Annotated in this window: 45 protein-coding genes and 1 tRNA gene; 23 read left to right on the forward strand and 23 right to left on the reverse strand. The window is 36.5% G+C overall.

Annotation, left to right across the window (positions count from 1 at the left end):
* The coding region (locus tag AC3RVF_RS15600; protein WP_489691595.1) for a T9SS type B sorting domain-containing protein at positions 1 to 113 on the forward strand (113 nt) is incomplete at its 5' end.
* A gap of 264 nt (positions 114 to 377) precedes the next feature.
* Here the strand turns inward: AC3RVF_RS15600 and AC3RVF_RS15605 are convergent.
* Both AC3RVF_RS15605 and AC3RVF_RS15610 read right to left on the reverse strand, forming a co-directional pair.
* Positions 378 to 1,898, reverse strand: coding sequence for an OmpP1/FadL family transporter (locus tag AC3RVF_RS15605; protein WP_489692425.1), 1,521 nt, complete (start codon positions 1,896 to 1,898; stop codon positions 378 to 380).
* Between the two features lie 116 nt (positions 1,899 to 2,014).
* Entirely contained in the window at positions 2,015 to 3,085 is a 1,071-nt protein-coding gene (locus AC3RVF_RS15610) for a hypothetical protein (protein ID WP_489692424.1), read from the reverse strand.
* A gap of 72 nt (positions 3,086 to 3,157) precedes the next feature.
* Between AC3RVF_RS15610 and proS the strand changes: the two genes are divergently transcribed.
* The 3 genes from proS (at position 3,158) to rpsT (ending at position 5,064) form a co-directional block, all read left to right on the forward strand.
* Entirely contained in the window at positions 3,158 to 4,633 is a 1,476-nt protein-coding gene (gene proS / locus AC3RVF_RS15615) for a proline--tRNA ligase (RefSeq protein WP_489692423.1), read from the forward strand.
* 81 nt (positions 4,634 to 4,714) lie between these two features.
* Positions 4,715 to 4,786, forward strand: a tRNA-Glu gene (locus AC3RVF_RS15620).
* Between the two features lie 26 nt (positions 4,787 to 4,812).
* Entirely contained in the window at positions 4,813 to 5,064 is a 252-nt protein-coding gene (gene rpsT, locus AC3RVF_RS15625) for a 30S ribosomal protein S20 (protein ID WP_489692422.1), read from the forward strand.
* Between the two features lie 77 nt (positions 5,065 to 5,141).
* Here the strand turns inward: rpsT and coaD are convergent, their stop codons facing one another.
* The 3 genes from coaD to surE all read right to left on the reverse strand — a co-directional run bounded on the left by coaD (position 5,142) and on the right by surE (position 6,824).
* Entirely contained in the window at positions 5,142 to 5,594 is a 453-nt protein-coding gene (gene coaD, locus AC3RVF_RS15630) for a pantetheine-phosphate adenylyltransferase (RefSeq protein ID WP_489692421.1), read from the reverse strand.
* 116 nt (positions 5,595 to 5,710) lie between these two features.
* Entirely contained in the window at positions 5,711 to 5,998 is a 288-nt protein-coding gene (locus AC3RVF_RS15635; RefSeq protein ID WP_489692420.1) for a hypothetical protein, read from the reverse strand.
* Between the two features lie 49 nt (positions 5,999 to 6,047).
* Positions 6,048 to 6,824, reverse strand: coding sequence for a 5'/3'-nucleotidase SurE (surE, locus tag AC3RVF_RS15640; protein WP_489692419.1), 777 nt, complete (start codon positions 6,822 to 6,824; stop codon positions 6,048 to 6,050).
* Positions 6,825 to 7,009: 185 nt separating this feature from the next.
* Between surE and AC3RVF_RS15645 the strand changes: the two genes are divergently transcribed.
* The 6 genes from AC3RVF_RS15645 (at position 7,010) to AC3RVF_RS15670 (ending at position 12,668) form a co-directional block, all read left to right on the forward strand.
* Positions 7,010 to 9,220, forward strand: coding sequence for a carboxy terminal-processing peptidase (locus tag AC3RVF_RS15645; RefSeq protein ID WP_489692418.1), 2,211 nt, complete (start codon positions 7,010 to 7,012; stop codon positions 9,218 to 9,220).
* Positions 9,221 to 9,282: 62 nt separating this feature from the next.
* Positions 9,283 to 10,386, forward strand: coding sequence for an ABC transporter permease (locus AC3RVF_RS15650; RefSeq protein WP_489692417.1), 1,104 nt, complete (start codon positions 9,283 to 9,285; stop codon positions 10,384 to 10,386).
* Between the two features lie 60 nt (positions 10,387 to 10,446).
* The gene (locus tag AC3RVF_RS15655; protein WP_489693766.1) at positions 10,447 to 10,692 is read left to right on the forward strand and encodes a hypothetical protein; all 246 of its coding nucleotides are present in this window, start codon (positions 10,447 to 10,449) and stop codon (positions 10,690 to 10,692) included.
* Positions 10,689 to 10,988 (forward strand): type II toxin-antitoxin system RelE/ParE family toxin, encoded by a 300-nt coding sequence (locus AC3RVF_RS15660; protein ID WP_489693767.1) that lies wholly within the window; start codon positions 10,689 to 10,691, stop codon positions 10,986 to 10,988. The genes AC3RVF_RS15655 and AC3RVF_RS15660 overlap by 4 nt, the downstream gene beginning before the upstream one ends.
* 27 nt (positions 10,989 to 11,015) lie before the next feature.
* Positions 11,016 to 11,840, forward strand: coding sequence for a hypothetical protein (locus AC3RVF_RS15665; protein WP_489693768.1), 825 nt, complete (start codon positions 11,016 to 11,018; stop codon positions 11,838 to 11,840).
* 12 nt (positions 11,841 to 11,852) lie between these two features.
* The gene (locus tag AC3RVF_RS15670) at positions 11,853 to 12,668 is read left to right on the forward strand and encodes a DNA/RNA non-specific endonuclease (protein WP_489692413.1); all 816 of its coding nucleotides are present in this window, start codon (positions 11,853 to 11,855) and stop codon (positions 12,666 to 12,668) included.
* 71 nt (positions 12,669 to 12,739) lie between these two features.
* Here the strand turns inward: AC3RVF_RS15670 and rodA are convergent, their stop codons facing one another.
* The 6 genes from rodA to purH all read right to left on the reverse strand — a co-directional run bounded on the left by rodA (position 12,740) and on the right by purH (position 19,909).
* Complete coding sequence (gene rodA / locus AC3RVF_RS15675) at positions 12,740 to 13,996, reverse strand: rod shape-determining protein RodA (RefSeq protein WP_489692412.1); 1,257 nt, start codon at positions 13,994 to 13,996, stop codon at positions 12,740 to 12,742.
* Entirely contained in the window at positions 13,996 to 15,858 is a 1,863-nt protein-coding gene (gene mrdA / locus AC3RVF_RS15680; RefSeq protein ID WP_489692411.1) for a penicillin-binding protein 2, read from the reverse strand. Before mrdA ends, rodA begins: the two co-directional genes overlap by 1 nt.
* A complete protein-coding gene (locus AC3RVF_RS15685; protein ID WP_489692410.1) occupies positions 15,855 to 16,364 on the reverse strand; it encodes a rod shape-determining protein MreD in 510 nt (169 codons plus the stop codon). The genes mrdA and AC3RVF_RS15685 overlap by 4 nt, the downstream gene beginning before the upstream one ends.
* A complete protein-coding gene (gene mreC, locus AC3RVF_RS15690) occupies positions 16,351 to 17,181 on the reverse strand; it encodes a rod shape-determining protein MreC (RefSeq protein ID WP_489692409.1) in 831 nt (276 codons plus the stop codon). The genes AC3RVF_RS15685 and mreC overlap by 14 nt, the downstream gene beginning before the upstream one ends.
* A gap of 103 nt (positions 17,182 to 17,284) precedes the next feature.
* Positions 17,285 to 18,313 (reverse strand): rod shape-determining protein, encoded by a 1,029-nt coding sequence (locus tag AC3RVF_RS15695; protein ID WP_111844475.1) that lies wholly within the window; start codon positions 18,311 to 18,313, stop codon positions 17,285 to 17,287.
* 63 nt (positions 18,314 to 18,376) lie between these two features.
* Positions 18,377 to 19,909: a bifunctional phosphoribosylaminoimidazolecarboxamide formyltransferase/IMP cyclohydrolase gene (purH, locus tag AC3RVF_RS15700; protein ID WP_489693769.1), complete on the reverse strand. Its 1,533-nt coding sequence runs from the start codon at positions 19,907 to 19,909 to the stop codon at positions 18,377 to 18,379.
* A 191-nt stretch (positions 19,910 to 20,100) separates the two neighbouring features.
* Here purH and AC3RVF_RS15705 point away from each other — a divergent pair, with 191 nt between their 5' ends.
* Positions 20,101 to 21,360 (forward strand): ABC transporter permease, encoded by a 1,260-nt coding sequence (locus AC3RVF_RS15705; RefSeq protein ID WP_489692407.1) that lies wholly within the window; start codon positions 20,101 to 20,103, stop codon positions 21,358 to 21,360.
* 29 nt (positions 21,361 to 21,389) lie between these two features.
* On the opposite strand, the gene AC3RVF_RS15710 is transcribed toward AC3RVF_RS15705, so the two are convergent.
* Positions 21,390 to 21,848, reverse strand: coding sequence for a GAF domain-containing protein (locus AC3RVF_RS15710; RefSeq protein ID WP_489692406.1), 459 nt, complete (start codon positions 21,846 to 21,848; stop codon positions 21,390 to 21,392).
* A gap of 156 nt (positions 21,849 to 22,004) precedes the next feature.
* On the opposite strand from AC3RVF_RS15710, the gene xrtF reads away from it, so the two are divergent.
* From xrtF to AC3RVF_RS15770, 12 genes are all read left to right on the forward strand, one after another.
* The gene (gene xrtF, locus AC3RVF_RS15715) at positions 22,005 to 22,550 is read left to right on the forward strand and encodes an exosortase family protein XrtF (protein ID WP_489693770.1); all 546 of its coding nucleotides are present in this window, start codon (positions 22,005 to 22,007) and stop codon (positions 22,548 to 22,550) included.
* Positions 22,547 to 22,981, forward strand: coding sequence for an exosortase F system-associated membrane protein (locus AC3RVF_RS15720; protein WP_489692404.1), 435 nt, complete (start codon positions 22,547 to 22,549; stop codon positions 22,979 to 22,981). The genes xrtF and AC3RVF_RS15720 overlap by 4 nt, the downstream gene beginning before the upstream one ends.
* Positions 22,982 to 23,017: 36 nt before the next feature.
* On the forward strand, positions 23,018 to 23,560 hold the full coding sequence (locus AC3RVF_RS15725; protein WP_489692403.1) for a DUF3347 domain-containing protein: 543 nt from the start codon (positions 23,018 to 23,020) through the stop codon (positions 23,558 to 23,560).
* Between the two features lie 56 nt (positions 23,561 to 23,616).
* Entirely contained in the window at positions 23,617 to 24,036 is a 420-nt protein-coding gene (locus tag AC3RVF_RS15730) for an HYC_CC_PP family protein (RefSeq protein WP_489692402.1), read from the forward strand.
* Positions 24,037 to 24,120: 84 nt separating this feature from the next.
* Positions 24,121 to 26,454 carry a multicopper oxidase domain-containing protein gene (locus tag AC3RVF_RS15735; RefSeq protein WP_489693771.1) on the forward strand — a complete coding sequence of 778 codons (2,334 nt, stop codon included), beginning with the start codon at positions 24,121 to 24,123 and terminating at the stop codon, positions 26,452 to 26,454.
* A 12-nt stretch (positions 26,455 to 26,466) separates the two neighbouring features.
* On the forward strand, positions 26,467 to 28,977 hold the full coding sequence (locus AC3RVF_RS15740; RefSeq protein ID WP_489693772.1) for a heavy metal translocating P-type ATPase: 2,511 nt from the start codon (positions 26,467 to 26,469) through the stop codon (positions 28,975 to 28,977).
* Positions 28,978 to 31,212, forward strand: coding sequence for a TonB-dependent receptor (locus tag AC3RVF_RS15745; RefSeq protein ID WP_489693773.1), 2,235 nt, complete (start codon positions 28,978 to 28,980; stop codon positions 31,210 to 31,212). It begins immediately after the preceding gene.
* Positions 31,213 to 31,305: 93 nt separating this feature from the next.
* Complete coding sequence (locus tag AC3RVF_RS15750; protein ID WP_489692398.1) at positions 31,306 to 31,665, forward strand: heavy-metal-associated domain-containing protein; 360 nt, start codon at positions 31,306 to 31,308, stop codon at positions 31,663 to 31,665.
* Between the two features lie 346 nt (positions 31,666 to 32,011).
* Positions 32,012 to 32,545 carry a DUF8685 domain-containing protein gene (locus AC3RVF_RS15755; protein ID WP_489693774.1) on the forward strand — a complete coding sequence of 178 codons (534 nt, stop codon included), beginning with the start codon at positions 32,012 to 32,014 and terminating at the stop codon, positions 32,543 to 32,545.
* Positions 32,546 to 32,933: 388 nt separating this feature from the next.
* The gene (locus AC3RVF_RS15760; protein ID WP_489692396.1) at positions 32,934 to 36,143 is read left to right on the forward strand and encodes a SusC/RagA family TonB-linked outer membrane protein; all 3,210 of its coding nucleotides are present in this window, start codon (positions 32,934 to 32,936) and stop codon (positions 36,141 to 36,143) included.
* A gap of 11 nt (positions 36,144 to 36,154) precedes the next feature.
* The gene (locus AC3RVF_RS15765; protein WP_489693775.1) at positions 36,155 to 37,612 is read left to right on the forward strand and encodes a SusD/RagB family nutrient-binding outer membrane lipoprotein; all 1,458 of its coding nucleotides are present in this window, start codon (positions 36,155 to 36,157) and stop codon (positions 37,610 to 37,612) included.
* 127 nt (positions 37,613 to 37,739) lie between these two features.
* Complete coding sequence (locus AC3RVF_RS15770) at positions 37,740 to 38,576, forward strand: zinc-dependent peptidase (RefSeq protein WP_489693776.1); 837 nt, start codon at positions 37,740 to 37,742, stop codon at positions 38,574 to 38,576.
* 79 nt (positions 38,577 to 38,655) lie between these two features.
* Here AC3RVF_RS15770 and AC3RVF_RS15775 read toward each other — a convergent pair whose 3' ends face one another.
* The 11 genes from AC3RVF_RS15775 to AC3RVF_RS15825 form a co-directional block, all read right to left on the reverse strand.
* Positions 38,656 to 39,627, reverse strand: coding sequence for a YpdA family putative bacillithiol disulfide reductase (locus AC3RVF_RS15775; RefSeq protein WP_489693777.1), 972 nt, complete (start codon positions 39,625 to 39,627; stop codon positions 38,656 to 38,658).
* 7 nt (positions 39,628 to 39,634) lie between these two features.
* Positions 39,635 to 40,294: a ribulose-phosphate 3-epimerase gene (rpe, locus tag AC3RVF_RS15780; RefSeq protein WP_489692392.1), complete on the reverse strand. Its 660-nt coding sequence runs from the start codon at positions 40,292 to 40,294 to the stop codon at positions 39,635 to 39,637.
* A gap of 165 nt (positions 40,295 to 40,459) precedes the next feature.
* The gene (locus AC3RVF_RS15785; RefSeq protein WP_489692391.1) at positions 40,460 to 41,323 is read right to left on the reverse strand and encodes a sigma-70 family RNA polymerase sigma factor; all 864 of its coding nucleotides are present in this window, start codon (positions 41,321 to 41,323) and stop codon (positions 40,460 to 40,462) included.
* 129 nt (positions 41,324 to 41,452) lie between these two features.
* Entirely contained in the window at positions 41,453 to 42,067 is a 615-nt protein-coding gene (locus tag AC3RVF_RS15790) for a hypothetical protein (protein WP_489693778.1), read from the reverse strand.
* A 2-nt stretch (positions 42,068 to 42,069) separates the two neighbouring features.
* On the reverse strand, positions 42,070 to 42,615 hold the full coding sequence (locus AC3RVF_RS15795) for an RNA polymerase sigma factor (protein WP_489692389.1): 546 nt from the start codon (positions 42,613 to 42,615) through the stop codon (positions 42,070 to 42,072).
* Positions 42,616 to 42,656: 41 nt separating this feature from the next.
* Entirely contained in the window at positions 42,657 to 43,055 is a 399-nt protein-coding gene (locus AC3RVF_RS15800; RefSeq protein ID WP_489692388.1) for a hypothetical protein, read from the reverse strand.
* 11 nt (positions 43,056 to 43,066) lie between these two features.
* Positions 43,067 to 44,098 (reverse strand): hypothetical protein, encoded by a 1,032-nt coding sequence (locus AC3RVF_RS15805; protein ID WP_489692387.1) that lies wholly within the window; start codon positions 44,096 to 44,098, stop codon positions 43,067 to 43,069.
* Between the two features lie 146 nt (positions 44,099 to 44,244).
* Positions 44,245 to 45,099: an SDR family oxidoreductase gene (locus tag AC3RVF_RS15810; RefSeq protein WP_489693779.1), complete on the reverse strand. Its 855-nt coding sequence runs from the start codon at positions 45,097 to 45,099 to the stop codon at positions 44,245 to 44,247.
* A gap of 14 nt (positions 45,100 to 45,113) precedes the next feature.
* Complete coding sequence (locus AC3RVF_RS15815) at positions 45,114 to 45,974, reverse strand: alpha/beta fold hydrolase (RefSeq protein WP_489692385.1); 861 nt, start codon at positions 45,972 to 45,974, stop codon at positions 45,114 to 45,116.
* A gap of 144 nt (positions 45,975 to 46,118) precedes the next feature.
* Complete coding sequence (locus AC3RVF_RS15820; protein ID WP_489692384.1) at positions 46,119 to 46,610, reverse strand: hypothetical protein; 492 nt, start codon at positions 46,608 to 46,610, stop codon at positions 46,119 to 46,121.
* Positions 46,611 to 46,796: 186 nt separating this feature from the next.
* A complete protein-coding gene (locus AC3RVF_RS15825; RefSeq protein ID WP_489692383.1) occupies positions 46,797 to 47,216 on the reverse strand; it encodes a VOC family protein in 420 nt (139 codons plus the stop codon).
* Positions 47,217 to 47,545 lie beyond the last annotated feature (329 nt).

Consider the following 47,545-nt stretch of genomic DNA (forward strand, 5'->3'; position numbering starts at 1 on the left):
ATGGAACCTTCGGGGGAAGCCCACTGCCATCAAGCGATTACTGGTTCAGAGTGGAATACACCGAAGACGACGTGCCTAAAGAATTCAAAGGACATTTTACCCTAAAACGATAAATAGAAATATATAATTAAATACAAAAACCCCGCTATATAGCGGGGTTTTTGTATTTATGATCGTAAGTTATTTAGTTACATCATTAAGTTTTCAAATGAAGATGTATGCAGAGTTCAGATTGATATTTCAATGCTTAAGATATGATGTGACAAGTTTCAAATTTCAAAAGAAAGAAGTCTATATTCGAGATTCAAAAGATTTATTCATTCCTAAAATGTAAAATATACTAGCAAATATTTCAACTTAATTTATAAGGAAAAGACTTAAAAATTAAAACCTAACGATAAAACGAAATTGCTGTAAATTGAATTTATTTCAGCAGTATCTGTCAATCCGATTGAATATAATTGCTGGTTTCTTTTTTGCTCAGAGCGTGAATAGGCAAGATCGCCGGTGAAACTACCAAAATTATAACCTGCACCAACAGAGAAACCGATAAGCTCGCCCAGAACTTCAGTGTTTTTATAAGGGCTTTCTTGATAATGAAAACCACCACGTAGGCTTAGCTCATTTAGACGATATTCACCACCAGCTCTGTATTCAGAAACGCCTTTTAATGTGTTTTCAATATTTCTATTCAAATTCCTGAAAAAGGGATCTTTAGTGGGGCTGTATTCAATTGAGCCGTAATCTTTAAAGGAATAATCGAAACTTATTAAACCTTTTTGTCCAAAAATGTATGCCGCACTTGCCATAACCTTGGCGGGTGTTTTCAAAGTATAATCTTCGTATACATTAATTACATTTGGATTTACAATTTCGGTAATTGTACGTCCTTCAAAAATGCGTTGGGTTTCGAGGTATTGCGTCGTTTCTTCTGAAATTTGATACCAAGTAGGTGTGTCAAAACTCAAGCCTAAACGTAGGTTATCTGCTACTTTTGCGATAGCTCCAAACTGTGCAGAAACTCCCGCACCATTTACTGAAAGATTATTTTCAAAACCTACTCTATTCACTGTTGAACCACTATTGTTGTTGCTTTCTAAGAGAAATGAACTTTGATTAAAATATAGTGTATGTGTATTTACATTTACGCCAAAAAACAAATCGTCGGTTATTTGTGCGGCGAGATTAATGGTGAATTTACTATTGTAACCTTCGGAAAGATAAGCGTATTGTTGGTTGAAACTACCATTGGCAATATTGGAGGTATAACTTGTATTGGAAGGATTTCCCGGGTCAACAGCATCAAAGAGAAATCCCTGATAACCCAAAAAAGCATTCTGGGCGGCAGTTCCTTCATTTTCTCCCAAGTATCGGTATAAAGAAGAAATAGATTCATTTTGTCGCACTTGAAGTAGATTTAAAGGAATACCCTGTGCTTGCGCGAGAAAAAATTCACCTATAGATGTATTCCCAGTTCCCGCTATAAAAAGTTCGTTGTCAAAGTTTTTGGTGATATCATAGTTAAAGCCAATCGTAAACTTTTTATATATTGATTCTTCATCAAAATTGTCCATTACAAAAACACCGCCTAATTGATTTAAAGCTACATTTTGTGAAAAACTACTTTCATTATTGTTGAAATAATCTGCTTTATTTTCAACATCAAACAAGGAAGTAGAGAATGTAAGTCCAGAACTTATGAAAACAGCACCCCCAGCTGGATTTATACTGGTAGCAGAGAAATCACCTCCCAAAGCACCCATTGCCCCGCTAAGAGCGGTGAAACGAGCCGTGCCAATATTTTCACCCATACTATATCTCAAACCGTCAGTAGTATTTTGAGCTTCTGAAATGGCTATAGAAAAAACGGCAATTAGTAATAATGGTAATCTTTTCATCTAATTTGTTGTTTTAAATAAATAATGCCCAACGCAAACATTTCGTATTATTTTGAAATGGTTTATTGGGCATATTAAATTATTTCTTCGTCTAAAAAATTTTCGGAAAATAGATTTTAACCGCGTCCTCCACGTCCGCTGCTGCTGCTGCTACCACTACTACTGCTTCTTCCGCTGCTGCTTCCGCCGCTAGAACGAACACTACTACCGCTAGAGCGCGTACTGTTTCCTGAACTACGAATAGTGCTGGAACTATTGCTTCTTGTAGGTGTAGAGTAATTACTATTTCTTGTAGGCTGAGAGCTGCTGTTATTACGAATTGTTGAATTAGAGCGCGTGTTTCTTGTGGTGTTATTAGAGTTAGTACGCGTGTTGCGAACATTGCTACGCGTGTCGCGGGTGGTGCTATTTGCACGAACACCATTGCGATCTACGCGTCGGGTTAATTCAGAACGGCTATATGAATTTCTCTTTGAAACGTCATTAGAGCGTCCTCTTGCACTAGTTCTGTTATAGTCTGTATTTCTTCTGCCTCGATTGTATGAAACATTATTGTAATACGAGTTATTATAGTAGTTGTTATAATAACCGTGATGATATCCATAACCATAGCCGTATCCATATCCATAACCGTAATATGAACCCCAACCGTATGTCATTCCCCAATAAGGCGTGTAGTAATTATAATATGGATTGCCCCAGTAACCGCCGTACCAATAAGGTCTGTGGTAAAATCCGTAACCATAACCGCCGTAATTGTAGATGTTAACTGTTACTGACTCGGAATTGCTACCCCAAGCGCCATAACCGTCTTCTTCATATTCATAATTGTCTTCAATTACAATATTTCCTTCTTCATCCAATCTTTCGGTAGTTGAATAGGCATCGATATCTGTAAAAATGGCACCTTCTTCAGGTAGCTCGGAGAATTCGTCAGTTTTACTTCGGAAATATTGCTGATAATAATTTGCTTTATCAGCAGGATTGTTGGAATTTCCGTAATCTTCTTCTGAACTTGAATTATTAGAAGAAGAATAAATACCATCATTTTGATTGTAACCATTGTTATGCGTTCCACAAGACGATAGCAAAAGGACGAAAACGCCTATGAATGCTAAAGGGATGAAACGTTTAATATTTATATTTTCAGTGGACATATCTATGGTAATTTTATTGTTGAACTTCATAAAAATAAGTAGTTTTGCGGACAATAACTAATCATTTAACATAGACACAACATTTGTGCCAAAAACCAGGTTATGGCAAAGAATTTAACAACGAGAGCAGAAGACTATTCCAAATGGTATAACGAGCTAGTAATCAAGGCGGACCTTGCTGAAAACTCCGGTGTTCGTGGGTGTATGGTTATAAAACCATACGGCTATGCTATATGGGAACGCATGCAAGCAGAATTGGATAGAATGTTTAAAGAAACTGGGCACCAAAACGCCTATTTTCCGTTGTTTATACCAAAATCGTACTTCAGTAAAGAAGCAAGTCACGTTGATGGTTTTGCTAAGGAATGCGCTGTAGTAACACATTATAGATTAAAAAATGCTGAAGACGGAAGTGGAATTATTGTAGATCCAGATGCGAAGTTAGAAGAAGAACTAATCGTTCGACCAACTTCTGAAACTATAATTTGGGATACCTACAGAAAATGGATACAATCCTACCGCGATTTACCGCTTTTAATTAACCAATGGGCAAACGTGGTACGATGGGAAATGCGTACACGTCTGTTTTTACGTACAGCTGAATTTCTTTGGCAAGAAGGGCACACAGCTCACGCTACAAAGAATGAAGCAATAGAAGAGGCGGAACAAATGATGAATATTTACGCTGAATTTTCTGAAAAGTATTTAGCGATACCAGTTATAAGAGGAACAAAAACAGAGAGCGAACGTTTTGCGGGTGCTTTGGAAACTTATTGTATTGAAGCTTTAATGCAAGATGGAAAGGCGTTGCAGGCTGGAACTTCGCACTTTTTAGGTCAGAATTTCGCAAAGGCGTTTGACGTAAAATTTGCTGCTAAAGACGGTACATTAGACTATGTTTGGGCGACATCTTGGGGAGTTTCCACAAGATTGGTGGGCGCATTAATTATGACGCATAGTGACGATAGAGGTTTGGTTTTGCCTCCTAATTTGGCGCCAGATCAAGTAGTAATCGTGCCAATTTATCGAAAAGAAGAAGAGTTTGAAGCAGTAGACGAAGTGGCCGTAGATTTGATGAAAAAGCTGCGCGCTAATGGAATTCGAGTAAAATATGATAAACGCGATACGCACAAGCCAGGATGGAAATTTAACGAGTACGAGTTGAAAGGAGTCCCTGTGCGTATAGCTATTGGGCCGAAAGATGTAGAAAAGGGGACAGTTGAGCTAGCGCGACGAGATACACTCGAAAAAGAGTTTATTACTAACGAAAATGTAGTAGAAAAGGTTCTTTCGTTGATGGAAGAGATTCAAGACTCGCTTTATGAAAAAGCGGCATCATATAGAACCGAACATACAACGGAAGTTGCTACATATGAAGAATTTAAGTCGGTTTTGAATGGTAAAGGAGGCTTTATTTTGGCTCATTGGGACGGAACGATAGAAACTGAGGAGCGAATTAAAAACGAAACAAAAGCAACAATTAGATGTATTCCTATAGAAGGTAGCAATGAGCCCGGAGCGTGCATTATTACTGGGAAGCCGTCTGAGCGAAGAGTAGTTTTTGCAAAGGCATATTAATTTTTTTTGAAAAAAGTTATTTTAGATTTGCTTCATTCAAAAAATGTTGTATTTTTGCATCCGCATTTAAAAATAAACAATGGTCCGTTCGTCTAGGGGTTAGGACGCCAGGTTTTCATCCTGGTAACAGGGGTTCGATTCCCCTACGGACTACAAAATTAGAATTTAATAAAACAAAAATGGCAAATCACAAGTCAGCATTAAAGAGAATTAGAAGCAACGAGGCAAAGCGCTTGCGTAACCGTTACCAGCATAAATCTGCTCGTAGCGCCATGAAGAAATTTCAAGAGCTTTCTGATAAGAAAGAGGCAGAAGCTATGTTTCCAAGTGTTGCTTCAATGATTGACAAATTGGCTAAGAAAAACATTATTCACTCGAATAAGGCTTCCAATTTAAAATCGAATATGGCTAAGCACGTAGCTGCGCTATAATTCTTTTTAGTTACAATTTTAAAAGCCCTTTCAGGAAACTGAAAGGGCTTTTTTGTTTGAATGTTTTTTAATTATTATTATTTCTTCACAGCAGATGGCACAAGTTCTAAATAGGGACCGTCATTGCGCATAACATCGCGAACGATGGTTGACGAGATATTTGAAACCTCAGGCGAGCATATTAAGAAAATGCTTTCAACTTTCGCCATTTTATAATTGGTCTGTGCGATGGGCTGTTCGTAGTTTAAATCTGTTGAGTTTCGCAAACCGCGAACTATAAATTGCGCCTCTTCCGAAATACAGTAATGAGCGGTTAAGCCTTTATAGCTTTTCACCTTAATTTTGGCTTCCCCTTTGAATGTTTTTTCAATAAATTCTATTCGCTCTTCCAATGTAAACATTGTCTTTTTCTCGGCATTCACCCCGATGGCTATTATAAGCTCATCAAAGAGCGGTAGCGCACGATTAATAATATCTACGTGTCCAAGTGTAATTGGGTCAAAAGTACCGGGAAAAACTGCGCGTTTCATTTTTTCTATTTTTAGAATTGATGGTTTGTTTCAGATAAAAATACTAGCGTGAAATATCAAACTTTGAATCTTAAGCCTGACTAAGTTAATGAGTTATTGGCAAAACTCTTTTCTTTTCAGAAAAATTTCGCAATCAATATAACGATTGCTGCCAGAACAGTTGCTAAAACTACACCACGCGCTCTTAAAAATTGGTTCTTTTTTAAATAGATAAAGAACACAATTAGATTTAAAATAGCTCCTAAAGCGATTAAACTTCCCAACAGGTCATTTGCTAAAGCTTCTTGTAATGTAACTTCTAAACTATAATCTGAAATAAAGAATATATATAAATAGGTGCCCGCCATGTTGGCTAGCAAACCAATTACGAATCCAATTAAAATCTCCTTTACGTGTGGTTTCATATTATTTTGGTGCTTTTTAATTTTTTATATCACTTTGTGAATACAAGGCTTATAATTCCCAAGTATTAATCTCTTTAATAGCGTGGTGCGCTGTAAGATCAAATTGTACGGGTACTACTGAAACATAGCCGTTGTGTAGCGCCCATTCATCTGTGTCTTCGCCTTTATCGTCGTTTACAAATTCCCCCGTAAGCCAATAGTAATCGCGCCCTACTGGATTGGTACGCTTGTCGAATTTTTCTTCCCAATGCGCATTTGCTTGCCGACAAACCTTAATGCCTTTTATTTCTGAAGCTTTTAGTTTAGGAATATTCACATTTAAAACTACTCCGTTCGGCAAACCATTTTTAAGGGTTTGCATGGCTATATCCTTTACAAATTTCTTTGAAGGTTCAAAATCTGCTTCCATAGAATAATCTAAAAGTGAGAATCCGATGGATGGAATACCTTGAGTTCCTGCTTCTACAGCTGCGCTCATTGTGCCGCTGTAAATTACATTTATAGAAGAATTGCTTCCGTGGTTTATTCCGCTTACGCAAAGGTCTGGTTTGCGTTTTAAAATTTCGTTTACCGCTATTTTTACGCAATCAACGGGCGTTCCACTGCAGCTGTATTCTTTTTGTGGATCGCCATTTATCACTTTTATACTATTGCAATACAAAGTGTCGTTAATAGTTATGGCATGGCCCATTCCGCTTTGGGGCGAATCTGGTGCAACAACCATTACATCACCCAAGGTGTTCATAACTTCAATTAAAGTACGAATGCCAGGAGCATTAATACCATCATCATTTGTAACTAAAATTAGGGGTCTTTTTTTGGACATGTTTTACAATTTTAAAGGAACAAAAATACAAGTATTAATGCTGCTAATACAACGATCGAAAGGAGAATACTGGATTCTAAAAAGCAAATAAACTGTTTAACAAAAAATTAGTACTGGAATCCCTTAATGGCACGGTTTTTTATATAATTTAGACATCTATAAATAATACCACAACTATGCGGATAATGAAAAAGAATTTTAAAGTTTTGTTTTTGGCGGTTTTCGTTTCTGTGGCTTCCTGTAGTTTTACTACAAAGAAGTTCGACGATCCCGATAAAGACAAGCTGCTTTTGGACCTTATAACTTACGTAATTCAGAAGGGACATTACGATCCAAAAGATATTAATGATGAATTTTCTGTTGGGGTTTATGACGATTTTATAAAAGGCCTCGACCCTTTAAAAAGATATTTCTTAGCTACCGATATAGAAGAATTTAGTAAGTATAAATTTGAAATTGACGATCAGATAAAAAACAAAGATTTGTCGTTTTTTGATTTGGTTTATGGCCGTTTTGAAGAACGAATGGCAGATGTACAAAAAATATATCCTGAAGTTTTAGATGTTCCTTTTGATTTTACTGAAACAGAAAGTATAAATGTAGATTACGATCATCTTGCTTATGCTACTTCAAAAAAAGAATTGAAAGCACGCTGGAAACAGCAGTTAAAATTTACTACACTTTCTGGCTATTATGATTTGGTTGAAGACCAGAAAAAGCGAGAAAAAGGAATTACTGCTTCCGAAAAAAGTGACGAAGTAGAAGATGATGCAGATTTTGCAGAGGCTTCAAAAAATTCAAAATCTAATAAAGCAGAACCATTTGTAGCTAAGTCTTTGGTAGATTTAGAAAAGAAAGCACGCGAAACAGCTAAAGGTTCGCTTGATGAATATTTCGATTTTACAAAAGATTTAGAGCGCACAGATTATTTCGCCATCTATCTAAACACCATTGTTGAAGAGTTTGACCCACACACAAATTACTTTGCTCCGCCAGATAAGGATAGATTCGACCTTAGAATGTCTGGAAAATTAGAAGGCATTGGCGCTAGACTTCAAAAAAAGAACGATTACATAACAGTTATAGAAGTTATAAGTGGTGGTCCAGCTTGGCGAAGTGAAAAAATTGAAGTTGGCGATGCAATTTTAAAAGTGAAGCAGGAAGATGAGGAGGATGCCGTAAGTATTGTTGGGATGCGAATAGACGATGCTGTAAAATTGATAAAAGGCCCAAAAGGCACGAAAGTTACACTTACCATTAAAAATGTTGATGGAACTATTTCAGATAAAGTGTTAACTCGAGATGTTGTTGAGCTAGAAGAAACCTATGCTAAATCTTCATTAATAGACAAAGACGACCGAAAATTCGGCCTTGTTAATCTGCCTCAGTTTTACTTTGACATGGAGAACTACAAAGAGCGCAACGCTGCTACTGATGTTAAAAAAGAAATTATTCGTTTAAAAGAAGAAGGAATGGAAGGTCTGGTTTTAGATCTTCGTGACAATGGCGGTGGGTCGCTAAGAACTGCTGTAGATATTGCGGGACTATTTATTAAAAAAGGCCCTGTAGTGCAAGTTGCTTCCAACGGAAAAAAAGAAGTTTTGGAAGATAAGGACAGCGAAATTGTTTGGGACGGTCCGCTAGTAATTTTAGTGAATGAACTCTCTGCTTCGGCCTCTGAGATTTTGGCTGCCGCTATGCAAGATTACAAACGTGCTATTATTATTGGTAGCACACAAACTTATGGAAAAGGTACTGTTCAAAACGTAATAGATCTTAACCAATGGCTTCGCAAGAATGATTTGGGCGATATGGGTGCCCTTAAAATTACGTCGCAGAAATTCTACCGTGTAAATGGTGGCTCCACACAATTGGAAGGAGTAAAGAGTGATGTTGTAATGCCAGATCGCTATAGCTATATTGATATAGGAGAAAGAGATTATGACAATCCATTGCCTTATGATAAAATTGATGCAGCTAAATATGATATTTGGGATGGCTATATAGATTATAATGAAACTATTGAAAAGAGTAAAGCCCGTATGGCGCAAAATGCTCATTTGCAATTAATAGATGATAATGCCAAGTGGATTAAAGAGCGCAGAGATGAAAAAACAGTGAATTTAAATTATACAGCGTATAGTGCCGATATTGAACAGCGAATTAAAGAAACCAAACGTTTTGACGCAATTGATGAGTACGATAACGAACTTAGTTTTAGTTCACTGCCATACGAAACAGCACTAATGAAGCAAGACACCACCTTATCTGAAAAACGTAAAAGATGGCACAAAAGCTTAAGTAAAGATATGTATGTTGAAGAAGCAGTACATGTGCTTGAAGATTTAAAACTCAATAATATTAAGGCTGGAAAAGTAGCAGATATTAAAAAATAATATTGGTTAAACCTCAAGCCTGTTTCTGAATAAAACACGCTAATTTTTACTAAATTTGAAGTGTGAAAAAAACCACTTCATTAACCAGAATAGCGCTCCGAAAGTTCCAAAGGAATTTTTGGGGCGTTTTTAGTTTGGGTTTTTTAACGCTCTGTGTATTGATTGCCATTTTTGCCTATGCCTTGGCGCCAGATAATTCGCAAAATGCGAATCAGATGCATCTTTCAATTCATTCTAAGAATCCAGGATTTTCAGTACAAATGCTTACTATTCCTGTTGCGTTAGAAGCACAAAACCCATTCTCAGTTTTCTTCTTTGGAAAGAAAAATGCTAATACCGAAATTCCAGTTGCTAAATACACTTTAAAGGAAAATTCCATCGAAATTATAGAGTATACTCCAGATGGTGCCGATGGGCTTGAAAAGGAATATGCGCTTTCACTTTTCCCAAATGCGACTTCAGTAAAGGAAATTCCCAATAAATATATTTCAGAGAAAAAATTCCTTCTCGGCACCGATAAATACGGTCGCGATTTGCTGAGTAGAATGCTTATTGGCATCAGGATTTCATTGGCTATTGGGTTTGTAGCGGTGTTTATTTCACTAGTAATTGGTGTTACTTTGGGAGCCATTGCAGGTTATTTTGGCGGAAAAGTAGATGCCGCAATAATGTGGCTCATCAATGTTACTTGGTCCATTCCCACCTTGCTTTTGGTTATCGCTATTACTTTGGCGCTTGGTAAAGGTTTCTGGCAGGTTTTCATCGCCGTTGGGCTTACAATGTGGGTGGAAGTTGCGCGCGTCGTTCGCGGGCAAGTTATGGGCGTAAAACAGATGCAATACGTAACCGCTGCCCGTGCATTGGGATTTAACGATTTCAGAATAATTGTAAAACATATTTTGCCGAATAGTATGGCACCGGTAATTATTATTTCAGCCGCCAATTTTGCGGGAGCCATTCTTATTGAAAGCGGACTTTCATTTTTAGGAATCGGAGCACAGCCACCAATGCCAAGTTGGGGAGGCATCATTAAAGATCACTACGCATACATTATTTTGGGGAAACCATATCTTGCTCTAATTCCTGGTTTGGCTATTATGAGCCTTGTAACAGCTTTTATGTTGATAGGAAATGCACTCCGCGATGCGATGGATGTGCGGAAATAGAAGTAGAATAATTACGGCGAACAATTTGTATATTTGATAGATATTTAACTATTTGCACAGATGGACATTACAGAAAGAAAATACAAGTTGATTGAAAAATGTATGGAAATTTCAACTGTTGAAGAAATAGAAAGAGCGGAATATTTTTTTAATCACGAAATTGAAACAACTGATTTTTGGGACGATTTGCCCGAACAAGTTAAGAAAGTAATTGAAAAAAGTAAAGAGCAAAGCCGTCAAGATTTGGTGATTTCTCACGAAACTGTGATGGATAAAGCTGGAAAAAAAATTGAGAATTACCGATGACCGTTTTTTGGACACCATTGGCTGATATAACTTTCGAGGAAGAAATTGATTTTATTCTGCAAAAGTGGAACACTAAAGAGGCTGAAAAATTTATCAATTTGGTGGATGTATTTAGTAAAGCACTTTCTTCAAATCCTTATATGGGAAAGATTTCTAAAAAGGGAGAGGTTAGAATGTTCGTGTTTTCCAAACAAACTACAGTTTTCTATGAAGTTTTTGAGAATAAGAAACGAATAGACCTTCAAATTTTTTGGAACAACTCTAGAGACCCTAAAGAGCTTGAGAAATATTTTTAGTATTTCTTCAATTATATATAACTTCAAATGAAAACTTCATATTTAATATTTACAAGTTGTTTATTTCTCTTCTCTTGTAAAAAAGAACCAATTACAATCGATGTGCCTTGGCAAATATCTTTGGATGATTCTCAAGCAATCAATTATATCGTTTCAGATACTTTAGAAAAGTATAATTCTATTGATGTCGATGATGTTATAAACAAAGCCCAGTTTTTGTCTTTTATGGCAAATTTAAAAGCGATGGCAAAGGATTCCGTTCACGTAAAAGAAAATCTTCGCGAAGCTTTCAAAATCGATTCTTCAGGTGTCTGTGAAAATTTGCTGAAACCAATACATAAGTACCTGCTATTAGAGCGGCCAGATAGGAGCACAACATTGTCTCCAATTCTCGATTATGAATTGGATTACGTAATAGAATTGTTTAAAAAATGCAACTTCCAAATTCCCGAAAGAAAAAAAGTTAGTGAAGAAAATGCAAGATTATTATATTGGTTGAGCTACATTAGAGTAAGAGATCAATGGTTTAGGGTGCCGCAGCGGGAAGCCGATTGGGATGTTCAAACTAGAATAGACGAAGAGAATCAAAAATTATTCGATGAAATATTTACAGAACAAAACTTTCCAAAAGAGCAATATTTTAAAGAAATATTGATGGTTTTACTTTTGCATTCTAACAAGGCAGATTGGACTTTTAAATGGTTAAAAACTTATCTTGACATTTATGCGTTGGATTTCCAAACATTTTCTTTTATTTCACATTTCAATAATAGAAGTTTTGTGTCAGACGATCCTAGAATTCAAGAAATCGTTACAGTTTATGAAGATTCATATAAAAACTCGAATAAATAGTATTTTTGAAGAATGAACCGAAAATACATTTACCCCTTAGTTATTATCATTGTTACCGTAGCATTGTATTATGCAGACGATTTTCTAAATATTGATAATAATTCAGCTTCGAAAATTTCAAATACAACCACTTCCAATTCTGAAGAATTTAGCGACGCTTTCCTACCTGCTTCAACCACAGGGGCAATTGTAAAACACAACTACTTCACACTTTCCTATTCTGAAAAAGATGAACAAGCGGAGTGGGTTGCTTATGAATTGGCTAAAAGTGATCTTGCTAAAAACGATTTTGAACGCCCTTATTTTATTGAAGACAAAAAGGTGAAAACGAAGTCTGCAGATTGGCGCAATTATAAAAATTCTGGTTACGACCGCGGACATCTTTGTCCTGCTGGCGATAGAAAAGCGTCATTTGAAGCATACAACGAAACTTTTTTAACGAGTAATATAAGTCCGCATGATCGTGAATTTAACTCTGGAATTTGGAACCGCTTAGAGCAAAAAGTGAGATTTTGGGCAGTAAAATACGACGGAGTTTATGTTGTAACTGCAGGTGTTTTAAAGGGAAATATGAAAACCATCGGCGATGATAATGTTTCGGTTCCGAACGATTTCTACAAAATTGTTGTGGATGTTTCCAACGGTGAATATAAAGCTGCTGCGTTTTTAATTCCGAATAAACCTTCCAATAAATCATTTTATGAATACGCCGTCTCCATTGACGAAATAGAGGCTAAAACAGGCATCGATTTCTTCCCAGAGTTACCAGATTCCATTGAGGATAGATTGGAGAAAACCGTCGATTTAAAAGCTTGGGGAAGGAAATAGTGGTCAGTATTCAGTGAGTTTCAATTTCTGTTTGCAGTTGAGACTATTCCTCCTTCATAGGTTAGGGGGCTTTACGCGTAGTGATAATTCGCCCCGTCTAATTTTACAAAAATAAAGAGTAAAATAGTAAATCCCCAAAGTGCGGAACCGCCATAACTAAAGAAAGGCAGTGGGATTCCAACTGTAGGGAATATACCAGTTACCATCCCAATATTCACGAAAAAGTGAAAAAATAGAATTGCCGCAACACTATATCCATAAACTCTTCCGAATTGATTTTTCTGTTTTTCGGCTCGATAGATAATTCTTGTTATCAGCGCAATAAATAGCAGAACAACAACCATACTTCCCAAAAATCCCCATTCTTCACCTACTGTACTAAAAATGTAGTCTGTGTGTTGTTCGGGTACAAAATTACCTTTTGTTTGCGTGCCTTGCGTCCAACCTTTCCCCAGCCAACTGCCATTACTGATTGCAATTTCACTTTGATTGGTGTTGTAACCAATTCCGCGGGCATCAACCTCTTTCCCTAATATAATATTGAAACGGTCGCGGTGGTGCTGCTTAAAAACATTGTTGAAGATATAACTCACGGAAAATGCAAATGCAATGGAGCTAATTATAACCAATAAATATTTAAGGATATTCGGCCTTTTTTTTCTATTTCTAAAAAATATAACTCCTGCAATTAGAACAATTCCTGCGGCTACCCAGATCGTGCCGAATGCAAGCGTACTCACAAAAAGTACAATTGCAAATAGCGCTAAAAGCAGATAAACCCCGTGCAAACCTTCGCGATACAGCGGAAAAACAAATGCAGCATATATTAAAACACTACCAGGATCTGGTTGCATTATAATTAATAAAACGGGTAATGTGAGAATAATAAGAGCGCCTATCTGATTTTTTAAATCCTGCATATTCGTCTGAATATCGCTTACGTATTTAGCAAGGGCGAGTGCCGTGGCGGCTTTTGCAAATTCACTGGGTTGAAAACTAAAACCTCCAAAGTCATACCAAGCGGTACTTCCGGCGATCGTTTTTCCAAAGAGGAATAGGCCTGCCAACGAAAGTAGCGAAGCAATGTAAATAACACTTGCGTATTTTTCGTAAAATTTAGATTCAATAGCCAAAACGAAAATGATAAGTATTATACTCAAACCTATCCAAATCATCTGTTTGCCATAGATTTGGTTAAAATCAAAATAGCCTTTGGCTGCATCACTTAGTGAAGCGGAATAGATATTAATCCAGCCCATCGATACCAAAGCGATATATATAAAAATGATTAACCAATCAAAACGCACGTAACTTTTGGTAGCTGCCATTAGTGATTTATTGAAAAGGGTTGACCACTGTATTGTTTGGCATATTCTGCTTCCAAGCTTCCTTGGAGTACAAATTTCTCCATATCTGTTCTGGTTATTTCGCCTTTTAGATATTTTTCAATCATAAGTCCGGCAATTCTTCCTGCCCAACGTGAGCCCCAATAACCATTTTCAACAAATACAGCGATGGCTATTTTAGGATTATCTTTAGGAGCAAATGCTACAAAAATGGAGTGATCTGTTAGCTGTACACGCTTGCCATCTATTTTCGTAAAATTTTCTGCAGTTCCAGTCTTTCCACAAACTTCTATTCCCGGAACTTTTATTGAAGCAGCAGTACCGCGTTCATAAACCTGAAACATACCTTCAACAACTGGCTCAAAATGTTTAGGATCGACAGTAGTATTATTTTTTACTTTGAATTTCTGCGGAATTGTATCTGGCCCAATAATATTTTTCATAATATGGGGTGTATAATAATAACCCCGATTGGCGATAGCTGCAGTAAAATTAGCCATTTGCATAGGTGTGAGCAAAACTTCGCCTTGCCCAATAGCGTTAGATATGGTTGCGAGCGAAGACCACTTATGTTCAGGAAATTTATGAATTTTATTATAATAAGCAGATGTTGGTATGTTTCCTCTTTTTCCGCTAGGTAGATCGTAGCCTAAAAAATCGCCCAGACCAAAACTCATAAGGTCTTTTCGCCAAGCGTCTATACCGTCTTGTGGCGTTGGATATGTATCCATCATTCTTTTGTAAACAGTACAGAAATAGGTGTTGCAGGATTTGGCAATACCGGAAACCAATGAAACTGGTCCGCTATGATGACACCTAAGAACTCTTCTGCCAAAATGATACCCCCCAGAACAACCAATAACATCGTCCATGCTTATTGCATTTTCCTGAAGCCCAACTAATGCAGTTAAAGTTTTAAATGGCGATCCTGGAGGATATTCGCCCATTAAAACGCGGTCGTAGAGTGGTTTTCCTATAGTGTCATACCACAATTTTGTAAAGTTTTTAGAACGGTCTCGGCCTACCAATAGCGAAGGATCATAACTTGGTGCGGTAATCAGTGCAAGTATTTCACCCGAATCGGGCTCTATAGCTACAATTCCACCGCGTTTATGGATCATTAATTCTTCACCATATTTCTGAAGTGTTGCATCAATTGTGAGTTGCACATCGAGGCCTCGTTCTGGTAATGTATCGAAAATTCCTTCTTTGTAAGGACCAATATCTCTATTAAAACGGTCTTTCTGAATATATTTTACCCCTTTCACTCCGCGTAAAACTTCTTCGTATTCTTTTTCTACACCCGCTGTACCAATAAGTTCACCCATTTGGTAATACGGGTTTTTATCGATGATGGCGTTATTAACTTCCGCAATGTAGCCCATTACGTTTGCAGAATGGTCTACTTGATATTCGCGAAGCGAGCGCCGCTGAATGTAGAAACCTTCATATTTATACATTTTTTCCGAAAGGGAAGCGTAATCTGCTTTGTTCAATTGGGGAAGCACCACCGAAGGAAGTCGTGGTGAATACACTCGCGCTTTGCGCAATATTTCTTTAAACTCCTCCTTAGATATTTTCATCAACCCACAGAACTCTAAAGTATCCAAAGATTTTACATCTTTGGGAACAACCATAACATCATAGGATGGTTGGTTTGAAACTAAAAGTTTCATATTACGATCGAACATGTACCCGCGCTGTGGATAATCGTACATTACTTTAATAGCGCTGTTTTGCGTTAATGAATCTGATGATGCATCATAAACCTGCAAATAGAAAAGCCGAGCGGTAAAAAGCACACCGGTTAACAAAACCAATACGATAAGTACGATTTTTCTCATGTGGTTTTTCTATTAAAAAGGATCATTGTACCAACAATCACAATAATTGTAAATAGCCCAGAGAACAAGGTAGATTTCAATAGTAATACAGTGTGTTTGAAACTAAAAATTTCCAGCGAAAACATTATTAAATGATGCATAAAAACCAAGGAAGCAATGTAAGTAAGCCGTTCCATTGGATCTGCTTTTCTAATTTTTATGCTATTGTATTCATAACTTACGCCAAAAGAATATTTTAGCACAACAGGCCTAATATATGCTATAAATGCACAAGCCGCAGCGTGTACTCCGCCTGAATCTTCAAAAATATCGATTGAAAGTCCTAATAGGAAACTTAAAAAAATTAGTAGCCCCTTATTTCCGTCTAGCGGGAAAAGCACTATAAATAGTATATATAAATACGGATTAATATATCCGCCAAGATTAACATTGTTAAGCAAAAGCACCTGCAGAAACACCAGCGCTATAAAACGAACAATATTTATTAGTATATCACTGTTCGACATCTTCCACTCCTTTTTCTAATTCTATAATTTCTTTGGCTTCGGTATTTTCTATTAGGTACACGTTTTCAAGACTCGTCATATCGTTAAAGAGGTCAACGTTTACGTAATAATAATTATCGTCATTATCTAAGCGAAAATCTTTTACAGTGCCAATTAATATTCCTTCGGGAAAAATAGTAGAACGCCCGCCGGTAATAATCGTATCACCTTTTTTAAGAGGTGCAAGTCTTGGAATATCAATTAACTGAACAACGTTGGGGTCTTCGGTGTTCCATTTTAGCGAACCGAAATGCCCCGAGTTTTTATGCTTGGCATTAATTCTACTTTTAGTATTCAAAATAGATTGCACGGTTGCGTAATTTTCGGAAACATCGCTCACAATACCCACAATTCCTTTGGAAGAAATAACCCCCAAATCAATTTTTATACTATCCCTACGGCCTTTATCTAAAGTGAGTTGGTTTTTACTTTTAGTATAATTATTGTTGATTACTCGCGAAGTAAAATATTTATATTTACTGGGAAGAACCGTACTGTCAAGCTTTTCGAATACAACGACGTCTTTATATTGGTCAATCTTTTTCCGAAGTTTTAAATTTTCGTACAGCAATTGTTCGTTTTCTTCTGCAAGATTAAAATAATCGGTAATATTATTTCTGAAGGTATAAACGCCGCCAGAAATAAAATTAGCAGAGCTAACAAATTTATTGTTGTGGTAGTTATGAGTCTGAATTGTTAGTGCTACAGAAATAATAAAGAGCACAGCAAACAACAGGAAATTTTTATTCCGAATGAAGAAAAATATAATCTGCTGCATTGCTTTGTGGGGTTAAAATATTCTGTTTTCTGATGGGAGCAACGCCATAAATGGACAATTATTCTTATTATAATTTTTCAATAAAATTACTTCTATCGAAAAATTATTTAATCAACACACTTTTATATTTGTTTAAGTTTTTTAGACAAATACCTGTACCGCGAACAACTGCGCGTAACGGATCTTCAGCAATATACACTGGAAGATCGGTTTTTTGCGAAAGCCTTTTATCTAATCCGCGAAGCATTGAACCACCACCGGCAAGATAAATTCCGGTGTTGTAAATATCTGCGGCAAGTTCTGGCGGTGTTTGTGAAAGTGTTTCCATCACGGCATCTTCAATTCGAAGAATAGATTTATCGAGTGCTTTTGCTATTTCTCTGTACGAAGTTTGTACTTGCTTTGGTTTACCGGTAAGCAAATCACGCCCTTGTACGTCCATTTCATCTGGAGGAAGTTCAAGATCTTCGGTAGCTGCACCAATTTGAATTTTAATTTTTTCAGCAGTGCGCTCGCCCACATAAAGGTTATGTTGGGTACGCATATAATATACAATGTCGTTTGTAAAAACGTCACCGGCAATTTTTATCGATTTATCGCAAACAATGCCACCAAGTGCAATTACTGCTATTTCAGTAGTTCCACCTCCTATGTCCACAACCATATTTCCTTTTGGTTGCATAATATCAACACCAATCCCGATAGCGGCTGCCATTGGTTCGTGGATAAGGTAAACTTCCTTACCATTAACGCGTTCTGCACTTTCTTTTACCGCGCGCATTTCAACTTCGGTAATTCCGCTCGGAATACAAATAACCATTCTTAACGAAGGTTTAAGCCATCTCTTTTTTAACGCGGGAATATCGCTGATAAACATGTTTATCATTTTTTCACTCGCGTCAAAATCTGCAATTACTCCATCTTTCAACGGTCTAATTGTTTTAATGTTTTCGTGGGTTTTACCTTGCATCATTGCAGCTTCTCGCCCCACGGCAATTATTTTACCGGTAGTGCGATCTCGCGCAACAATAGACGGAGCGTCCACAACAACTTTATCATTGTGGATTATAAGGGTATTTGCGGTACCCAAGTCAATAGCTATTTCTTCAGTCAGGAAATCAAAAAATCCCATATTTTATATCGTTGAAGTTGAAGGTTAACGTGATATGTTTGGTTTTAACAAATGTAATAAAATTTAATGCTTAAAATGGCGGGTTCCAGTAAATACCATTGCCATTTTATTTGCATTGCAATAATCGATGCTCAATTGATCTTTTATAGAACCTCCAGGCTGAATTACAGCGGTTATTCCAGCATTATCTGCAATTTCCACACAATCTGGAAACGGGAAAAAAGCATCACTTGCCATTACGGCACCTTCAAGATTAAAATTAAAGGCTTTAGCTTTATCTATTGCTTGTCGCAATGCGTCAACGCGGCTGGTTTGGCCGGTACCGCTGGCACAAAGTTGTTTTCCTTTTGCCAAAACAATTGTGTTTGATTTTGTGTGTTTGCAAATTTTAGACGCAAATAACAAATCTTCTAACTCTTGCGAATTGGGTTTATTGTTTGTTGCATTGCTTAAAATTGAAACAGTATCGGTAATGCTATCTTTTTGTTGAACCAAAACGCCATTCAAACAAGTTCTTACAGTATTTGAAGGTAATTCAGATTCTTTTTGAATTAATAAAATTCGGTTTTTCTTTCCTTTTAAAATTTCTTCTGCTTTCGATGAGAAAGAAGGGGCAATAACCACTTCGCAGAAAAGATCGTGAATTTCGTTTGCGGTAGCTTCGTCAATCTCTACATTGCTAATTAAAATTCCGCCAAATGCTGAAACAGAATCACCAGCTAATGCAGCTAAATATGCTTGTTGCACGGTGTCGCGTTGTGCAATTCCGCAGGCGTTGTTGTGTTTTAATATTGCGAAAGTTGGTGCTTCCCCTTTAAATTCGTTCATCAAATTTACGGCTGCGTCAACATCTAAAAGGTTGTTGTAGCTCAATTCTTTACCGTGAAGTTTGGTAAACATTTCGTCAAAATTTCCAAAGAAAAATCCTTTTTGGTGTGGGTTTTCGCCGTAGCGAAGTTCCTGTCCGTTGGTTTCACTTATTTTGAAAGCTGGCAATTTTTCTTCCTTGTTGAAATAATTAAAAATCGCCGTGTCGTAATTTGAAGATACGTTGAATGATTTTGCTGCAAATCGCTTGCGATCTTTCAAAGAAACTTCACCGTTATTTGCTGAAATCAATTCTAAAAATTCCGCATAATCATCAACCGAAGAAACGCAAATGGTGTCTTTAAAATTCTTTGCCGCAGCGCGAATCAATGAAATTCCGCCGATGTCAATTTTTTCAATAATATCATCTTCCGAAGCACCCGAAGCAACTGTTTTTTCAAAAGGATACAAATCTACAATCACAGCGTCTAACTGCGGAATGTTGTATTGTGCCATTTCGGCAACATCGCCTTCGTGATCTTGACGATTTAAAATACCGCCAAAAACTTTTGGGTGAAGTGTTTTTACGCGACCACCTAAAATTGAAGGATAATCTGTTACATCTTCCACTGCAATCACGTCGATTCCAAGATCGTTTATGAATTTTTCAGTGCCTCCTGTGGAGTATATTTTTACATTTTGTTCGTGTAGTTTTTTAACGATTGGAGCAAGGCCTTCTTTGCTAAAAACGGAAATTAAAGCGGATGAGATTTTTTTGGAATTGTTCATTCTTGAAAATTAAGGTGCAAAAGTACATAATTGCGTAGTAAATTTGTAACATAAGCCAAGAGAAAACGTCTTACTTTTAATAAATTTATCAATCCTCTTTTGAAAGTGTAATTGAAATTGAAGCAGAAGGGTATTTTGAGGAGTACATAATCAAAAATCGTAATTCTACAATCGTAAATCTAAAATCATAGATGCTAATATACCTCCGCGTATTAAAGGAAAGTTTCAATTTTGCGCTCAACGCGCTTAAAAATAATAAGCTTCGAACATTTTTGTCGTTAGTTGGAGTTACTATTGGAATCTTTTCTATTATAGCGGTACTTGCAGCAGTAGATTCTTTAAAACGCGAAATTCAGGGAAGTATTAGCGGTTTAGATAATAGCACAATATTTTTGGGGAAATATTCTTTTGGCCCAACCGATATTCCTTCTTGGAAACGTGAGCAGTTTCCCGACGTAACTTACGATGAATACCAATATCTAAAAAAATCGGTGCCTAACTTATTGGCGGCGTCTTACACATTAAACGTTGGTAGCGAAAATATTAAGAGTGATGACAAATCTGTTGAAAATGTTGCAATTGGCGCAGTTACCGACGAATATTACGAAATTGAAGCGCTTAAAATAGCTGAAGGCAGGTTTTTTAATGAATCTGAATCTATCAGTGGTTCGCCAGTAATTGTTTTGGGCGATGAAATTGCGAATACGCTTTATGGCTCACCGCAAGTAGCAATTGGTAAAAAGTTGCGATTATACGGCAGAAAATTTACTGTAATTGGAGTGCTGAAAAAGGAGGGAAGCAATATTTTTGGCGGAAATAGTAAAGATACTTCAGTTTATCTTCCAGTTAATTTAGCACGAAGAGTTTTTGGCGATTCAAACAAAAATACATTTCCCTTTATCATTATAAAACCCGAAAAAGGAATAGACGAGGCCGAATTTATTGCGACCTTAAAACAAAAAATGCGTATTTCACGTGGAATGAAACCAGACGATATTGACACCTTTTTTGTGAATCAATTACAAGGTTTTGCAGATGTTATTGATAAAATAACAGGTACAATGAATATTATCGGACTCGTAATAAGCGGCTTTTCACTGCTTGTGGGCGGTTTCGGAATTGCAAACATTATGTTTGTGAGCGTAAAAGAACGAACCAATTTAATTGGGATTCAAAAATCGTTGGGTGCGAAGAATAAATTTATTCTTTTTCAATTCTTGTTTGAAGCTGTAATTCTTGCAATAATTGGCGGTTTAATCGGCTTGTTTTTAGTGTTTATCGTTTCAATTATAGCCTCCCAATTCACGGGCGATTTCGAGTTTGTACTTTCTCCGTGGAATATGTTTATTGGGACCGCAATTTCTGCAGCAATTGGTTTAATCGCTGGAATTATACCAGCCATTTCAGCTTCAAAATTAGATCCGGTGGAGGCAATTAGAACGGGAATGTAAAATAATTAAGAATTCTGAATTCAGAATTCTTAATTCAGAATTTTCGCAACTTCTTCGTTTACCCATTCCAAAAAGCGCTCATCTTCTTCAGAAAATGGATCTGCAACGTGCGAGTCAATATCTATTTGCCCAATGTTTTTTCCGTCTTTAAAAAGCGGAATTACAATTTCAGATTTCACTGTAATACTACACGCAATGTAGTTGTCTTGCGCAGCCACATCTGCCACAACAAAATTTTTGTTGCTTACCGCTACTTGACCGCAAATCCCTTTTCCGAAAGGAATTACTATGTGGTCTGTTGGTTCGCCTGCAAACGCTTTTAAGTGAAGTGTTTTTTCAGCTTCATTTGCAAAGTAGAACCCAACCCAATCGTAATAGGCAATGGAACTTTGCAAAAGCTCGCAGACAGCTGTTAAGCGTTGTTCGGCACTTTCGCTATTGTTGGATAAAATCGTGTTAAGTTGTGGTTTTAAATTTGAAAAAGACATAGGTTTATAAATCTAAATTAAGTTGGCAAAAGTATTTCAAAACGGTTACAAACGCCAAATACAAATACTGTATTTTTGTTAAATATGACAGTTTCATATTTGTACTTTAAATATTTGCTGAGCATGTTTGAAGCATTATAAAAAAGAATCAAGTTTTTGAAAGAACTTTTTAAAAAATACTGGGTTGTAGTTCGTTTCATCCTACTTTTTATGGGCGCATATTTGCTGTTCAGTATTTTGTATTCCTTCTATTTAAAAGCATCTGCCGACGGCGCTTTTTTCCCAGATTATATTACAAATCTCGTTGCCCAACAGTGTAAGTCGGTGCTGGCAGCTTTTGGTTATGTTTCTAATTTATCACCAAGTATTCTGCAGCAAGGAATGTTATTGACCATAAATAATGATTACACAGTAAGCATTGTGGAAGGTTGTAATTCTGTAAGTGTTATCATTTTGTTTATATCCTTTATTATCGCCTTTGCAGAGAATTTTAAAAAAACCTTTCTATTTCTTTTTGCGGGAGCTGTTCTAATTTACATCGTTAACTTGCTGCGTATTGTTATTTTAATTGTTGCGTTGTACAAATTCCCACAGTTCGAAAATATGCTGCATTCCGTTGTTTTTCCAGGGATTATCTATGGAATGGTTTTTATTTTATGGATGGTTTGGGTGCGGATGTTGAAACCAAATACCACAACATGAGCAAGATTTTAAAAATATTGGGCGTTATAGGACTCGCTGGTTTGCTGGTGTTTATTCGTGGATATGAAGACGTGTTATTTTACGATCCACTTTTGCATTTCTTTGAAACGGACTACAAAAGTTTGCCATTACCAGAAATGGACATTTTTGCACTTCAAACTGGACTCGCACTACGTTTTTTGATGAATACAATTATTTCATTATTAATTATTTGGTTAATTTTTAAGGATATGGAAATTATAAAACTATCCCTTATTCTTTACGGTCTGCTCTTTGCGCTGCTTTTTTTAGTTTTCAGTTTTATCATTTTCACATCGGAAGATACCAGCGGGCACTTCGTATTATTCTATGTTCGGCGGTTCTTAATTCAGCCGTTGTTTTTACTTATTTTATTACCTGCTTTTTATTTTCAGAAGTACAAATCACTTTGATATTTTAATACCTTTGTAATCTAAATTTTAAGAAAAATGAAAAATATATCACTTATACTCTTTGCTGTTATTTCATTAACAATAGTTTCCTGCAAGGACAACGCAAAACAAAGCGAGCCCGAAGTAGTAACTGTAGATAACACTGAAATTGAAGCTTACGAAATAGCAGAAACAGAAGCAGAATTCAACGACCCAAAGGTTGAAGCTATTTTTGAACAATACTTGAACGTGGAAGCGGCTTTAGTAAATACGGATGCTGCTAAAACAGCTTCGGAATCTACAAAACTTGAAATACTGCTAAAAGAAATGAATGCCGAAGAAGCTACCCAAACAGCAGTTTCCGCAATGGCAAGTTCTGAAGATATAAAAGTGCAGCGTCAAAACTTTGAGGCTTTAAGCAGTGGTGTTGAAACTATGTTGAAAGGTTCACTGAAATCTGGAACACTTTACAAGCAATACTGCCCAATGGCTTTTAATAACAAAGGCGCATATTGGATAAGCAGCAGTAGAGATATTTTAAATCCTTATTTTGGCGATAAAATGCTGAAATGTGGTAGAGTAGATGCTGAACTAAAATAATTTTAACAAAGCCTTCCGATTTTAAGGAGGGCTTTTTTTTGTACTTTTGTATTATAATGAAAAAATCCATTTCCATATTCCTTTCTATACTGATGCTAGCCAGCAGTTCGGGGATTGCGTATGCCCAGCATTTCTGCAGTGGGATGGAAATGATGGCTGAAATTACTTTGGGCGAAAAACATCTTTCTTGTGGCATGGAATCAGACGGCCCAAATTCAGATTGTGGGTCCCAAACTGCGTTAGCCGATGCTCACGATTGTTGCAAAAATCACGTAACCAAAATACACACCGACGACAATTTTGCAAAAGCTTCTTTTGATTTAAAATTCAGTAAATCCTTTGTCGCAACTTTTGTCTCTGTATTTATATTACAGGAAGTTGAAATAGCTTCCATTGAAAAAACCTTCTTCGCGGATTACAGTCCGCCACCGCTCGAACAGAACTTAAATATTCTGTACGAGACCTTCTTGATTTGATTAATACCTGCGATTGCAGGTAACTAATGATTAAAACTCCATTCTTCTATGGAGCAAGTTTTCATATAAATCAAATCTAAAAAGATGAAACATAAAATTATATTAGCCTTATTCTTGAATCTGGTTTTTCTTCAATTTTCCTATTCGCAGGAAAAGGAGGAAGGGCCTATCAGAGAATACACATTGACCATTGAAAAAGAAACTGTAAACTTCACAGGAAAAGAAGTTGTGGGAATGACGGTTAACGGCAGTATTCCTGGGCCCACCCTTGAATTTACAGAAGGCGAACAAGCCGTAATTCACGTTATAAATAAAATGGACGTGGAAACTTCAGTCCATTGGCACGGAATAATTCTGCCAAATTTCCAAGATGGAGTACCCTATTTAACTACACCTCCCATACTTCCGGGCACAACATTTACCTATAAATTTCCTATAGAACAATCTGGTACTTATTGGTATCATTCGCATACAATGCTTCAAGAGCAGAGCGGCGTGTTTGGTTCTATTGTTATTCAGCCCAAAGAAAAGACCTTGGATTATAATAAAGAATTGGTGCTTATGCTTTCCGACTGGACCAATGAAAATCCACACAATGTAATGCGTAATTTAAAACGTGGCAATGAATGGTATGGAATGAAAAAAGGCACATCTACCCCTTTAAATCAAGTAATTGGACGCGGTGCATTGGGTGCTCAAATCGATTTTTGGCGACAACGGATGGAAGGCGCAGACATTGCCGATATTTACTATCCCGCTTTTTTGATTAATGGAAAACAGATAGCAGAATATCCTGAATTTGAGCCGGGCGAAAAAGTTAGATTACGAATTATAGATGGATCTGCTTCTTCACAATTCTGGATGACTTTTGGTGGAGAAACCCCCTTGTTGGTTGCTGCCGATGGGCTTGATGTTGTGCCTGTAAAAAGAAACAAAACCTTTATCGCAATAGCTGAAACCTACGACTTTATTGTAACAATTCCAGCAAATGGAAAGCTTGAGTTTAGGGCAATGGCACAAGATGGTTCTGGTACAGCTTTCGCGTATTTTGGAAAAGGTGAAATTGTTTCAGCCCCGATAGTAGCAAAGCCAGATAAGATTGCAATGATGCAGGAAATGGCTAAAATGAAGATGAAAATGGGCGCCCACGCAATTAAATTTCAACCCAAAAAAGATGAGCGTTTTGAAATGAAAGAAGAATACCGAATGGTAATGGATGACATGAAAGATATGGATATGGACCATTCTAAAATGGATTATTCTAAGATGAAAATGCCGAAAGATTCAACAAAAGTTGATCATTCTAAAATGGATCATTCTAAGATGGAAATGCCGAAAGAATCAGAAAAAGAAGACCATTCCAAAATGAAAATGGATGAAGAGCCAATGAAAATGGAGGGGATGGATATGAATTCAGATTACAATTATGATTATCTGAAATCTCCTGAAAAGACTAATTATTCTGCAGACGTTCCCGTTACAGAAATTCTCTTGAATCTTACCGGAAATATGAGCCGCTATATTTGGAGTATGAATGGTGTGCCGCTTTCTGAAACGGATAATATTAAAATTAAAGGCAATGAGGTAACGCGAATTACTTTGAATAATCTCACAATGATGCATCATCCAATGCACTTGCACGGACACTTTTTTAGAGTTATTAATGAAAATGGCGAATATTCTCCCCTAAAACACACTGTAAACGTACCTCCAATGGAGCAAATTACAATTGAATTTTACGGTGATACTTATGGCGATTGGTTTTTCCATTGTCACGTGCTTTACCACATGATGGGAGGAATGGCGCGCGTTTTTAGTTACGAAACTCCACGGGATGAACGTTTGCAAGAGTTTCCTGTTTCCAAAATTATAAACGAGGCTAACCATTTTTATACTTGGGGTACCGCAGATGTGGCTTCGCATATGGCTGAATTGAACCTGACCGCCTCAAATTTGAGAAATCAATTCAATGTAATGGCAGAATATGGCTGGAACGAGAATATTGAAGCTGAGGTTACTTATGAACGCTATCTGCACGATTATTTGCGTGTTTTTGGAGGGGTAAATGTGGAAAACGAAAACGAAGATAGCCTAGACGAAATTGAAACCACTGCCATTCTTGGTATACGCTATTTAACGCCCTATTTGTTTAATTTGGATGTGCGCATAGACAATAAACTTCGTCCTCAAATTGGGCTACAACGAGAAATAATGATCTTTCCCCGAACAGCTGCCTTTGGAATGATTGAATATCAAGCAGATTTTGGACTTGTTGATGATTTTCCAATGGGTATTGATTACGGTGACGAATTAACCTGGAATGCAGGTCTTGAATATTTTCTATCGAAGAATTTTTCTTTGATGGCTAGCTATGACAACCGCTTTGGTGCGGGTGGAGGATTATCGATTCGCTTTTAAATAAAAATAAAAATGAAACATACATATAAAATACACGGAATGACTTGCAATGGCTGCCGAGGTCATGTGGAAGAAACGCTGAACAAAATTGAAGGCGTTTCCAAAGCATCGGTTAACCTCGAAAAAGCCGAAGCCGTCATTGAAATGGAAAAGCATATTCCATTACAAGTTTTTGAAAAAGCTTTGGAAGGCGATGGCGGAAGCTATAGTATTTCTCTTCCCGATGATGCAGAAGCATTGCAAAAGCATCAAGATAAAAAGGAAGAAAAAAAAGACAAGCAAAGTAGCTCCGGAACTTTCTACTGCCCAATGCACTGCGAAGGCGAAAAAACATACAACAAGCCTGGCGACTGCCCTGTTTGCGGAATGGATTTAGTAGAAGAAGTAAAAATTACAGCAAATACGGCAACAGAATATACGTGCCCAATGCATCCCGAGATAGTTCGCGACGAACCGGGTTCGTGCCCAATTTGTGGGATGGATTTAGTGCCAAAAGAAGTGGACGAATCTGCCGAAAACAAATCGTATAAAACCTTATTGAGAAAGTTTTGGATCGCGGTAGCTTTTACGGTTCCTATCTTTTTGATAGCAATGTCTGAAATGATTCCAAACAATCCATTGTACGATTTGATGCCAATGGGTAATTGGAATTGGTTACAATTCGGACTTTCAATTCCAGTGGTTTTTTATGCCACGTGGATGTTTTTTGAACGTGCGTATCGCTCCATAAAAACTTGGAATTTGAATATGTTTACCCTCATCGGGATTGGTGCAGGTGTTGCTTGGATTTTTAGTGTTTTCGGGATGCTATTTCCAGACTTTTTTCCCGCACAATTTAAAACAGAAATGGGCACCGTGCACGTTTATTTTGAAGCAGCGACGGTGATTCTTACCCTAGTTTTAATGGGACAAGTTTTGGAGGCTCGTGCACACAATCGCACTAATTCGGCAGTGAAAGAGTTGTTGAAATTAGCACCAAATAAAGCAGTTAGAATTGTTGATGGAAAAGAAGAAACAATTGCGATCGATAAAATTGTGGTCGGCGATAAACTTCGTGTAAAACCAGGCGAAAAAATCCCAGTGGATGGAAGCATTCTCGAAGGCGAAAGCTCCATTGACGAGGCAATGATTACCGGTGAGCCAGTTCCAGTTTCTAAAGGTGTGGGCGATAAAGTGAGTTCGGGAACCATTAATGGTAAACAGACTTTTGTAATGAAAGCCGAAAAAGTAGGAAGCGACACTTTGCTTTCACAAATCATTGAAATGGTAAATAAAGCCAGCCGAAGCCGTGCGCCAATTCAGAAGTTGGCAGATAAAATTTCGGGCTATTTTGTGCCAATAGTGGTTTTAATTTCGGTTATCACTTTTGTTGTTTGGGCTATTTACGGGCCTGAGCCAGCTTATGTTTATGCCCTAGTTAACGCAATTGCGGTTTTGATAATCGCTTGTCCGTGCGCGCTAGGTCTCGCCACACCAATGTCTGTTATGGTTGGAGTAGGGAAGGGCGCCCAAAACGGTGTGCTTATAAAGAATGCCGAAGCGCTCGAAATACTTAACAAAATTGACGTTTTGATTATTGACAAAACCGGAACAATTACAGAGGGAAAACCGTCAGTTGAAAAAGTGGGGACTTCTGGAGATATTTCAGAAGAAGAAGTGCTTAAATATATTGTTTCGCTGAATCAAAATAGTGAGCACCCATTGGCTGATGCTACTGTAAAATACGGAAAGGAAAAAAATTCCGAAGTTTTAAAAACTACAGATTTCGATTCGGTAACGGGAAAAGGTGTTACAGGAATTATCAACGGAAAAAAAGTAGCGCTCGGGAACGATAAAATGATGGAAGAAGCTGGCGCAGCTATTTCCGAAGAGCTTCAAAAGAAAATTACAGAAGAGCAGCAAAAAGGTAAAACTGTGCCGATGCTTTCTATTGACGGAAAAGTAGTGGGTTATGTTGTAATCGCTGATAAAATTAAAGAAACCAGTAAAAAAGCAATTGCCGAACTTCAGGAAAAAGGTATTCAGGTTATAATGCTAACTGGCGATAATCACGATACCGCAAAAGCAGTAGCTTCTGAATTAAATCTGACGGATTTTAAAGCTGAAATGCTTCCGCAGAACAAAATGGAAGTTGTTGAAAAATTGCAAGCCGAAGGCAAAAAAGTGGCAATGGCTGGCGACGGAATAAACGATGCTCCAGCTTTGGCAAAAAGCGATGTGGGAATTGCGATGGGAACCGGAACTGATGTAGCCATTGAAAGTGCCGGAATTACCTTAGTAAAAGGTGATTTGCACGGGATTGTAAAAGCTTTTCATTTAAGTGAAAAAGTAATGGGCAATATCAAGCAAAACTTATTTTTTGCTTTAATCTATAACACAATCGGGGTGCCAATTGCCGCGGGAGTGCTCTTTCCAGTTTTCGGAATATTATTATCACCAATGATTGCCGCGCTGGCAATGAGTTTCAGCTCGGTTTCTGTAATTACTAATGCGCTTCGTTTGCGCACAGCAAAAATTGATTAAATGAAAAATATACTATACATACTATTTATACTCCCACTTTTTGTTTTTTCACAGGAAAAAATAACGGGATCCATTACTGAAAATGTAAACAACGAAGAAGTTCCGCTTGGTGGTGCAAATGTTTACTGGTTAAATACATCGGTGGGATCGGTTACTGATTTTGACGGTAATTTTGAAATTTCGTATAAACCTGAATACAAAAAACTCGTCATTAGTTATGTGGGTTATAAAACAGATACTATATCGGTAAATTCACGAAAAAAGATTTCACATTCTTTAGTTTCTACGGCCAATCTTGATGAGGTTACGGTTACGGCTAGGCAGAAAGCAACTGCGCGTTCTTTTATTCAATCTGCAAATGTTTTGAATGTAAGTAGTGCAGAACTTTTAAAAGCAGCGTGTTGTAATCTGGCTGAAAGTTTCGAAACAAATCCGTCTATTGATGTAAATTTTGCCGACGCTATTTCGGGAACACGACAAATTAAAATGCTGGGTTTAACAAGCCCATACATTTTAATTACTACTGAAAATGTACCGAGTATTCGTGGAGCTTCACAAGCTTACGGTTTAAGTTTTATTCCTGGCACTTGGGTGGAAAGTATTCAAATTACCAAAGGTGCCGGAAGTGTTACGAACGGCTACGAAAGTATTGCGGGACAAATTAATGCCGAATTACAAAAACCTTCCACAGACGATAAACTTTTTGTTAATGCTTATGGCGCAGGAAACGGGCGTTTTGAGTTGAATACGCACCTTAATACAAAAGTGAGCGAGCGATGGAGCACTGGTTTATATATTCACGGAAATATGCGAGATACCGAATTTGATGGCAATGACGATTCCTTTCTCGACGCTCCATTGATGCGTCAAGTTAATGTAATGAACCGTTGGCAATACGTAGATCAAGAAAATGGTTATGTGGGCTTTTTTAATATTCGTTATTTGAATGATGAAAAACAGACGGGACAAATTTTTTATGATGAAGAAACAGATCGCGGTACCACAAACGCTTGGGGAAGTGAGATTAAAACAGAACGCATTGATCTTTCGGGTAAATTTGGTTTCGTAAATCCAGATATTCCGTGGCAAACTGGTGGTTTGCAACTTGCGTATAGCCATCACAATCAAGAGTCTTATTTTGGATTAAACGATTACAATATTCAGCACAATAGTTTGTACGCTAATTTTCTGTACAATTCTATAATAAGCGATTCGCGACATAAAATAAAAACAGGCGTTAGCGCAACTTACGATGGTTACGACGAATTAGTTTTAACTGAAAATTATAATAGAATTGAAAATTCTGTTGGTGCGTTTTTTGAGTACAATTTTGACAATTTGGGCGATTTAAACTTTACTGCCGGAATACGTGCCGATGTTCACAATAGATTGGGAGCATTCTTAACACCTCGTTTTCACTTGCGTTACACGCCTTGGGAAAAGTCGGCTTTTAGAGTTTCTGCGGGAAGAGGAAAGCGTAGTGCTAATATTTTTACCGAAAATCAAAACCTTTTTGCTACTTCGCGAAGCTTAAATATTTTGGGCAATGGTGGAGCTATTTACGGTTTGGATCCTGAAATTGCTTGGAATTATGGGGTTTCCTTTATGCAGGGGTTTAACCTTTTTGGACAACAAGGCGATATCACATTCGATTTTTACAGAACAGACTTTGTAAACCAAATAGTTGTGGATTGGGAAAATCCTACAGAGATAAATTTTTATAATCTTGAAGGAGATAGTTATTCAAACAACTATCAAGTGGAGTTTAATTATAATCCGTTTAAACATTTCGATATGCGATTGGCTTATAAATATTACGATGTGGAGACCACTTATTTAAGTGGGAAGAAGCAAAACCCATTAACGCCAAACCATCGGTTTTTTGCAAATGCTTCGTTTCAAACACATCAAAAAACTAATGGGTCAAACTGGAAGTTTGATGCAACTTTCAACTATTTGGGTGAGCAGCGATTTGCTTCAAACGAAACTTATTTAAACACCATTGGGCTGTCAGAATTTTCGCCAAGTGTATCCACCGTGAATGCACAGGTAACTAAAGTTTTTTCGCCTAATTTTGAAGTCTATGTGGGCGGGGAAAACATAACGAATGTAAAACAGAATAATCCAATAGCAGGAAGCGATAATCCATTTGGATCAACTTTTGACACCACGTACGTTTATGGTCCAGTTTTTGGAAGTTCGTATTATGCGGGGATTCGCTATAGAATTAATTAATATGCTAGATTTCTGAAATAATGAAATTCATCTCAAATACATCAATAATAAAGTAATCGATAATCAGTAATAACAACAACTAATATTTTGAATATGAAAAAAGCAATTTTAATTTTCAGTTTAATGTTTATTGGTGCAACAGGTTTTGCCCAAGACAAAAATGCCAAAGCCACTATTGAGGTAGATGGCGTGTGTAATATGTGTAAAGACAGAATTGAGAAAGCGTCCATACAGGCGAAAGGCGTAAAGTCTGCAGTTTGGAATGTAGACACGCACGAGCTAAACCTTATATATAATGAGGGAAAAACCGATTTAGCTACAATTCAGCAAAGCATAGCCGATAGCGGCCACGACACTCAAGAAATTAAAGCCAAAGATGAGGTGTATAATCAAATAGATCCTTGTTGTAAGTATCGCGATCAGCAAGTGATTGACGATCATAAAAATGATTAGTTTTTCTTCAACAAAAAGCTATTGTTAAACTTTAGCCAAGGAGAGAATAATTTAACAGCGCCTCTTTTTACCTTTATATTGTTAATTAAAAAAAGTAACTGTTATGTCACAACAACAAGGTAACAAAAAGCCGCAACCTGCGAAAGCTACACCAGCTAAACAGGATAACAAAAAGGCTTCGCCAACTGCTCCTAAGAAGAAGTAGTCTGCGATTGGTTTATTTGCAAACCATAAGAAACCATCCCTCGAAAGACGGATGGTTTTTTCATGGTGGCAACTTCTAAAATTAATGTGTGGTTTCAACCCTATTTCATATTTTTACTTCACAAATTACAAATCAAAATAAATGAAACAAATATTAGGAATAGGTTCTCGAATAGATCATCCCAAATATGGAAAGGGAGTTGTTACCAATGTTACTTCAAAAATGTATTGGGTAACTTTTATAGCTGATGGTTTAGAAACAATTGCAACAGACGATGATTTTGAAATTATTGAAGCAGCCGAAGATGAAGTAGACACCGTAAGTTTTTACGATGTTGAAAAAAGCCTTCGCGACATTCTTAAAAAGTGGAATGGTTTCAGCGAAATAGTTCCGATAGCCGACAAGTGGAAGGGTGGAACAATTATTCTGAAACCAGCCGATTCAAATTTGAGTTCAAAAGAAATTCCGATTGATACTTTTTTCCACAAAATAGTTATGCTTCGCGATCGGCTTCGTGTAATGGAGCAAAAAATTAACGCGAGTAAAGAAATGGACGATCAGGACAAGATAGATCTTCAGCAATATATAACTAGGTGTTATGGTAGTTTAACAACGTTTAATGTGCTTTTTAAAAGTGTTTCGCAGCAGTTTAAAGGTGAGAGTTCTAACAAGTAAAATTATTTTTTATATTCTGAATTAACATGTTTTTAATACTGGTTTTTATTGAAGAATCTGAAGAGAATTAACAGTTTTTAAAGAGGTTCTTGAAATATGTTAAAATGCTCCAAAACACCTTGGTATGTGTTGTTGAGGCAATTTTGAGCAAAGTGTTAGTAAATATTTCAAATTATTTTTAAGTTGGTTGTTTGGGTTTGTTAATTTTTGAATTCGTTCACAGATGCAAGAAAACCAAGCCTTTGCGAAAATTTGGGATAGATTTTGGAGAAATACGAGTTTTTTAAAATAACTTTTTGATAAAATTTTCATAATCTACTTTGCATAAAAGTTGGAATTGTAAGATTTTATTGGCACTTTTGGTGGGCTAATTCAAACAAACAAAAAAATGAAAACAAAGTTTAGTGGAATTTTAACACTATTAGTAGTGTTGATTGTGCAGCTATCATTTGCACAGGAAAAAACAATTTCCGGAACGGTTACCGATGACACAGGTTTACCACTTCCAGGAGTTAACATAATTATACAGGGTACTAGTACCGGAACGCAGTCTGATTTTGATGGTAACTATACCATTGATGCTGCCGCTGGACAGACGCTTGTTTATAGTTATGTAGGTTTTGAAACCCAAGAGATTGCTATTGGGGCTTCAAATAAAATGAACGTTACTATGCAAGCTGGTTCTATGTTGGACGAGGTTGTAGTAACTGCGCTTGGTGTATCTCGTGAGAAACAATCATTGGGGTATTCAACGCAACAAGTTGAAGGAGAAGATATCGCTGCAGTTAAAGGGAACAACTTTACAAACGCCCTTTCTGGAAAAGTATCTGGTCTTCAAATTAGAAGAAACAACAACTTTGGTGGTTCTACCAACGTAGTTATTAGAGGTAATGCTTCTTTAACTGGTGATAACCAAGCGTTGTTTGTAATTGATGGAGTGCCAATTAGTAACAGAAACACCAACTCTGCTGGTCAGACTCAGGCTTCTGGTAACTATTATGATTATGGTAACGCTGCGGCGGACATTAACCCAGACGACATTGAGTCTATTAACGTACTTAAAGGTGCGGCGGCTTCTGCTCTTTATGGTTCACGTGCTGCTAACGGTGTAATTATCATTACAACTAAAAAAGGTACTAAATCTAAAGGCATGGGAGTTACTATTAACTCAAATGCTACTGTTGGTTTTATCGACAAAAGTACTTTTGCTGAATACCAAAACCAATACGGTCCTGGTTACGGCGATTACTTTACTTTTGAAGATATCAACGGTGACGGTACAGACGATCAAGTAGAAAACTATGTTGATGATGCATCTTACGGTCCTGCTTTTGATCCAAACTTGTTTATTTACCAATGGGATTCATTTGATCCTTCTTCACCTAACTACTTGAAGAAAACGGCATACACTGCTGCAGAGAATGGTCCATTAACTTTCTTTGAAACTCCGGTTACACTTACTAACTCTATTTCCATTTCAAATGGTATGGAGAATGGTTCTTACCGTATGTCTTATACTAAAATTGACCAATCAGGTTTAATGCCTAATAGTACTTTAGATAGACATAACTTTATCTTTAGTGGAACGTATGATGTTAGTGAAAAACTAAAAGCAAGCGGTTTTGTTAACTATATTAAGACTGATGCATTGGGTCGTAACTCTACTGGTTATAATGATAACGTAGTAGGTAACATGAAACAATGGTGGGCAGTTAGTACAGATTTACAAGCTCAAAAAGATATTTATTTCGCTACACGTAGAAACGTAAGCTGGAACCCAGGAAGTTCTGAGCCAGGTGCTGCTCCAATTTATTGGGATAACCCATACTGGACACGTTACGAAAACTACCAGAATGACAATAGAAGTCGTTTTATTGGTAACTTCGAACTTAACTACGAACTAGCTGATTGGGTTAATATTACTGGTAGAGTTTCTACTGATACATATAACGAAAGTCAAGAAGAGCGTAGAGCTGTTGGTTCTGTTGCAACTACATTTGGTGTTGCTCGTGGAAACGTTGATTCTGGTTACTTAAGAAGAGACATTACAGCTACTGAAACAAACTACGATTTAATGTTTAACTTCAATACAGACATTACTGAAAACTTAAGTTTTGCAGGTATTTTAGGATCAAACATTAGAAGAACTGAATTCAATTCTTTAACAACATCTACCGCTGGTGGATTGGTGATTCCAGGACTTTATTCATTACAGAATAGTGCTTCAGCACTTCCAAACCCAGCTGAACAAGCTGAACAAATTGGAGTTGATGGTGTTTACGCTAGTGCATCTTTCGGATTCGCTAACGTTGTATATTTAGATGGTACAATAAGAAGAGACCGTTTCTCTACTTTACCTAAGGAAAATAGTTCATTCTACTATCCATCTGTTTCAACAAGTTTTGTATTCAGTAAATTGTTAGATGTTAATGCTATTAGTTTTGGTAAACTTCGTGTAAACTACGCTGAAGTAGGTAACGGAGCTCCTTTTGATAGATTGAAAGATACTTATGTAATTAATGGTGATGTAGGAAATTCTATTCCTAACACAGCAAATAATGCTAATCTAGAGCCAGAGCGTACTAAAAGTTACGAAGCAGGTTTAGAAATGAGATTTGCAAATAACAGATTAGGTTTTGATGTATCTTACTACAAATCAAACTCTATTAACCAAATTGTTACTGTGCCAATTTCTGCATCTACTGGTTATACTGGTAAATTGCTTAACGCAGGAGAAATTCAAAACAAAGGTATTGAGGTTTCCTTAAATGCTATGCCAATTAAAAATGATAACTTTTCTTGGTCGATCAATGCAAACTGGACTGAAAACAAGAGTGAAGTAATTGCTTTGCCTGATGGAATTACAAACCTACAATTAGGTAGTTTCCAAGGTGGTGTTTCTATTAACGCAGAGTTAGGTCAGCCTTACGGTGTTATTTACGGTCAAGATTATGTATACTTAGATGGTCAAAGAGTTGTTGATCCAGAAAGTGGACGTTACCTTAAAACTCCTGCTTCAAACAACATTCTTGGAGATACTAACCCAGAATGGTTAGCAGGTATTACAAACACCTTTACTTACAAAGACCTTTCTTTTAGTTTCCTTATCGATATTCAAGAAGGTGGAAGCCTTTTCTCTCTTGACCAGTATTACGGTCAAGCGACTGGTATTTATGCAAACACAGCATTTACTAATGATTTAGGAAATCCTGTTAGAAATACTTTAGAGAATGGTGGTGGTTACATCAACGCAGGTGTTAACCCTGATGGTTCTACAAATACAACTAGAACTGATGCTAACGGATTTAGTGGTTTTGGATATGCTGCTTTACCAGCTGCAGAGTTTGTATACGATGCGAGTTACATAAAACTTCGTCAAGTATCACTTACTTACACTATGCCATCAAAATATCTTGATAACACATTTATGACTGGTTTGTCTTTTAGCGTTTCAGGTTCTAACCTTTGGATAATCGACAAAAACTTGCCATATGCTGATCCAGAAGCAGGTTTGAGCTCTGGTAACCTTCAAGGATATGTTACTGGTTCATTGCCAACTACCCAAGATTACGGGTTTAACATTAAAGCACAATTTTAATATATAGACAAATGAAAAAAATATTTTTAATTTTAACTGCGGCAGTTATGGCCGTGTCGTGTTCAGACAGTCTTGAGGACCTGAACCAAAATATAAAGGATCCTACTGCGGTTAGTGGTGAAAGTTTATTTGCCGCTGCTCAAAAGCAGTTGGCTGATCAAATTGTGACTCCCAACGTAAACAATAACAACTTAAGGTTGTGGACGCAACAACTGCAGGAAACGACGTATACAGATGAAAGTCGATACGATCAAATTACCCGTGGTATTCCTGATATTCACTGGAGAGAAATGTACAGAGACGTTCTAAAAGATTTAGACGAATCTGCTAGAATTATTTCTGAGACTGACAATGATCTTACTAATGCACTTAAACCTAACAAACTTGCAATTATTGAAGTTCTTACGGTTTATGCTTATAGTAACTTGGTAGAAACTTACGGAGATGTTCCTTATAGCGAAGCTTTAGATATTGATAATCTTTTGCCAGTTTATGATGACGGTTTGACTGTTTACAAAGATTTAATTGCTCGTTTAAGTGCAGCCATCGGTGGAATGAATTCTGGTGTTGGTAGCTTTAGTGGTGCTGAAGATCTTATGTACAGTGGTGATGTTGCGCATTGGAAAAAATTTGCTAATTCTTTAAAATTAAGAATGGGTATTATGCTTTCTGATGTTGATAGTGGTTTAGCTGCTTCAACTGTAGCATCTGCTGTTACAGGTGGTGTATTTACAAGCAATGCAGATAACGGAAGTTATATGTATTCTCCATCTGCACCAAACAACAACCCAATGAATAATAACTTGGTTTTAAGTGGTCGTAATGACTATGTTGCTGCGGTTACTATTATCGATATAATGAATGGTTTGGAAGATCCAAGAAGACCTTCTTATTTTACAGATGTTGATGGTGAGTATATTGGTGGTCAAATAGGTGAGATTTCTGCTTACCCAAACTTCTCTCACGTTGCTGATCGTTTAGTAGATCCATCTGAGCCTGGTGTTCTTCTTTCATATGTTGAAGTTAGATTTTTATTGGCTGAAGGTGCTGCAAGAGGATTCGCTGTTGGCGGTGACGCTGCAACGCATTATACAGCTGCTATTACTGCTTCTTTCGACTTTTGGAATGCGGATGATGTAGCAGGTTACCTTGCAAATCCAGCAGTAGATTATACTAGCGCATTAGCTGCAAGTACATCTACTCCAGCTTGGAAACAAGTTATTGGTACACAAGCTTACTTAGGTCTTTACAACAGAACTTTTGCTAACTACCTTTCTATACGTCGTTTGGATTATCCAATTTTGGATGAGCCAACTGGTGCTGATTCTGGTTTCCCAGTTCGTTATTTATATCCTGTTGGAGAGCAAACTTTGAATCGTGCAAATTACGATGCTGCTTCAGCCGCTATTGGTGGTGACGCTGCCGAAACTCAGTTGTTTTGGGATAAGTTTTATACATTCGATTTTTAAGAAATAGCTAACAAAGCAATTTCAATTATATAAGAATCCTCGGCTTTTAGCCGGGGATTTTTTTTGCTTTAATTCCAGAAAATATTGAAATTATAAAAACGTTATATTTACGAAATACCCTGAACCTATGCTGTTTTTTTTTCTTTCTGAAGCTTATGCTCCTTGGCTTGCTCCCTATGTTGCCTCTATAATTTTGATTGGGTTTGTTTACTTCTTTTTAACCCTTTTAGAATATTGGTATGCTTTAATTTTTAGCAAACCTCCATTTAGACATTACTTTACTTATAAAAAGCTTTCGGATTCGCAATTGGTGATACTTAAAAATGAATTCGGTTTTTATAAAAAGCTTTCAGAAAAACATAAAAAACAATTTGAACACAGAGTTGCCCATTTTATTTCTGAAAAGGAATTTATAGACAGAGAAAATCTAGTTGTTACCGAACAAATGATCGTGTTGATTGCTGCTATAGGATGTATGCTCAGTTTCGGAAGAAAAAATTACTCGTACTCACTAATTAATTTTATACTTATATATCCTGAGGAGTTTTTCAGCACCATAAATAAAAACTACCACAAAGGTGAATTTAATCCAAAGGAAAAAGCCTTAGTGCTGTCGTGGAAGGATTTTGAAGAAGGTTTTAGAATCAGTAACGACAATCTGAATGTGGGAATCCATGAATTTATGCACGCAATGCAGCTTGAAGCCAGAAGAGGGCGAGATTTAGATTCAGTGCGATTCTCGAAACAGTTCACAAATATTTTAAAACAATTGTCGCTTAAAGAAGTACAAGAGAAGTTGCATAGAACAGAATTTTTTCGTGCCTACGCATTCACCAATCAATATGAATTTATGGCTGTATTGACTGAATATTTCTTTGAATCTCCCCAAGACTTTAAAAGCAATTTCCCTGTTATTTATAACCACACAAAAAAGTTGCTGAATTTCAATTTTGCAGATTTTTAAATCGAATTTGTTAATTAGGTATTATATATTGGAAGAATACTTTCAAAAGAATTTCACTGCAAACTGCAACTGAATACTGCTACTTTTTAATATTTTCAACTATAATCTTTGCGTGTACTCTTGAGTTTTCTATAAACCATTTGTGAGTTTCCATACCTCCACAGATAACCCCTGCCAAATAGAGCCCTTTTACGTTGCTTTGCATCGTTTCGGGATTGTATGTAGGCAATTGATTTTTATCGTTACTAAGCGTAACTCCTAGTTGTTTTAAAAACTCAAAATTTGGTTTGTAACCAGTAAGTGCAACTACAAAATCGTTTTCAAGAGTTTTCGTGCCTTCGGGAGTTTTAATAACTATAGATTTATCAGTTATTTCGGTTATTTCAGAATTAAAAAAAGCTTTAATACTTCCTTCTTTAATTCGGTTTTCAATATCAGGTTTTACCCAATATTTTACGCGATCGCCTAGTTCTGGACCTCGAACTACCATCGTTACTTCGCCACCTTTTCGCCATATTTCTAAAGCTGCATCTACAGACGAATTGCTTGCGCCAACAACTACTACTTTTTGCATAACAAAAGGATGTGCTTCTTTGTAGTAATGCATAACCTTCGGTAAATCTTCCCCCGGAACATTTAGCAGTTTTGGAATGTCGTAAAACCCAGTGCTTACAATTATATTTTTTGCTGAATAGGTGTTTTTATCAGAAGTAATTACGAAACCATTTTCAGTATTGACAACAGAGAAAATTTCTTCGTATAAATTAATTTGAAGTTTATTTGAAGTAGCAACCCTTCGAAAGTATTCTAGCGCTTCGTTGCGAGTAGGTTTGGGATTGTTACTTATAAAGGGAATATCGTCAATCTCTAATTTTTCCGAAGTAGAGAAAAAGGTCATATTTAATGGATAGTTGTAGATGGAATTGGTAAGTGCACCTTTTTCAATAACTACATAATCCAACCCATTCTTTTTGCATTCTAACGCACACGCAATGCCAATGGGTCCTGCGCCTATAATTAGAACGTCTTTGAGCTTTTTGTCAATTGACATTCAAGAATTATTTTAGAAGTTTTTTTAAATCTGAAATTGTTTGGGTAGGATTGTTCGCGCTAAAAACATAACTACCAGCTACCAAAACATCGGCACCCGCGTCAACAAGTTGTTTTGCGTTTTTATTGGTTACACCTCCATCTATTTCAATTTTAGTGGAAGCACCATTGGCTTCAATAATTTTTCGAAGTTGCTTTACTTTCTTGTAAGTGTTTTCAATAAAACTTTGTCCGCCAAAACCTGGGTTCACGCTCATGATACACACTAAATCAATATCGTTAATAGTGTCTTCTAAGAGCGAAACATTTGTATGTGGGTTTATGGCTACGCCAGCTTGCATGCCTTCAGCTTTTATGCCTTGAAGCGTACGGTGAAGATGTGGGCAAGCTTCAAAATGAACTGAAAGTATATTCGCTCCCAAATCTGCAAATGTTTTTATATACCTGTCCGGATCAATAATCATTAAGTGTATGTCCAAAGTTTTCTTGGCGTGCGCTGCAATGCTTTTTATTACGGGCATTCCAAAAGAAATATTCGGTACAAAAACACCATCCATTACATCGAGGTGAAACCAATCTGCTTCACTATTGTTTATCATTTCAATATCGCGCTGAAGGTTAGCGAAATCTGCGGCGAGGATTGATGGGGCTATAATTGTGTGGCTCATTTTTTAAATGTTTTTGCAAAAATATGAATTATTAAGGTGGAATGCAGGTAAATAAAATGAAAAACCCTAGGTAATCAGCCCAGGGTTCATTCATCAATCAAAAAACGAACAGATTTTATTCCCGAGGGAATTTTATACTGTCGTTAGCGTTTTAGGTAGCTCAAGCTATCCCAAATATGTCATTAATATTTTACTGCGTGAAGTGTGCTTCAATCTTCTAATAGCTTTTTCTTTAATCTGACGAACGCGTTCGCGAGTAAGATCGAAAGTTTCACCTATTTCTTCCAAAGTCATTGGGTGCTGATCGCCTAAACCAAAGTACAAACGAATAACATCTGCTTCACGTGGAGTTAGGGTTTCCAACGCGCGTTCAATTTCAGTTCTAAGTGATTCGTGCAACAAAGCGCGATCTGGATTCGGACTTTCGCCACTACGTAAAACGTCGTATAAGTTACTGTCTTCTCCTTCAACAAGTGGCGCATCCATGGATACATGACGGCCAGAGTTTTTCATCGACTCTTTTACATCGTTGATGGTCATATCTAGTTCCTTTGCAATTTCTTCAGCAGAAGGAGGGCGCTCGTTAGATTGCTCAAGATACGCGTACATTTTATTAATTTTGTTGATGCTACCAATCTTGTTCAATGGCAAACGAACAATACGAGACTGTTCTGCCAAAGCTTGCAAAATAGATTGACGAATCCACCAAACTGCGTACGATATAAATTTAAAACCACGAGTTTCATCAAAACGTTGCGCGGCTTTAATAAGGCCAAGGTTTCCTTCGTTTATAAGATCTGGAAGGGTTAGGCCTTGGTTTTGGTATTGCTTTGCCACCGACACTACGAAACGTAAGTTTGCTTTGGTTAATTTTTCCAAAGCAAGATGGTCACCCGCTTTAATGCGCTGTGCCAATTCTACTTCCTCGTCTGCGGTGATTAAGTCAACTTTACCAATTTCTTGAAGATACTTGTCTAATGAAGCAGTTTCCCTATTAGTAACCTGCTTTGTAATTTTAAGTTGTCTCATTTAAGGTATGTCCTGTAGATTAAGTTTTAAACTTGTGTATAAGGTTATACGTAACAAATACGGAAAAGGTTACAAAAGATTTAAATTTTTTAAAACCGTACTGTTTTATCCTACAAGAATACATATTTATTATTTCAAACTGTCGTTCTTTTTAATAGTTGTGGAATCTAATGTTTTATTTGTTTCTGAAATTAAACTATCTATTACCGCTTTGTCTTCGGTAACGATTTGTTTTCCGTCGCGGCTATTGTAATAGTAATATTTCTCTGAAACGCGAACTGTATTATCTGTAATTTTATTTTTTGAAGAAGTACTATTAGTATTGCTTTTAGCGTTTTCTGCTGAAATTATTTTCGACTGCTTTATAGAATCTTCTTTTGTTGTATTAAGTCTGGAAAGCTGTTCGTCATTTTTATTTGAAATTGAATCTACTTTTGAAACTTCAAAAGTAGATGTATTACTTTCTTTGTTGAGAATAGTGCTTGGTTTTGCGCTTAAATTAGTGTCGTTTTCATCAATCGTCGTTGCTGTGGTTGACAGCATTCCATTGCTAATTATTAGCAAAAATCCTAAAAGAGCGAATATTCCACCGCTCAAGAGCCAATAGAAAATGGCTTTTTTTCTTTTGCGATTTTCCTCGTCTAAGGAAGTGTTTATTTTTTCCCAAAGGCTGTCGTTTGGTACTTTTTCTCCTTCCTTCAGCTTATTTTCAAAAAGCGTTCCTATGTCTTTCTTATGTTTCATCTTTAATGAGCTATTGGATTAAGAGATTTATTATAGTCGGTAATTTTATCGCGTAATAGCATCTTTGCGCGGTGGTAGTTCGATTTTGATGTGCCTTCGGAAATATTCAATAATGAAGCAATTTCTTTATGCGAAAAACCATCCATTTGATACAGGTTAAAGACAAGCCTGTATTGGTCGGGCAGGGCTTGAATAAGTTTTAAAATTTCGTTTAATGAAATATCTAAATCTTCCTCAGTTTCAACCGTTTCCTCAAGTAAGTCGTTGTTTATTTCAATATTTACAGGCTTTTTGAATTTGTATTTATCAATTGCTTTATAAATGGTAATCCGCTTCATCCAACCTTCAAAAGAACCTTTGTTTTTATATGTTTTTATCTTTTGAAAAATGGCTATAAAAGCATCGTGTAAATTGTCTTCGGCATCAACCTCGTTTCTACAGTATTTCAGCGAAATAAAGAAAAGGGTATCCTTATACTTCCGGAATAGTTCGTTTTGAGCCATCCGGTCGTTTTTAATGCACAGTTTTATTAATTCTTCGGTTTTCAAATACACCAATATTAGGTAAAAGTGGTCAAATTATCTATTGATTATTCAGAGGTTATAACTATCAAATCGGAACATATCATGATTCCATTTGGCGTATTAAGCTGTGAAATGCCAAGAAGAGTATCACGTACAAAATCTGGCTTTGCCTTAAATTTTGCTCTTGCAGAACTTCCTCCTTCAATAATTTCAAGTGAACCGCCTAGGACCTCCCAACTAAATTCTGGATTTATATAGGTTGAAGTGAAGGATGCATAAAATGTATTTCCCGGTTTAACTTTTATTGGTCCTTCCAGGCAACATTCTGTAAATTTTGAATTCCCGTGATTCAATTCGCAAGAATTTTGAAGAATTTCTTCATTCGGAGAACTATCATCATCGTTTGAACAGGAGAAAAATAATAGTGTCGAAATCATTAAAATACTAAAGAAATTGATTTTCATAATTGTAGGTGTTAACAGTTAATAGCTTTTAAAATTATTGGTAAAAATGCAACCATCTCTCCTGTATTCACATTGTCAAATCTAATATAAATAACTTGAGGGTTTATGGAGTTTTCGTAAAGTAAATTTTCAATAGGGTTGGTGCCCGCCATCATATCTTCGTAGTTTTCATAATAGCTTGTTGCTACGGTTGCGGGATTAGAAATTCCAGTAAGTGGGAAAAAGCATTCAAAATAACTTTCTAAATCAAACACGGCTCTTCGGGAACCTGGCCGTGTTTCACATTCTTCAAATAGAAATTTTTTGCAAGGGGCGAGGCATTCTTTGGTGAGTAAAAAACGGTCATTACCATTGGTGATTTCCATTTGGGTTTCGTCAAAACTGACCACTTTCCAATCAAAATTCCAATGATCACTTACGTTTTCATCGCCAATTATAAATATGTTTAAATGTAAATCGTCTTCAATAAAATAGGTGACCCAAGTTCCACCGTATGAATTGTCTTTAAAATACAAACCTACATTTCCGGTATTGCTCACTTCAAAATAAGCTCCGTCGTAATCACTATTTGGTCCGTCCAAATGGTTTATCCTCCAAATGCATGTGAACTCGGTGAGAATATTATTGCAAGTAGTAATTGTGTCTGCTTCCAAACACATATCAATAGCTTCTTTTAATTCTTCATTATTATTTATTACGTATGGCTCTCCGTTATCTAAAATGCTGGTTATGGGGTAACTTAAACTGATGGATTTTCCTTCTTCCAAGGTGGCTAAAAACTCGCTGAATTCAATATCACTATTTATAACTTGGTATCCAAAAATATCCATGTTTTCATCGTAAATCACTAATGTGAAGGAGTAGTTGAAATCAATACAGGTTAGTTCGTTTTCAAAATCGTTTCCTGCGGCTTTTTCAATAAGCTCATAAAGTTCAGAATTCACCTGAATAACTTTTGAAGGATCTGCTTTGCTAATGGGTTCATCTTCACAAGAAAATAGAAACGGTACTAAAAGTAGCAGGCTGTAGCATAATATTTTCATGAGATTTATGATTAAGTTGTTTCCCTATAGTCTGTCGATTTTAAAAAGGTTGCGTTTAATATGAATTTATTATTAAAATATGAAAAACGCCCTCCTCCAAAATTTTGGAAGAAGGCGTTGTCAGGATTTATTCTTTTTAGGCAGCGTTATTTCCCACCATTTTTATATTCCTGTAATAATTCTACTGCTAATTTGTGAGGCCTTCCTGCTGCTTTTTCGTAATCTGAAGAGATATTATATACCCCATTTCTAATTCCTTCATAAATCCCAGAAATAACGCCACCAATAAATTCTCCTAATTCCTTTTTCCTTTTTTTGGTGTACTCTTGGACAGATATAGCATTAAAATCAAGTTGTGTATCATAAACTTGATTAATAAGTTCGGCTAATTTTTTTTGAGATATTGGTTCTCCCACCAAATTGTACATTTTGGTGTTATGTGAGTCTTCAAGTATCATTTTTTGGTACGCATTTGCCAATTCAGATCTACTTGTATATGCACATTTTCCATTAGCTGCGCAATTTCTTATCTCACCTTCTTTTATATAGTTGTCAATATATTCAAGGTCTGGCTCAACATATATTCCATTTCTCCCGATGACCCATTTCAAACCAGAATCTTGAATATCTTTTTCAGTTTTCCGATTACTTTGAACTACAGGACTGAAAGCCGAATTATTTTCGTCTCCAACTATGCTGGTGTACACTATTTTCGATACACCATTTTCCTTGGCTGCGTCAATCACGTTTCTATGTTGTTGAATTCTCTTTTGAGGTTCGTCCATACCCGAAACCAAAAGAACGGTATTGATACCCTGTAGTGCTTGTTCAAAATCTTGGCGATTGTTGTAATCTCCTTTTCGAATTTCTATTCCGAGATGTGTTGCTTTTTCAGGTGTACGTGCTATGCCAACAACATTTTCTTTTCCATTTTCTTGTATCAATTTCTTGACAATTGCCGACCCTAATTGTCCATTGACGGATGTTACTGCAATTTTCATATTTTTTATTGCTTTTATTCTACCACTTCAATTTGATTGATGAATTTAATTATATGTGGAATGACAAGATCAGTATTTTTATAAGAAATCTCGTGTCCTTTCTCTGGAATTGAAATTATTTCTACATTCTGAAAATTCTTTTTACTGAAATAAATATTGTCGTAGGGAACGATATTGTCATTTTCTCCGTGTATATGAATTATTGGAATAGTAAGTTTTTTCCAATCGTTTTCAATCAATGAAAGTTCTTTAGCGTGGATTTTTTTTTCATCTCCTGCTACACGATATGCAGTTGGTACTATCCATCTCGTTAATTTCCATTGGGTAAATCGAGATGCCCAAAAATCTTTTTCAATATTTGGGTCTATTGCGGGTGAAATCATTATAACAACTTTGACATTTGGATTTAAGACTGCAACTCTTGCTGCAATTGGACCCCCATAAGATGAACCAACTGCAATGATGTTGTCCAATCCTTTTTTAGTTAAAATGGAACTAAATATTCTTGCTTGTTCATCAATTGATGCTATCTCATTTCCAAAATTTGTATACCCATAACCAGGCCTGTCTATAGCATACATATTTGCAGTTGCTAAAAGAGTTTTATCTGTTAGATATCCTTCCCAAGTAGAAAGTGAACTTGGTGCTCCGTGAAAGAAAACCAAATTGATATTTTTACTATCAGACTTAATTTCTTGAATACGAATGTTTAAATCAAGGCTATCAACTTCAAAATAGTAAATTTCACTATTAATTTTTGAACTCTTAAATTTCTCTTGAATTTCTTCGTCAGTTTTCCGCCATTGCAAGACGCTACAGGAAGTATTGATAAGTAACGTAAATAGTAGGCTATAAAGCAGATAATTTTTTTTCATAATGTTGCCTAACCTGTTTATATATGGCTTGTTGCGTGGTTTAAGTACGTAATTTACAAATATATGCCAAATAGAAGATTTGAGAGCCCCGACGCTTCGGGGTTCGAAAATAGTTTAGAGTCAATCTACTAAAAACAAGTAGTATTATGCCACATTTTTTGTCATTATTGCTAATTCGGTCAGATATTTTTTGGTGTATTTTTCTCCAAAATTGTCAATCGTAATAGCAAAGGCGAAATGTAAAATAAGTGCTGTAAATATTCCGAAAAGTATAGACTTGGGGCTTAAAAACGACATTGCCAGAATAAGAGCAACAATCAAAATTCCGTAAGTCAACTTGAGCCAAAAGAATGACTTCATTGCCTTTTCGGCAGCTATAGTCTCTGTTTTTGCGAAATCCGTTTTATTGTTCTCATAAACCGAAATCTTGCTATCAATTTTCTGCTGGTATTTTAGATATGTAGGAAGCATTACTGCCATTTCTAAAATGCCAATTACAATCATAGTTGTGGCAAAACTCTTGTGATTGGAAAATAATAAAAAAAGCAAACCAACTACTACCGAAACAACACCGATTATCCCTGCGAAAAAGTATAAGGTTTTTTCGCTGTTCAAAAAATCGGTAGTTAATTCCATAATTATAGGTTTACTTTTCAAAACTATGCTTTTACTATTTATTCTGCTTTCAGTTTGTAGTCCAGATATAAAGCTCTGTTCATTTCGTACATATCAACAAATCCACCAACCTCAATCATTTCTAATAATGTAAGGATTTATTTGTGCCATTATATGATAGTGTCAAGTTCTTAAAATTGATTCACCTTATTCGTTTGTTTGCTCAGTTGGAAACTTCGAAATGTCCATATAGAAAATCTCCCAAGTGTGACCATCAAAATCTTCAATAGTTCGCTGTTGCATAAAGCCATAGTCCTTCATTTCGTTGGGTTCAGTTCCACCTGCATTTAGTCCATTTTTTAAAATTCTGTTAACTTCATCAACATTGTTTACTGTTAAAGAAAAAAGTCCTGCTAATTTTGATTTTGTATCAGCAAGAGGTTTAGTGGCAAAAGTTGTAAACTTTTCGTGTGTCATTAACATCACAAAAATGTTCTCACTCCAAACCATACATTTCGAGATGTCGTCAGAAAATTGCGGATTATTTGTAAACCCCAATGCTGTATAAAAGCTCATTGATTTTTGCAGGTCTTTTACCGCTAAATTGATAAATACTTGTTTTGCCATTTTATTTAAAATTAGTTATCAAGTTATTACAAATTTTATTTTTTCAGTCAGTCGGGGAGTGTTGGTGTATAATTACCGCTAATGAATTTGGGTATGAAATCGTTGCGTGGTTATGCATCTAATTTAGCAAATAAAAACCGAATAGAGAATCCGTGAGTACCGACGCTTCGGGATTCGTGAGTAGGCGAGGGCTAGCAATAAATTAAAGCATCTATGAAAAAGCAGCGAGTCTCGTATCTTTAAAGTTCACCAAAACAATAAGATATGAAATTAGAACCCACTGCCCAACCAAAGTTATACATTGGCATCGACATTCACAAGCGGAGCTG

The sequence above is a fragment of the Aequorivita sp. IT1183 genome (assembly GCF_058068265.1).

Excerpts from the sequence above, each read along its gene's own strand:
- AC3RVF_RS15605 (WP_489692425.1), bottom strand. The coding sequence starts at position 1,898 with ATGAAAAGATTACCATTATTACTAATTGCCGTTTTTTCTATAGCCATT.
- AC3RVF_RS15610 (WP_489692424.1), bottom strand. The coding sequence starts at position 3,085 with ATGAAGTTCAACAATAAAATTACCATAGATATGTCCACTGAAAATATA.
- proS (WP_489692423.1), top strand. The coding sequence starts at position 3,158 with ATGGCAAAGAATTTAACAACGAGAGCAGAAGACTATTCCAAATGGTAT.
- rpsT (WP_489692422.1), top strand. The coding sequence starts at position 4,813 with ATGGCAAATCACAAGTCAGCATTAAAGAGAATTAGAAGCAACGAGGCA.
- coaD (WP_489692421.1), bottom strand. The coding sequence starts at position 5,594 with ATGAAACGCGCAGTTTTTCCCGGTACTTTTGACCCAATTACACTTGGA.
- AC3RVF_RS15635 (WP_489692420.1), bottom strand. The coding sequence starts at position 5,998 with ATGAAACCACACGTAAAGGAGATTTTAATTGGATTCGTAATTGGTTTG.
- surE (WP_489692419.1), bottom strand. The coding sequence starts at position 6,824 with ATGTCCAAAAAAAGACCCCTAATTTTAGTTACAAATGATGATGGTATT.
- AC3RVF_RS15645 (WP_489692418.1), top strand. The coding sequence starts at position 7,010 with ATGAAAAAGAATTTTAAAGTTTTGTTTTTGGCGGTTTTCGTTTCTGTG.
- AC3RVF_RS15655 (WP_489693766.1), top strand. The coding sequence starts at position 10,447 with ATGGACATTACAGAAAGAAAATACAAGTTGATTGAAAAATGTATGGAA.
- AC3RVF_RS15660 (WP_489693767.1), top strand. The coding sequence starts at position 10,689 with ATGACCGTTTTTTGGACACCATTGGCTGATATAACTTTCGAGGAAGAA.
- AC3RVF_RS15665 (WP_489693768.1), top strand. The coding sequence starts at position 11,016 with ATGAAAACTTCATATTTAATATTTACAAGTTGTTTATTTCTCTTCTCT.
- AC3RVF_RS15670 (WP_489692413.1), top strand. The coding sequence starts at position 11,853 with ATGAACCGAAAATACATTTACCCCTTAGTTATTATCATTGTTACCGTA.
- rodA (WP_489692412.1), bottom strand. The coding sequence starts at position 13,996 with ATGGCAGCTACCAAAAGTTACGTGCGTTTTGATTGGTTAATCATTTTT.
- mrdA (WP_489692411.1), bottom strand. The coding sequence starts at position 15,858 with ATGAGAAAAATCGTACTTATCGTATTGGTTTTGTTAACCGGTGTGCTT.
- AC3RVF_RS15685 (WP_489692410.1), bottom strand. The coding sequence starts at position 16,364 with ATGTCGAACAGTGATATACTAATAAATATTGTTCGTTTTATAGCGCTG.
- mreC (WP_489692409.1), bottom strand. The coding sequence starts at position 17,181 with ATGCAGCAGATTATATTTTTCTTCATTCGGAATAAAAATTTCCTGTTG.
- AC3RVF_RS15695 (WP_111844475.1), bottom strand. The coding sequence starts at position 18,313 with ATGGGATTTTTTGATTTCCTGACTGAAGAAATAGCTATTGACTTGGGT.
- purH (WP_489693769.1), bottom strand. The coding sequence starts at position 19,909 with ATGAACAATTCCAAAAAAATCTCATCCGCTTTAATTTCCGTTTTTAGC.
- AC3RVF_RS15705 (WP_489692407.1), top strand. The coding sequence starts at position 20,101 with ATGCTAATATACCTCCGCGTATTAAAGGAAAGTTTCAATTTTGCGCTC.
- AC3RVF_RS15710 (WP_489692406.1), bottom strand. The coding sequence starts at position 21,848 with ATGTCTTTTTCAAATTTAAAACCACAACTTAACACGATTTTATCCAAC.
- AC3RVF_RS15720 (WP_489692404.1), top strand. The coding sequence starts at position 22,547 with ATGAGCAAGATTTTAAAAATATTGGGCGTTATAGGACTCGCTGGTTTG.
- AC3RVF_RS15725 (WP_489692403.1), top strand. The coding sequence starts at position 23,018 with ATGAAAAATATATCACTTATACTCTTTGCTGTTATTTCATTAACAATA.
- AC3RVF_RS15730 (WP_489692402.1), top strand. The coding sequence starts at position 23,617 with ATGAAAAAATCCATTTCCATATTCCTTTCTATACTGATGCTAGCCAGC.
- AC3RVF_RS15735 (WP_489693771.1), top strand. The coding sequence starts at position 24,121 with ATGAAACATAAAATTATATTAGCCTTATTCTTGAATCTGGTTTTTCTT.
- AC3RVF_RS15740 (WP_489693772.1), top strand. The coding sequence starts at position 26,467 with ATGAAACATACATATAAAATACACGGAATGACTTGCAATGGCTGCCGA.
- AC3RVF_RS15745 (WP_489693773.1), top strand. The coding sequence starts at position 28,978 with ATGAAAAATATACTATACATACTATTTATACTCCCACTTTTTGTTTTT.
- AC3RVF_RS15750 (WP_489692398.1), top strand. The coding sequence starts at position 31,306 with ATGAAAAAAGCAATTTTAATTTTCAGTTTAATGTTTATTGGTGCAACA.
- AC3RVF_RS15755 (WP_489693774.1), top strand. The coding sequence starts at position 32,012 with ATGAAACAAATATTAGGAATAGGTTCTCGAATAGATCATCCCAAATAT.
- AC3RVF_RS15760 (WP_489692396.1), top strand. The coding sequence starts at position 32,934 with ATGAAAACAAAGTTTAGTGGAATTTTAACACTATTAGTAGTGTTGATT.
- AC3RVF_RS15765 (WP_489693775.1), top strand. The coding sequence starts at position 36,155 with ATGAAAAAAATATTTTTAATTTTAACTGCGGCAGTTATGGCCGTGTCG.
- AC3RVF_RS15770 (WP_489693776.1), top strand. The coding sequence starts at position 37,740 with ATGCTGTTTTTTTTTCTTTCTGAAGCTTATGCTCCTTGGCTTGCTCCC.
- AC3RVF_RS15775 (WP_489693777.1), bottom strand. The coding sequence starts at position 39,627 with ATGTCAATTGACAAAAAGCTCAAAGACGTTCTAATTATAGGCGCAGGA.
- rpe (WP_489692392.1), bottom strand. The coding sequence starts at position 40,294 with ATGAGCCACACAATTATAGCCCCATCAATCCTCGCCGCAGATTTCGCT.
- AC3RVF_RS15785 (WP_489692391.1), bottom strand. The coding sequence starts at position 41,323 with ATGAGACAACTTAAAATTACAAAGCAGGTTACTAATAGGGAAACTGCT.
- AC3RVF_RS15790 (WP_489693778.1), bottom strand. The coding sequence starts at position 42,067 with ATGAAACATAAGAAAGACATAGGAACGCTTTTTGAAAATAAGCTGAAG.
- AC3RVF_RS15800 (WP_489692388.1), bottom strand. The coding sequence starts at position 43,055 with ATGAAAATCAATTTCTTTAGTATTTTAATGATTTCGACACTATTATTT.
- AC3RVF_RS15805 (WP_489692387.1), bottom strand. The coding sequence starts at position 44,098 with ATGAAAATATTATGCTACAGCCTGCTACTTTTAGTACCGTTTCTATTT.
- AC3RVF_RS15810 (WP_489693779.1), bottom strand. The coding sequence starts at position 45,099 with ATGAAAATTGCAGTAACATCCGTCAATGGACAATTAGGGTCGGCAATT.
- AC3RVF_RS15815 (WP_489692385.1), bottom strand. The coding sequence starts at position 45,974 with ATGAAAAAAAATTATCTGCTTTATAGCCTACTATTTACGTTACTTATC.
- AC3RVF_RS15820 (WP_489692384.1), bottom strand. The coding sequence starts at position 46,610 with ATGGAATTAACTACCGATTTTTTGAACAGCGAAAAAACCTTATACTTT.
- AC3RVF_RS15825 (WP_489692383.1), bottom strand. The coding sequence starts at position 47,216 with ATGGCAAAACAAGTATTTATCAATTTAGCGGTAAAAGACCTGCAAAAA.